The sequence below is a fragment of the Kitasatospora sp. NPDC127111 genome (genome assembly GCF_042677465.1).
In the GTDB taxonomy this organism is placed as follows: Bacteria; Actinomycetota; Actinomycetes; order Streptomycetales; family Streptomycetaceae; genus Kitasatospora.
The window spans coordinates 1-50,056 of the sequence record NZ_JBHXTG010000069.1 but is presented as its reverse complement, the minus strand read 5'-3'; the positions used below and the strand labels follow the sequence as shown (position 1 = coordinate 50,056).

Here is a 50,056-nt window from a genome sequence, read left to right as displayed (position 1 = left end):
GGGCCGGAGCGGCGACCGGGGCCGGAGCGGCCGGCGCCACCGGAGCCGGAGCGGCCACCGGCGCGGCCGGGGCCGCAGCCGGCGCCGGGGCGGCCGGAGCAGCCGGGGCGGCCGGAGCCGGAGCGGCCACCGGAGCCGGGGCGGCGGCCGGGGCCGGGGCGGCGGCCGGGGCCGGGGCGGCGACGGCGGCACCCGCGGCGCCGATCAGCGCGAGCTGGGCGCCGACCTCGGCGGTCTCGTCCTCGCCGACCAGGATCTTCACCAGGGTGCCGGCGACCGGCGACGGGATCTCGGTGTCGACCTTGTCGGTGGAGACCTCGAGCAGCGGCTCGTCGATCTCGACGGTGTCACCCTCGGCCTTCAGCCAGCGGGTGACGGTGCCCTCGGTGACCGACTCGCCCAGGGCGGGCAGCAGGACCGGGGTGGCGTCGCCGGCCGGAGCGGCGGGGGCGGCCGGAGCGGCCGGAGCCTCGGCGACCGGGGCGGCAGCGGCGGGCGCCTCCGCGACCGGAGCGGCGGCCGGAGCCGGAGCGGCCTCGGCGGCCGGGGCCGGGGCGGCGACCGGGGCGCCCGAGCCGTCGTCGATGATCGCCAGCTCGGCGCCGACCTCGACGGTCTCGTCCTCGGCGACCTTGATCGAGGCCAGGATGCCCGAGGCCGGGGCCGGGATCTCGGTGTCGACCTTGTCCGTCGACACCTCCAGCAGGGGCTCGTCGACCTCCACGCGCTCACCCTCGGCCTTCAGCCAACGGGTGACGGTGCCCTCGGAAACGCTCTCGCCCAGCGCGGGCAGTGTTACTGAGACCGCCATGGTTTCAGCGACTCCTATCAAGTCTTGCGAACTGGAAATGGGGGGATTGCGGGGCGCGATCAGTCGTGCGCGTGCAGCGGCTTGCCGGCCAGCGCCAGGTGCGCCTCGCCCAGGGCCTCGGACTGGGTCGGGTGCGCGTGGATGAGCTGGGCGACCTCGGCCGGCAGCGCCTCCCAGTTGTAGATCAGCTGCGCCTCGCCGACCTGCTCGCCCATGCGGGCGCCGACCATGTGGACGCCGACCACGGCGCCGTCCTTGACCTGGACGAGCTTGATCTCGCCGGCGGTCTTCAGGATCTTGCTCTTGCCGTTGCCGGCCAGGTTGTACTTGAGGGTGACGACCTTCTCCTTGCCGTACAGCTCGACGGCCTTGGCCTCGGAGATGCCGACGGAGGCGACCTCGGGGTTGGAGTAGGTCACGCGCGGGACGCCGTCGTAGTCGATCGGCACCGGCTTCAGGCCGGCCAGGCGCTCGGCGACCAGGATGCCCTCGGCGAAGCCGACGTGGGCCAGCTGCAGGGTCGGGGCGAGGTCGCCGACGGCGGAGATGGTGGGCACGTTGGTGCGCATGTACTCGTCGACGAGGACGTAGCCGCGGTCCATCGCGACGCCGTTCTCCTCGTAGCCCAGGCCGGCCGAGACCGGGCCGCGGCCGATGGCGACGAGCAGCAGGTCGGCGTCGATCTGCTTGCCGTTCTCGGTGGAGACGCGGACACCGGTCTCGGTGTACTCGACGCCGGAGAAGCGGGCCTTCAGCTCGAACTTGATGCCGCGCTTGCGGAACGCGCGCTCCAGCAGCTTGGACGAGTTCTCGTCCTCCAGCGGCACCAGGTGCGGCAGGGCCTCGACGATGGTGACCTCGACGCCGAAGGACTTCCAGACCGAGGCGAACTCGACGCCGATCACGCCGCCGCCGAGGATGACGGCCGACTTCGGGATGCGGTCGAGCTTCAGGGCGTGGTCGGAGGAGATCACGCGGTCGCCGTCGATCTCCAGGCCCGGGATCGAGCGGGGCACGGAGCCGGTGGCCAGGATGATGTGGCGGCCCTCGATGCGCTGGCCGTTGACGTCCACCGAGGTCTGCGAGGAGAGCTTGCCCTCGCCCTGGATGAAGGTCACCTTGCGGGAGGCCACCAGGCCCTGCAGACCCTTGTACAGGCCGGCGATGACGTCGTCCTTGTACTTGTGGACGCCGTTGATGTCGATGCCCTGGAAGGTGGCCAGCACGCCGAACTCGGCGGCCTCCTTCGTCTCGTCCGCGATCTCGGCGGCGTGCAGCAGCGCCTTGGTCGGGATGCAGCCGCGGTGCAGGCAGGTGCCGCCCAGCTCACCCTTCTCGACCAGGGCAACGCTCAGGCCCAGCTGAGCGGCGCGGAGCGCCGCGGCGTAACCGCCGCTTCCGCCTCCGAGAATGACTACGTCGAAAACGGTGCTGGCGTCGTTCGCCACGTCACGTCCTCCATGCAATGGGGTGGGTCGCCGGGCCGGTCGCGGTCCGGTGGGTCGGAAGCCTTTGTGGGGCGCCCAGTCGTGCCGGAAATACATCTTCGCACTTGTTCACGGTGGCTGATGTCCGGGTCCACCCCAGGGGTGTCCCACGGGGTGGTCACCGGGGTGGGTGCACCCCTGGCGGAAGGGCATCATCGCAGCTCAGAGCGGGGTTGACAGTGCCGGGGAGGGTGCTCCGGGCGGTCCGGCACCGGGCGGGTTCCACAGTGTGGAACAAAGTTTCGCCCGCAGCGAACAGGGGTGCGGGACGGGCGCCCGTTCCTTACTCGCAGGTAACAGCGGTGCCCGGCTCGTCCGGGTCCGCGAAGCCGGACGGGGCCCGGCGCACCAGCGCCGGACCCCGTCCGTTCCGCAGCCCGTGTCGGCGACCCGGATCAGGCCTTGTCGCCCGCCGCGGTCCGCTCGGCGAAGCGGACCAGGGTGCGCACCGCGGTCGCGGTGCCGCCCTTGGGGGTGTAGCCGTACGGCGCGCCCTCGTGGAACGCCGGGCCGGCGATGTCCAGGTGGGCCCAGTCGATGCCCTCGGCCACGAACTCCTTCAGGAACAGGCCGGCCACCAGGCCGCCGCCCATCCGGTCGCCCATGTTGGCCAGGTCGGCGATGGTCGACTCGGTCATGCCCTTGCGCAGGTCGGCCGGCAGCGGCATCGGCCAGGACTGCTCGCCGGCCTCGCCCGCGACGGTGTGCAGCGTCTCGCGCAGCTCGTCGTTGTTGGCCATCACGCCGAAGGTGCGGGCGCCGAGCGCCAGCATCATCGCGCCGGTCAGCGTCGCGACGTCGACGATCACGTCCGGGTTCTCCTCGCCGGCCCGCACGATGGCGTCGGCCAGCACCAGGCGGCCCTCGGCGTCGGTGTTCAGCACCTCGACGGTCTTGCCGCCGTACATCTTCAGCACGTCACCCGGGCGGGTCGCCGAGCCGGACGGCATGTTCTCGGCCAGCGCCAGCCAGGCGGTGACGTTGACCTGCAGCCCGAGGCGCTTGGCGGCGACGACGGCGGCGAACACGGCGGCGGCGCCGGCCATGTCGCACTTCATCGTCTCGTTGTGGCCGGCCGGCTTCAGCGAGATGCCGCCCGAGTCGTAGGTGATGCCCTTGCCGACGAACGCCAGGCTGGCCTTGGCCTTCGGGTGGGTGTAGGCCACCTTCACCAGCCGCGGCGGGTTGACCGAGCCGTTGCCGACGCCCAGCAGGCCGCCGTAGCCGCCCTTGAGCAGCGCCTTCTCGTCCAGCACCTCGACCTTGAGGCCGTGCTCCTTGCCGGCCGCCTGGGCGATCGCGGCGAAGCCCTTCGGGTTCAGGTCGTTCGGGGCGGTGTTGACCAGGTCGCGGGCCCGGTTCATCTCCTCGCCGACGACAACGGCGCGCTCGACCGCGGCCTTGGCCTCCTTGCTGCCCTTGCGGGTGGCCAGCAGGACCAGCTCGCCGACCGGCTCCTTGCCGTTGCCGTTGCCCTTGTAGGTGCCGAAGGCGTAGGAGCCGAGCAGACCGCCCAGCGCGACCGCCTCGACCTCGTCGGCGGACTCGGCCGGCAGTACCAGCGCGGCCTTCTTGCTGCCGGCCAGGGTGCGGGCGGCGACACCGGCGGCGCGCCGCAGCGCCTCCGCCTCGTAACCGCCGTCGGCGGCGTCGCCGAGGCCGACCGCGAGGACGAGCGCGGCCTTCAGGCCGGCGGGGGAGGGCACCTTGACGGCCTCGCCCTCGGCGCCGGTGGCGCCCAGGGTGGTGAGGACCTCGGCCAGCTTGCCCTCGAACGCCTCGCTCACGGCCTCGGCGCCGGGGGCCAGCACAATGCCCTTCGGGCCCTTCGCGACACCGATCACCAGGGCGTCCGCGCGCAGCGAGGCGGCGGAGGAGGTGCTCACAGACAATGCAGTCACGTAATGCGTCCTGTTCTTTCGCGTCCACGGCCGGTCGCGGCCGGCTGCCGCACCGGCGCAGCCCGCCATCGCCGCGGGGCCTCCCCCCGGGTACGAGCCGGGTCCGGAGCCCCTGGAGCGTGCGTCGCCGCTCGTGGCGGCCGCACACATCAGGGGCCCCGGCTCCTCGGCAGGCGCCGGCCGGGCAGGACCTGCGACGGTGCAGGGCTGCGGTGCTCCCCGCATGGTAGTCCGCATGCTGGGATCACGCGCCGCCCGGTGTCCCAACGTGCGGGGCGGGGCTCGCGGGTATGGATCAGCCCAGCAGGGCGAGTGCCACCAGGGTGCCGGTCGCGGCGGTCTCCGCCATCGCGCCGAGGACGTCCCCGGTGATCCCGTCCAGCCGCCGCACGCAGCGCCGCAGCAGCAGCCAGGCGCAGCCGAGGCCGGCCGCAACGGCCACCGGCAGCCGGAGGGCTGACCAGCCGTCAAGCGCGCCGAGGGCCGCGAACAGCAGTACCGGGCCGGCCGTGGCCGCGGCCGCCGCGGCCGGGGAGACCGTGCCCGCGACCACCGCCCCCAGCCCGCCCGGCCGGGCGGCCGGCACCGACCGCAGGCACCCCAGGGCGAGCGCGCACCGCGCGGCCGTCGCCGAGGCCAGCACCGCGAGCGCGCCGCGGACCGTCGAGGCGTCGAACTGTCCGGCGAGCACGGAGATCTGGGCGAACAGGACGAGGACCAGGGTCAGTACGCCGAACGGGCCGATGTCGGACTGCTTCATGATGCGCAGCGCGTCCTCGGCCGGCTTGCCGCTGCCCAGGCCGTCGGCGACGTCGGCCAGCCCGTCGAGGTGCAGCCCCCGGGTCAGCGCGGCCAGCGCCGCGACCGCCGCCACCGCGCCGGGCAGTCCGCCCGCCCGCCAGGCCAGCAGCGACCCGGCAGCGGCCGCGAGCGCGCCGAGCACCAGCCCGACCACCGGCGCGGCCGCCATCGCCCGCCCCGCCGCCGCGCGGTCCCAGCGCTCGACCCGCACCCGCAGGACGGACAGCGTCCCGAACCCGAACCGCAGCCCGTCGCCCCAGCCGGCCCGGCCGGAATCGTCAGACACGCCCCAGCAGCTCCGCCGCCGACGGCAGCTTCGGCTGCTCCTTCGGCACCGGCGGCCCGACCGGCGCGGGCGCGTGCTCGGCCAGCGCGTCCGAGGCGGCCTGCAGCAGCGGCAGCGCCATCAGCGCGCCGACGCCCTCGCCCATGGTGATCCCCTGCTCCTGCAGCGGCGACAGGGTCAGCCGGTCGTACGCCTTCGCCTGGGCGGGCTCGCCGCTGGACTGGCCGGCCCGCCACCACTCCGGCGCCCGGAACGCGATCCGCTGCGCGACCAGCGCGCAGGCCGCCGACACGACACCGTCCAGCACGACCGGCAGCTTGCGCACCGCGGCCTGCAGCAGGAAGCCGGTGATCGCCGCGAAGTCCGCGCCGCCGGTGGCGCCGAGCAGCGCCAGCTGGTCGCCGAGCACCGGCCGGGCCCGCCGCAGCGAGTCCCGGACGGTCGCGCACTTGACCATCCACACCTTGTCGTCGATGCCCGAGCCGCGCCCGGTCACCGCGGCCGCGTCCGTCCCGCAGAGCGCGCCGACCAGCACCGCCGCCACCGTGGTCGAGCCGACCCCGAGGTCGCCCAGGACCACCAGGTCGGTGCCGGCGTCGGCCTCCTCGTCGGCGACGGCCATCCCGGCCCGGAACGCCTTGACGGTCTCCTCCGGCGTCAGCGCGTCCTCGGTGTCGATCCGGCCGGAGCCGCGCCGCACCCGGTGGGCGACCACCTCGTCGGGGAAGTCCGACGGGTCCGCGTCCACCGCGACGTCCACCACCCGCACCTCGGCGCCGAACCGCCGGGCGAGCAGCGAGACCGGCGCGGTGCCGTCCAGGACCGCCCGGACCCGGGCCGCCGTGCCGCCCCGCGCGGGCAGCCGGGACACGCCGAGCGAAGCCACCCCGTGGTCGGCGGCGAACAGCAGCACCTTGGGCGCGGCCAGCGGCCGCACCGGGGAGCGTCCCTGCACGGACGACAGCCAGCTGCCCAGTTCCTCCAGCCGGCCGAGCCCGCCGCGCGGGCGGTCCAGCGTCTGCCAGCGTTCCTCGGCGGCCCGTCGGGCGCTCTCGTCGGGGCGCTCGACGAGGGAGGAGAAGGTATCGAGATCCACGGTCGTGTCCATCGGTGGGAAGGCTACACGCCGCGGTTGTTCAGCCCGCGGCGGGCTTGACGCGCAGAACCTGCCCCGCCACCACCAGCAGCACACGCTCCGAGGCGTCCGCCACGGCCATGTTGAGCCGTCCGAGCGTGTCCCGGAACCGGCGGCCGGAGGCGGTCGCCGGGACGACGCCCATCCCGACCTCGTTGCTGACCGCGACCACCTGACGGCCCGTCCCGGCCCAGGCCGTGGCGAGCGCCGCGCACCGGTCCCGCACCGCCGCCTCGCCGCCGTCCGCCCACACCGCGTCGTCCCAGGCGCCGCACTCGTCCATCACGGCGGTGAGCCAGAGCGCCAGACAGTCGATCAGCACCGGCGCCCGGTCCTGCTCGTCGGCCAGCACGGCCTCCAGGTCGCAGGTCTCGGCGGTCCGCCAGCTCGCCGGCCGCCGCTCGCGGTGCAGCGCGACCCGCTGCGCCCAGTCGGCGTCGCCGTCGCGGGTGCCGCCGGTGGCCACGTACAGCACGTCCTCGTACCGGGCGAGCAGCTGCTCGGCCTTGGTGGACTTGCCGGAACGCGCGCCGCCGAGGACCAGCGTGCGGGGGAGTGCGGGAACGGGTGCCATACGGCCCATCCTGCCCGACGAGGCATACGGAAGATCCCACCGGGCAGGCTAAGGTGCGCAGCACACAGGGCAGTACAGGGCGGCCGGGACGGCGCAGCACATCGGGAGGAGCCGGGGATGGTCTGGACGTGGCGGTACGAGAAGGCGGACGGCACCGTGGTGCCCCCCGCGGACGGCCAGGAGGAGTTCGCCGGCCAGGGGGACGCCGAGACGTGGATCGGGGAGACCTGGAAGCAGCTGGTCGAGGACGGCGTGGACGCCGCGGTCCTGCTCGACGACGGCCGGGAGATCTACTCGATGAGCCTGCACGAGGCCTGAGTCCGCGCGGGGTGCCCGGAGCCCCCGGAGGGCCCGGGGCTACTTGGCCCCGAACACGTGCAGCAGCGCGGCCACCTGCCGGTACGGGTCGGTGCGGCCGGCCCGCTCCTCGGCCTCGAGCAGCTGGGCCAGCTGCCGCCCGTCCACCGGCGGAGCCGCGTCGTCGGGCGCGTTGTCGGTGAAGACCCGGACGCCGTACCAGTGCTTCAGCGGCACGGACACCTCGGAGAGGGTGACGGCGAGGTCGGCGAGCCGGTCGGCCCGGGCCGCCAGCCCGAGCCGGTTGTAGTAGCGGTCGCTCTCGAAGGCGTGCAGGGCGGCCCGCCAGTCCCCGGCGGCGGCGGGCCGCAGGGCCAGCGCGTCGCGGTTGCGGACCAGCAGGGAGAGCAGCCCGCCGGGGGCCAGCAGCCGGGCCAGCGAGGCGATCATCGGGTCCGGGTCGGGCAGGTACATCAGGACGCCGTGGCAGAGCACGACGTCGAAGCTGCGCGGCCCGAACCAGCGCCCGCACTGGTGGCCGTCGCCGCTGAGCAGCTGGAGCCGGCCGCGGACCTCGGCCGGTTCCTCGGCCAGTGCCCCCTGGGCGACGCCGAGCGCGACCGGGTCGGAGTCGATGCCGGTGACGTAGTGGCCGGCCCGGGCCAGGCGCAGCGCCTGGGTCCCCTGGCCGCAGCCGATGTCGAGGACGCGCTGCGCGGTGCGGCCGGCCAGCTGCTCGGCCAGCTGCCGGGCGACCAGCTCCTGCCGCACGAGGTTGCGCAGGCCGCCGAGGCGGTCCAGCCACGGGCCGGTGCCGCCGGCGAAGGAGCCGCTGCGCGAGGGCAGCCGGCGGTCCTGGGCGATCCGGTCGTGGCCGCCGTCGCCCTGGCCCGGCAGCGCGTACAGGCCGGGCCCCTCCCATGCCGGAGGGGCCCAGCCGGAGTCCACCGGTTCGGCGGTCAGGGCTTCTCCCCGCGCCGCACCTGCGGCTTGGGCAGCCGCAGCCGGCGCATCTGCAGGATGCGCATCAGGCCGTAGGCGACCGCGCCGCGGGTGTTCTGGCCGGCGAAGCGCTCGGCGAGCTGCTTGCGCAGACCGAGGCCGAGGCGGACGAAGTCCAGGATCACCAGCACGAAGAAGAGCAGGAAGAGGACGGTGGAGAGCAGCTGGAGGGCCGGCACCTTCACGATGCTGAGGACCAGGATGACCACCGCGGCGGGCAGGAAGAACTCGGCGAGCGACCAGCGGGCGTCCACGTAGTCGCGGGTGAACTTGCGCACCGGGCCCTTGTCGCGGGCCGGGAGGTGGCGCTCGTCGCCCTCGAGCAGCGCGGTGCGCTGCTTCTCCCGCTCGGCGCGCATCCGCTCGCGGGCCTGGCGGGAGGCCTCCTTGCGGTCCTTGGGCACGGTCACCCGGGTACGCCGGTTGGCCTCGGCCTCACTGCGCTTGGGCGTGGGGCGGCCCTTCTTCGCCTGCGGGTCGCGGGGCTGGGTCGTCTCGTCCTGCTTCTCCAGCACGGCGGCGGAGGCGGCGGCATCATCTGAACGGCGTCGGAACACACCACCAGCGTACGGGGTGCGCGACCGCTTCTCCGGGTGCCGTTGGACCCAAACGCATATCGATCGCGACGGGCGGGACGGGTGCCGGGTTTCCGGGGGTGGTCCCGTAGGGGATCGGTCCGGGGGAGGCGGAGGGGGATGAGGGGCGGATCCACCCCGGGGATGAGGCCGGAGCCGGGTCGCTGTAGCAGTCTTGTTGCAGGCAGGTGCACTGCGGCGACGGGCTCGCTGCACATACACTCGTCGTGTCTGGTAACGAGAACGAGATAGAGACCGCAGGCCGGAGAAGGGGGCACCCGAGGCCCATGAGCGACGGAATCATGAAGCGTATGGGGCTGATCTTCCGCTCCAAGGCGAACAAGGCCTTGGACCGGGCGGAGGATCCGCGTGAGACGCTCGACTATTCGTACCAGAAGCAGCTGGAGCTGCTGCAGAAGGTGCGTCGTGGCGTCGCGGACGTGGCCACCTCGCGCAAGCGCCTGGAACTCCAGCTGACCCAGCTCCAGCAGCAGTCCGCGAAGTACGAGGACCAGGGCCGCAAGGCGCTCTCGCTCGGCCGGGAGGACCTCGCGCGCGAGGCGCTGACCCGCAAGGCGAACATGCAGTCCCAGATCACCGACCTGGAGACGCAGTACCAGCAGCTCCAGGCCGAGGAGGAGAAGCTCACGCTGGCCTCCCAGCGGCTGCAGGCCAAGGTGGACGCCTTCCGCACCAAGAAGGAGACCATCAAGGCCACCTACACCGCGGCCCAGGCGCAGACCCGGATCGCCGAGTCGTTCTCGGGCATCTCGGAGGAGATGGGTGACGTCGGCCTGGCGATCCAGCGGGCCGAGGACAAGACCGCGCAGATGCAGGCCCGCGCGGGCGCGATCGACGAGCTGCTGGCCTCCGGCGCGCTCGACGACGCCAGCGGGCTCGGCCGCAAGGACGACATCGAGGCGGAGCTGGAGCGGGTGGCCGGCGGCTCGGACGTCGAGCTGGAGCTGGCCCGGATGAAGGCCGAGCTGACGGGCGGCTCCCCGGCCTCCGGTCCGCAGGCCATCGAGCAGGGCAGGCCGCAGGACGCCCCGCAGCAGCAGGACACCCCGCGGATCAACTACAACAAGTGATCTGAGCTTCACCCGACGAACCAGGGAGACGCACGGCATGATCATGAGGGTCATGGGGGAGGGCCAGTTCGAGGTGGGCGACGCCCATCTGAACCGGCTCAACGAGCTGGACGAGGAGCTCCTCGGCGCACTCGAGTCGGGGGACGAAGGCCGCTTCCGCCTGGCGCTCGGTGAGCTGCTGGGCGCGGTGAAGCAGTTCGGCACCCCGCTGGCGGACGACTCGCTGGAGCCGTCCGACCTGATCCTCCCGGATGCCGATGCGACGATCGACGAGGTCCGGCAGCTGCTGCGGACCGAGGGTGACGGCCTGATCCCCGGCATCCCCGAGTACGACTAGCCGCCGTCTCGCACCGGACGCCAGACGCGACACGAAAGGGCGGGCCCCTCCACCACGGAGGGGCCCGCCCTTTCGGTGCGCGGGCCTGCGGCGCGCGGCCGGCGCCGGGCTACGGCAGGGCCAGCATCCGGTCCAGCGCCGCCTTGGCGTACTTCTCGGTCTCCGGGTCGACGGTGATCACGTTCGGCACCCGGCCCTCGACCAGCGACTCCAGCGCCCAGACCAGGTGCGGCAGGTCGATCCGGTTCATGGTGGAGCAGAAGCAGACCGCCCGGTCCAGGAAGACGATCTCCTTGTCCGGGTGCGCCTTGGCGAGGCGGCGGACCAGGTTCAGCTCGGTGCCGATGGCCCACTTGGAGCCGGGCTCGGCGGCGTCCAGCGCCTTGATGATGTACTCGGTCGAGCCGACCATGTCGGCGGCCGCGACGACCTCGTGCTTGCACTCCGGGTGCACCAGCACGGTGACGCCCGGGATGCGCTCGCGGACGTCGTTCACCGAGTCCAGCGAGAACCGGCCGTGCACCGAGCAGTGGCCGCGCCAGAGGATCATCTTGGCGTCCCGCAGCTGCTCGGCGGTCAGGCCGCCGTTCGGCTTGTGCGGGTTGTAGAGCACGCAGTCGTCCAGCGAGAAGCCCATCTCGCGGACCGCGGTGTTGCGGCCGAGGTGCTGGTCGGGCAGGAACAGCACCTTCTGCCCCTGCTCGAAGGCCCACTCCAGCGCCCGCTTGGCGTTGGAGGAGGTGCAGATGGTGCCGCCGTGCCGGCCGGTGAAGGCCTTGATGTCGGCCGAGGAGTTCATGTACGAGACCGGGACGGTCACGTCGGCTATGCCGGCGTCGGTCAGCACGTCCCAGCACTCGGCGACCTGCTCGGCGGTGGCCATGTCGGCCATCGAGCAGCCGGCCGCGAGGTCGGGGAGGACGACCTGCTGGGCGTCGGTGGTGAGGATGTCCGCGGACTCGGCCATGAAGTGCACGCCGCAGAAGACGATGTACTCGGCCTCCGGGCGGGCCGCCGCGTCCCGGGCGAGCTTGAAGGAGTCGCCGGTGACGTCGGCGAACTCGATCACCTCGTCACGCTGGTAGTGGTGGCCCAGGATGAAGACGCGGTCGCCGAGCGCGGCCTTGGCCGCCCGGGCCCGCTCGACGAGGTTCGGGTCGGAGGCGGGCGGGAGGTCGCCGGGACACTCGACGCCGCGCTCGCTGTTCGGGTCGGCCTCCCGGCCGAGCAGCAGCAGAGCGAGCGGCGTCGGGGTGGGGTCGACGCCGTAGGTCTCGGTGATGGTGGTGGTCACGGGCGGGTGCCCTTCTGTGCGGCCGATCAGTCGGTGCAGCCTTCTCGTCTATCTGACGCTATCTATGATAACCGGTTAGCGTCAGACTGACGATGGCCATCCTGTCGATGTGACGAGAACCGCTCGCCACATCGGATGCTTCCGGGCGTGGCCGGATCGATATCCGCGTGCGGCCGGGTATGGCTGGACCGCACGGCCCGCCGCCCCGGCGGGCCGTGGACGGACGTGCCCCCCGCGGCCTCGAAGCCGTCATCTGCCAGCAGTGGACTCGGTCCTGTCATCGGCCAGAATGGTGCCGAACCGTTTCGGCGGCCGCCGTCCCCGCCGATCCCGAACGACCAGTGGAGCCCCGCACCGATGAGCAGCAGCCGAGCGCACGAGACGGTCGGGGCCGACCTGGACGAGACCGACCGGCTCCTGCTCGCCCGGCTCGGCAGCGACGGCCGCGCCTCCTACGCCGAGATCGGCCTCCAGGTGAACCTCTCGGCCACCGCCGTGCGCCGGCGGATCGACCGGCTGCGGGCGCGCGGGATCGTCCGCGGCTTCACCGTCGTCCTCGACCCCTCGGTGCTCGGCTGGCAGACCGAGGCGTTCGTGGAGGTCTACTGCCGCGAGCGGACCGCCCCCGAGGAGATCCTGGCCAGCCTGCGGCAGTTCCCCGAGGTGGTCGCGGCCTGGACGGTCACCGGCGACCCGGACGCCCTGGTCCACCTGCGAGCGGCCGACATGCGGCACCTGGAGGCCGTCATCGAGCGGATCCGCCGCGAGCCCGGCGTCCAGCGCAGCCGCTCCTCGGTGGTCCTCTCCCAACTCATCGGCTGACCCCCGGACGGCCGCCGTCCGCCGTCGCGCAGGAATCCTGCGCGGGGCCCGCCGAAAACGCCCGAAACCTGCCTGACCGGCCGCGTTCCGACGCGCGGCGGCGGCTCCCCCCTGCCTAGGCTGAAGGACGTCCGGCACCGCGGTGAAACGCCCCGCGCCGCCGGCCTTCCCCCCGCACCCCACAGCCGAGAGGGACCCCGTGTCCGCAGCCCCCGACCGCATGCACCGGCCCGACAACGAACTGGTCGACCTGGTTTTCGACTACATGCGGGAGCGGCTGCAGTACGACCCCGTGCCGCTCGACCACCCCGGTGACGGCGAGCACCTGCGCGCCCAGCTGGCCGGCCTGCTGAACCCGGACGGCAACAACCCCGCCGACGTCCTCAAGCTGTACGACCACGAGCTCTCCCGCGCCGTGATCTCCGCCGACAGCCCGCGCTACCTGTCGTTCATCCCGTGCGCCCCGACCAAGGCCGCGCTGCTCTTCGACATGGTCGTCTCCTGCGCCTCGCTCCAGGGCATCTCCTGGCTGGAGGCGGCCGGCGCCATCGCCGCCGAGAACCAGGTGCTGCGCCTGATAGCCGACCGCGCGGGCCTGCCCGAGACGGCCGGCGGCACCTTCGTCTCCGGGGGCTCGGCCGGCAACCTGTCCGCCCTGGTGGTCGCCCGCGACACGGCCCGCCGCAAGCTGGGCGTCGGTCCGGAGGCCCGGCTGCGGATCGCCGTCGCCGACCAGGTGCACTCCTCGGTCAAGAACACCTTCAACATCATCGGCGTCGAGGCCTTCAAGGTCCCGACCGTCAACCGGCAGTTCACCGGCGAGGCGCTGCGCGCCGCGCTGGCCGCCGACCCGAACCCGGAGACGGTGATCGCCGTCGTCGGCACCGCCGGCACCACCAACGAGGGCATCGTCGACGACCTGCAGGGCCTCTCCGAGGTCGCCCGCGAGCGCGGCATGTGGTTCCACGTGGACGGCGCCTACGGCGGCGCGGGCCTCTTCGCCCCCTCCGTCCGGGCCCGCTACAACGGCATCGAGCACGCCGACTCGTTCGTGGTGGACCCGCACAAGTGGCTGTTCGCCCCGTTCGACTGCGCCGCGCTGATCTACCGCAACCCGCAGCTGGCCCGCGCCGTGCACACCCAGGACGCCTCCTACCTGGACGTGCTGCACACCGAGGGCGACGAGTGGAACCCCACCGACTACGCCTACCACCTGACCCGGCGCGCCCGCGGCCTGCCGCTCTGGTTCTCGCTGGCCGTGCACGGCACCCAGGCGTACACCGACGCCATCGAGACCGGCCTCGCGCTGGCCCGGGACACCGCCCAGCTGATCCGCGACACCGAGCACCTGGAGCTGCTGTTCGACCCGCAGCTCTCCGCGGTCTGCTTCCGCCGCACCGGCTGGACCAACGACGACTACTACCGCTGGTCGCAGCAGCTGCTCGCGGACCAGATCGGCTTCGTCACCCCGACCGGCTGGGACGGCGAGACGGTCGCCCGCTTCGCCTTCCTGCACCCGGGCACCACCATGGAGATGGTCCGGGAGATCCTGGACACCATGGTCTGACCGGTCCGGGCGACCGGTCCGTCGAACGAAGTCCCCGCCGGGCCCCGGCGGGGACTTCGCCGTTCCTACAGCAGCGCCGGGTTCGGCAGGTACGGCGCCGGCGGGCGCATCCCGCGCAGCCCCAGGTAGCCGCCGGTCCCCACGGTCAGGCCGACCTCCAGCCCGACGTCCAGCGCCCATTCCTGCTCGGCGGTCAGGGCCTCCACCCGCGCCTCCGCGCCCTCCGGGACCCGGGCCAGGGCCTCGCGCAGCAGCCGGGCGGCGATCCGCTTCGACGTGGCCGCCAGCAGCCGCACCTTGCCGCCGTCCCGGTAGCAGTAGCCGCTGCCCGCCAGCGCGTCGGCGACCAGCAGTTCCTCGCAGTGGGCGAGCAGCAGCTCGTGGTCCGGGCCGTGGGCGGCGCCGCGCAGCCGCCGGTCCACCGAGTCCAGCAGGTGCCGGTGGGTGCCGTTGCCCGCGTGCACCGGAATGTCCCCCGGATCGACCAGCCCGGACCGGTCCACCCGCCCGCTCAGCCGCATCACCGGGTACAGGGTGAACCCGGCCAGCCGGTACCGGCGGACCGCGGCCGGGGACGGCGAGGCGCACAGCATCCCGCGCAGGCAGCCGCGCCCGTGCGCCGCGGCCCGCTCCAGCAGCAGCCGGCCCACCCCCTTGCCCTGCACCCGCGGCAGCACCACGAGCAGCGCCAGCACCCAGACCCCCTCGCGGCGCAGCGAGAGCACCGCGCCGACCGGCTCGCCGTCCAGCTCGGCCAGCCAGCAGCCCTCCGGATCGGTGCGCGCCAGGTGCCTCGTCCGGGCCAGCTGGTGGACGGGCGGCGGGGGCGGTCCGTCGGGGGGCCGGGCGTCCGGAGGACGGGTGTCGGGGAGCGAGGCGAACGCGTCGCGGGCGATGAGCTGGACGGCCTCCGCGTCGGCGGCGGTGTCCCTGACCGGTCGCAGGAGCATGCCCTCATCCTGGCCGCCCCGACGCCCGCGCGGGGCCGGTTCCTGCGGATCGGCGGGCCGCGCGGTGCCCGACCCGTCGCCGGTTGTGCGAGCATGGGGAACGTATGGGAAGCGGGTGGCACACCCGGCCCACGGAAATTCCGCCGCAGAGGACCACCGAAAGACATCAGCCGTCCGGGAAATGAATCCGGACGGGGGTTGGTTGGCACTGGCGGCAGACCGTCGTCAAGACCGGGAGAAAGCAGATGACCGTCCAGGACGAGACCACCGTCGAGAGTGGCATCCTCCTCACCGATGCCGCCGCGGCCAAGGTCAAGGGCCTGCTGGAGCAGGAGGGCCGCGACGACCTCGCGCTGCGCGTCGCCGTCCAGCCCGGCGGCTGCTCGGGCCTGCGTTACCAGCTGTTCTTCGACGAGCGCTCGCTCGACGGCGACGTGGTCAAGGACTTCAACGGCGTCAAGGTCGTCACCGACCGCATGAGCGCCCCGTACCTGGGCGGCGCCACCGTCGACTTCGTGGACACCATCGAGAAGCAGGGCTTCACGATCGACAACCCGAACGCCACCGGCTCCTGCGCCTGCGGCGACTCGTTCAGCTAGTCCGCCAGACGGCGAAGGCGGCCCCGGATCCTCCCGGGGCCGCCTTCGGCGTTTCCGCGGCCGGTACGCCGCCTCGGGCGGCCCGCGCCGGCCACTGCCGCCGACCGCCGCCCGCCGACCACCGTCCGCCGGCCTACTGCCCGCCGACGTCCGGCGTGGCCGGGTCCGGTCCGACGTGCGGGTCCCCCTCCAGCGGCACCGGCTGGCCGGTCGCCACGTCCGTCACCGCCCGGCCCGCCAGCGGCTGCTTCAGCTCGGCGGTCACCGTCTGCCGCTTGGCCAGCTCCGCGCAGACCTGCCCGGCCGGGACCGGTGCCGCCACCGCGACCCGGACGTCCACCCGGCCCGGCTTGGACTCGTCCGCCTTCAGCGCGTACCGCTCGCACACCCCGCCGTAGAACCACACCGTCAGCCGGTTGCCGTCCACCCGGTAGGTGATCGCGGGGCGGACCGCCGGCGCGGGGCCCTGCCCGTTCGGCGGCGGCTCGCCGATCGCGATGCCGTTGCCCGGGGGAGTGGCCGGCGGGGCGGGCGGCTGCGCCGTGTTCGACGGCCGCGGGTCCGGGGCGGTCGCCGACGGATCGGCCGGCGGGGGCGTCACCGGCGCGGTCGCCGGGGCGGTCGTCGCCGGGCCGGCCGGCGTCGCCGGGGAGGACGGGCTCCCCGGGGACGCGGACGCCCCCGCCGTCGGCTGCGCCGACCCGGAGGACGCCTCCGAGGCCGACTTGCCGCTCCCGTCGCACCCCGCCACCGTGACCGCCGCCGCCAGCACCAGACCCGCCAGCGCCGCCATCCGCCGCCCGCGCGACCGGGCACCCGGCGCACCACCGGTGCTCCGGGGCGCCGGCTCCAGATCCAACAGATCCATCTGAACATCCTCCCGAGGGCTCAGCGGCACCGCCTCCACGGCCGCACCGCGCGGATGTGACGTGCCCCGGCCGGATCCGGTTCCCGCCCCTGCGCCACCCGGCCCCCGGGACGGGCTCACATGCCGTACTCGGCCATCCCGGCGACCAGCCGCTGCGCCCCGGAGGAGACCCGGAATCCGGAGCGGGCGGGAACGCTGGGCTCGGGGCCGGTCGCCAGCAGCGGCCAGAACCGCCGCAGCTGCCGGGAGGAGTCCACCAGCGCGTCCAGCGTCTCGCCGTCCGCGTCACCCCGCAGGCCCGGCGGGAGGCACGGCTGGCGGTGAGCGGACTGCGAGGGGTGACTGGGCATCATCGGCGATCGCTCCGATCCACGGTGCCGCGGCCGCACTGCCACGGCTCGGTCGGGGCCGCACCGGCCCCTTCGAGCGACCCTAGGCGGACCGCCCGGCCCCCACCAGGGCTACCCGGGGGTAGTACACGGTCGACGGTTCCCGGTGCCAATTCCGACGGTATTGCTGCCGCCCGCCCCCCGCCGGGTACCGTGAGTGGGTTCGTTCCTGCTTTCTTGTGGCCACGCCGCCATCCTGAGGAGACCTCCCGTGCGTATCGCCGTCGCCGGCTCGATCGCCACCGACCATCTGATGACGTTCCCCGGTCGGTTCGCCGACCAGCTCGTCGCCGAGCAGCTGCACACCGTGTCGCTGTCCTTCCTGGTCGACACCCTCGACATCCGCCGCGGCGGTGTCGCGCCGAACATCGCCTTCGGCATGGGTGTGCTCGGCCTGCGCCCGATCCTGGTCGGCGCGGCCGGCGCGGACTTCGCCGAGTACCGCAGCTGGCTGGAGCGCAACAACGTGGACTGCCAGTCCGTCCACATCTCCGAGACCCGGCACACCGCCCGCTTCATGTGCACCACGGACGAGGACCACAACCAGATCGCCTCGTTCTACACCGGCGCGATGGCGGAGGCCCGCAACATCGAGCTCAAGCCGATCGCCGACCGCGTCGGCGGCCTGGACCTGGTGCTGATCGGCGCCGACGACCCGCAGGGCATGGTCCGCCACACCCAGGAGTGCCGCACCCGCGGCTACGCCTTCGCCGCCGACCCCTCCCAGCAGCTGGCCCGCCTGGACGGCGAGGACATCCGGGAGATCGTCGACGGCGCCGCGTACCTCTTCACCAACGAGTACGAGGCCGCGCTGATCGAGAGCAAGACCGGCTGGGACGCCGACGAGATCCTCTCCCGGGTCGGCACCCGGATCACCACCCTCGGCAGCAAGGGCGTCCGGATCGACCGCAAGGGCGAGCCCGCGATCGTGGTCGGCTGCGCCCCCGAGAACAGCAAGGCCGACCCGACCGGCGTCGGCGACGCCTTCCGGGCCGGCTTCCTGGCCGGGCTCTCCTGGGACCTCGACCTGGAGCGCTCGGCCCAGCTCGGCTGCATGCTCGCCACCCTGGTGATCGAGACCGTCGGCACCCAGGAGTACGAGCTGCGCCCGAGCGCCTTCCTGCAGCGCTTCGAGGCCGCCTACGGCGCCGAGGCCGCCGCCGACGTCAAGGCCCACCTGATCAAGTAGGACCGCCGGTCAGGCCGTGCGCCGGACCAGGTAGGCCACGCCCCGGTCGCCGCCGTAGTCGGCGGCCGGGGCCTCGCCCAGGTACTCCTGTGCGCGCATCTCGCACCACGCGGGGATGTCCAGCCGGGCCGCCTCGTCGTCCGCCAGCACGGCGACCGTCCCGCCCGGCGCGGCCTCGCCGATCCGCTTCGCCAGCTCGATGACCGGCAGCGGACACCGCTTGCCGAGCGCATCGATGACAGTGACTCGCCCGCTCGCCTCCGGGCGCTCGGACCCGGCGCCGACGCTCTTCGCTCCGGCACTCCCTCCTGCGTCGCTCGCTGGTCGCTCATCGCTTTCGGCACCGGCGCGCCCTTCGGCTCGGGGCGGGGTGGCTCGCCCGCTCGCCTCCGGGCGCTCCGGCCGGGCGGGCACCGCGGGTGCCGGGAGGTCCAGCCCGAGGGGGGCGCGGACGCCGGCTACCACGTCGGGCAGGACGGCGAGGAACCGCTCGACGTCCTCCTCGGTCGTCCCGAACGGCAGCGAGACCCGGACGTTCCCCTCGGTGAGCACCCCCATGGCCGCCAGCACGTGGCTCGGGGTCAGCGTGGAGGAGGTGCAGGACGAGCCGGAGGAGACCGCGAAGCCGGCCCTGTCCAGCTCGGTGAGCAGCACCTCGCCGTCCACGTAGAGGCAGGAGAAGGTGACCAGGTGCGGCAGCCGCCGGACCGGGTCGCCGACCACCTCCACCTCGGGCACCAGTTGCGGCACCCGCGCCCGGATCCGCTCGACCAGGGCGTGCAGCCGCGCGTTCTCCCGCTCGGCCTCGGCCCGGACCGCCCGCAGCGAGGCGGCCGCGGCCACGATCGCCGGCACGTTGACGTACCCCGGCACCCGGCCGTTCTCGCGCTCGTCGGCGGGCAGCGGCGAGGCGTACCGGACGCCCTTGCGCACCGCCAGGATCCCGACGCCGGCCGGCCCGCCCCACTTGTGCGCGCTGGCGGTCAGCAGGGACCAGCCGGCCGGTACGTCCACCCGCCCGGTGCTCTGCGCGGCGTCCACCAGCAGCGGCACGTCGCCGAGGAGCCCGGCCACCTCCGCGACCGGCTGCACCGTGCCCACCTCGTGGTTGGCGGACTGCAGCACGGCGAGCGCGGTGTCCGGCCGCACCGCCGCCGCGAACTCCCCGGGGTCGACCCGCCCGTGCCGGTCCACCGGCGCGGCCGTGACGGTGCCCCCGGCGGCCTCGTGCCGCTCGGCGGTGTGCAGCACGCTGGAGTGCTCGACCGCGGAGTGCACCAGGTGCCCGCCACGCCGCCGGTTCCCGGCCAGCGCGCCGAGCACGCCCAGCTGGACGGCCTGCGTGCCGCTCGCGGTGAAGACGATCTCGTCGGCCCGGGCGCCGAGCACCGCGGCCACCGTCTCGCGGGCCGCGTCGAGCAGCATCCGGGCCTGCCGGCCGGAGCGGTAGAGCCGGGCGGGGTCGGCCCAGCCCTCGTCCAGGGCGGCGGTGAGCGCCTGCCGGGCGACGGGGTGGAGCGGCGCGGTGGAGGCCACATCGAAGTACACGGTCACATTTAACGACACACCCGGGTGGATTCCGGCCTTCCGCCGCCGCTCACCAGCCGTCAGTCGATCAACCCGAATGTCCGATTCGTCCGCGTCCGACGGGTCGTCACCCGTGTTGCCCGAGGTCATCCCCCGATCGGGCGTACGGGCCTCGAATGCCTACGATGACCTGCGGCGCAGCCCTTGCCGGGCCTGATCGGGCGACCGGGCGGCGCGTTACCGGGACCTGCCCGTCAGCAGCGCATAAGGCTGGAGTAGGGTTTGGCCCGCATAAGCATTCAAACCGTGCCCGTGGACGGGTCGCCGGGGAGGGTCACCGATCCTCCACGGGGCGACGCGAAGGCGGGCGAGACTTCGGGAAGGCGCTACGTGAGTCCCAACGGCTCCGACCGCTCGCCGCGGCGCACGATGCGGCGGAAGCTGCCTCAGGCGCTGGCACTGGGCCTCGTCATCGCGACCGCCACCGGCTGCTCGGCCAACGACCTCCCCAGGCTTGGCATGCCAAGCCCCGTCACCGAGGAAGGGCCCCTGGTCCTCCACATGTGGCAGGGGTCCTGGATCGCGGCACTGGTGGTCGGCGCACTGATGTGGGGTCTGATCATCTGGAGCGTGATCTTCCACCGGCGCAGCCGCTCCGGCGTGGAGATCCCCCCGCAGACCCGGTACAACGTGCCCATCGAGGCGCTCTACACCGCGGTCCCCATCATCATCGTGTCGGTGCTCTTCTACTTCGTCGCCCGCGACGAGTCGAGGCTGACCGCCGTCTCCGAGAAGCCGCAGCACACCATCAACGTGGTGGGCTTCCAGTGGAGCTGGGCGTTCAACTACGAGAACACCGAGAACCCGGACCCGGCCAACAAGGACGCCGCGTACGACGTGGGCACTCCTGCGGAGATGCCGACGCTGTGGCTCCCGGTCAACGAGAGCGTCCAGTTCCGGCTGACCTCGCGTGATGTCATCCACGACTTCTGGCCCATCAACTTCCTGATGAAGATGGACGTCGTGCCGGGCGTGGTGAACAAGTTCGAGGTCACCCCGAACGTCATCGGCGAGTACGACGGTAAGTGCGCCGAGCTCTGCGGCGTCGACCACTCGCGGATGCTGTTCAAGGTCAAGGTCGTCGACCGCAAGGAATACGACAAGCACCTGGCGGACCTCCGGGCCAAGGGCCAGACCGGCGCGTTGCCCTCCGGCATCACGACCATGGGAAGTGAAGAGAAGTGACCATCCTCAACGAGCCCGCCGCGGCCGGCGGGGGCGCCGGGGCCGTCACGGTCGGGGCGCAGCGGACCCGCAAGCCGGGTTCGACCATCATCAAGTGGCTGACGACCACTGACCACAAGACGATCGGCACGCTCTACCTGGGCACGTCGTTCGCCTTCTTCCTGATCGGCGGCATCCTCGCCCTGGTCATGCGCGCCGAGCTGGCTCGTCCCGGGACCCAGATCCTGTCGAACGAGCAGTTCAACCAGGCGTTCACGATGCACGGCACGATCATGCTGCTGATGTTCGCGACGCCGCTGTTCGCCGGTTTCGCGAACTGGATCATGCCGCTGCAGATCGGCGCGCCGGACGTGGCCTTCCCGCGTCTGAACATGTTCGCGTACTGGCTGTACCTCTTCGGTTCGCTCATCGCGGTGGCCGGCTTCGTCACCCCGCAGGGTGCGGCCGACTTCGGCTGGTTCGCCTACTCCCCGCTGTCGGACGCGGTCCGCTCGCCGGGCGTCGGCGCCGACATGTGGATCATGGGTCTGGCCTTCTCCGGCTTCGGCACGATCCTCGGTGCGGTCAACTTCATCACCACGATCATCTGCATGCGCGCGCCCGGCATGACGATGTTCCGGATGTCGATCTTCGTCTGGAACGTCCTGCTGACCGCCGTGCTGATCCTGCTGGCCTTCCCGGTGCTGGCCGCCGCGCTGTTCGCCCTGGAGGCGGACCGCAAGTTCGGGGCGCACGTCTTCGACCCGGCGAACGGCGGGGCGCTGCTCTGGCAGCACCTGTTCTGGTTCTTCGGCCACCCCGAGGTGTACATCATCGCGCTGCCGTTCTTCGGCATCGTGTCGGAGATCGTCCCGGTCTTCAGCCGCAAGCCGATGTTCGGTTACTCCGGCCTGATCGCGGCCACCATCGCGATCGCCGGTCTGTCCGTGACGGTGTGGGCCCACCACATGTACGTCACCGGACAGGTGCTGCTGCCGTTCTTCTCCTTCATGACCTTCCTGATCGCGGTCCCGACCGGTGTGAAGTTCTTCAACTGGGTCGGCACCATGTGGAAGGGCTCGCTGAGCTTCGAGACGCCGATGCTCTGGACGATCGGCTTCCTGGTCACCTTCCTCTTCGGTGGTCTGACGGGTGTTCTGCTCGCCTCCCCGCCGATCGACTTCCACGTCTCGGACTCGTACTTCGTCGTCGCCCACTTCCACTACGTGGTCTTCGGCACCGTCGTCTTCGCGATGTTCGCCGGCTTCCACTTCTGGTGGCCGAAGATGACCGGCAAGATGCTGGACGAGCGCCTCGGCAAGATCTGCTTCTGGACGCTGTTCATCGGCTTCCACACCACCTTCCTGGTGCAGCACTGGCTCGGCGCGGAGGGCATGCCCCGCCGCTACGCCGACTACCTCGCCTCGGACGGTTTCACCACCCTGAACACCGTCTCGACCGTCGGCTCGTTCCTGCTCGGTCTGTCGATCCTGCCGTTCCTCTACAACGTCTGGAAGACCGCCAAGTACGGCGAGAAGATCGAGGTCGACGACCCGTGGGGCTACGGCCGTTCGCTGGAGTGGGCGACCTCCTGCCCGCCGCCGCGGCACAACTTCCTCACGCTGCCCCGGATCCGCTCCGAATCCCCGGCCTTCGACCTCCACTACCCGGAGATCGCGGCGCTGGACTACCTGGAGAACCACGGTGAGCCGGCCAAGCACCTCGCGGGTGTGACCCCGGCCAAGTACGACGCCCCCAAGCTGGGCAAGGGCAAGAAGGAAGGCGACGCCTGATGAAGGAACAGGGCAAGATCTTCCTCGGCTTCGCGGTCTTCATCCTGGCGATGGCGATCACGTACGGCCTGTGGACGAACAGCACCGACCTGGGTCTCGAGGCCGCCGGCACCACCGCGCTGTTCCTCGCCTTCGCGCTCTGCGCGTTCATCGGGTACTACCTCGCCTTCACCGCCCGCCGGGTGGACAGCGGTGCCGGTGACAACCCCGAGGCCGAGGTCGCGGACGACTCCGGTGAGCTGGGCTTCTTCGCCCCGCACAGCTGGCAGCCGCTCTCCCTCGCGATCGGTGGCGCGCTCGCCTTCATGGGCGTGATCTTCGGCTGGTGGCTGATGTTCTGGGCCGCCCCGATCATCGCGATCGGCATCTTCGGATGGGTCTTCGAGTTCTACCGGGGCGAGAACCAGAACCAGTAGGTTCCTCCCCCTCGCACAGGGCCGGGCTTCCCGCACGGGATGCCCGGCCCTTCTGCGTCCCCCGGGGTGAGGGCCTCACTCCGGTGGTCCAACGGCGGGTCCCTCGGATGTCGCTCGTCCGTCCTTCGTTCCTACGATCTGATCAATCGTGCGAACCCTCGGAGGCGATCATGGCCGACAGGCGCGGAATCGCAGGTATCGGCGGCATATCGCTGGCCATCGCAGTACTGGTCCCGCTGGCCGGATGCACCTCCGGCGGGGACGACGACGCCGTCGGCGGCGTCCACCGGATCGACCCGGCCCCGCTGGTGCACGTCTCGGCGGAGGGCAAGGTGGACCCGTCCCAGCCCGTCACGGTGACCGCCGTCCCGGGCAGCCGGCTCACCGACGTCACCGTGGTCGGCCCGGACGGCCGGATCGTCGCCGGGACGCTCTCGGAGGACCAGCGCAGCTGGCAAACCACCGGCCGGCTCAAGGCGGCCACCGACTACACCGTCAGGATCGCCGCGGACGACGGCAAGGGCGGCCGCGGCGAGACCACCGCGGGCTTCTCCACCCTGGCGGCGCAGCGCCTGCTCACCGCCAAGCTCGGCCCGGACTCCTCCGGCACCGGCCTCTACGGCGTCGGCCAGCCGCTCACCGTGCAGCTCTCCGAGGCGGTCAAGGACCCGGAGGCCCGCCAGGCGGTCGAGCGGACCCTGACGGTCACCTCGCAGCCCGCCGTGACCGGGGGCTGGTACTGGGTGGACGACAAGAACCTGCACTTCCGCCCGGAGGCGTACTGGCCGGCCGGGACGACGGTGAGCCTGGCCTTCGACGGCACCGGCAGCCGGATCTCCGACGGCCTGTACGGCGGCGACCGGGCCGCCCTAGCGCTGCGGATCGGCGAGCGGGTGGAGTCGGTGGTGGACGCCGCCGCGCACGAGCTCACCCTGAAGCGCAACGGCGAGGTGGTCCGGACGATCCCGGTGACCACCGGCAAGCCCGGCTTCGACACCCGCAACGGCATCAAGGTGGTGCTCGGCCAGGAGCGCCAGGTCCGGATGAGCGGCGAGACGATCGGCATAGCCGTCGGCAGCTCGGAGTCCTACGACCTGAACGTCGAGTGGGCCACCCGGGTCACCTGGAGCGGCGAGTACGTGCACGCCGCGCCCTGGTCGGTGGGCTCGCAGGGCGTGGCGAACGTCAGCCACGGCTGCACCGGGATGAGCACCGAGAACGCCAAGTGGTTCTACGAGAACACCCGGATCGGTGACCTGGTCACGGTGGTCAACAGCCACGGCGCCGGCATGGAGCCGTTCGGCAACGGCTTCGGGGACTGGAACGTCGCCTGGACCGACTGGGTCAAGCACAGCGCCCTCGGACAGCCCGTCAGCACCACCCCGCCGGCCTCCCGCGCCCCCGCCTCCGGGATGATCCGCCCGGAGATCTGACCTCCCGGCTCACTCCTCCTGGTAGGCCAGCCGCAGCGCGGTCCGCACGGCCTCCAGGGCGTCCGCCTCCGGCACCCCGAGCCGCCGGGCCCGCTCGGCGTACTCGGCGGCGGCCGCGGCGGCCAGCCGGTGCCCGGTGTCCCCGGTCGCGGCGATCAGGGTGCCCCGCCGCCCGTGCGTCTCCACCACCCCGTCCGCCTCCAGCTCCCGGTAGGCCCGGGCCACCGTTCCCGCGGCCAGCCCGAGCCGCTCGGCGAGCGCCCGGACGGTGGGCAGCTTCAGCCCGGTCGGCAGCTCGCCGCTACGGGCCCGCTCCGCGATCTGGGCCCGGATCTGCTCGTACGGGGGAGTGGCGGCAGCGGGGTCGACGGACAGCTCCACGAGGTCTCCTGACGGTGGGACGGACGGCTGGTGCGGGACGGGCGGGGCGGGACGGGCGGGTACCGAAAAGCCCGAGGGCCGCTGACCAGAGTGGAGTCTGGTCAGCGGCCCTCGGGGGTGGTGCGGGGGGCGTACGGGATCAGTGGTGGCCGTGGCCGCTGGTGATCTCGTGGTGCTCCTCGGCGGTGGGCTTGGGGATCTGGCTTCCCTCGCCGTAGAAGCCGCGGGAGAGCTTGGCCCGGGTGCGGGTGAGGACGCCGGCCCTGCGGGCCACGCCGTTCTCGTCGGTCTGGGCCGGCAGCTCGATCGGCGCGATCTGCTCGTGCGCGGTGAGCTTGTGCAGGTCGCCCTGCGGCAGCTGCGCGTGCACCTCGATGAACTCGCCGTGCGGCAGGCGCTTGATGACGCCCGTCTCGCGGCCGTGCAGCACCTTCTCCTTGTCCCGGCGCTGGAGGCCGAGGCACCAGCGCTTGGTGATGACGAAGGTGAGGACCGGCACCACGAAGAAGCCGACGCGGACGAAGTACGTGACGTCGTTGAGCGACAGGTGCAGGTGGGTCGCGAACAGGTCGTTGCCACCGGCGACCAGCAGCACCAGGTACAGGCTGATCCAGGAGGCGCCGAGCGCGGTGCGGACCGGGGCGTTGCGCGGGCGGTCCAGGATGTGGTGCTCGCGCTTGTCGCCGGTGATCCAGCCCTCGATGAAGGGGTAGGCGGCGATGGAGACCAGCACCAGCGGGAAGACCACCATCAGCGGGATGAAGACACCCAGGTTCAGGGTGTGGTCCCAGAGGCTGATCTCCCAGCCCGGCATGACGCGGATCAGACCCTCGGAGAAGCCCATGTACCAGTCCGGCTGGGCGTCCGTGGACACCTGGTCGGGGCGGTACGGGCCGTACGCCCAGATCGGGTTGATCGAGGCGACCGCGGAGATGGCGGCGATGACGCCGAAGACCAGGAAGAAGAAGCCACCGGCCTTGGCCATGTAGACCGGCATCAGCGGCATGCCGACGACGTTCTGCTCGGTCTTGCCCGGGCCCGCCCACTGGGTGTGCTTGTGGTAGAAGACCAGGATCAGGTGCGCCACCAGCAGGCCGAGCATGATGCCCGGGATCAGCAGCACGTGGATGGTGAAGAACCGCGGCACGATGTCGTGGCCGGGGAACTCGCCCCCGAACAGGAACATCTGGATGTAGGTGCCGATCAGCGGGGTCGCCAGGACGGCGCCCTCCATGAACCGGATACCGGTACCGGACAGCAGGTCGTCGGGCAGCGAGTAGCCGAAGAAGCCGTCGAACATGCCCAGGACCAGCAGCAGGAAGCCGAAGACCCAGTTGATCTCGCGCGGCTTGCGGAACGCGCCGGTGAAGAACACGCGCAGCATGTGCACGAGCATCGCGGCCACGAAGACCAGCGCGGCCCAGTGGTGGATCTGGCGGACCAGCAGACCACCGCGGATCTCGAAGCTGATGTCCATCGTCGACGCGTACGCCTCGGACATCGGGATGCCCTTGAGCGGGACGTACGACCCGTCGTAGATGACCTCGCCCATCGAGGGCTTGAAGAAGAGCGTCAGGTAGACGCCCGTCAGGATGATGATGATGAAGGTGTAGAGGCAGATCTCACCCAGCATGAAGGACCAGTGGTCCGGGAAGATCTTGCGCAGGTTGGCCTTGGCGAGGGAGTAGATCCCCAGCCGGCCGTCCGTCCAGTCAGCGGCGGCCTCCCACTTGTTGGCGGGCTTGGCGCGCGTGCTGGCGGGCTTGGCGGCACCGGAGGTGGTGCTGCTCGCGCTACTCATCGAGCACGCTCCCAGTAGCTCGGGCCGACGGGCTCGTCGAAGTCGCCGGTGGCGACCAGGAAGCCCTTCTCGTCAGTGGTGATCTTCAGCTGCGGCAGCGGGTGGCCGGCCGGGCCGAAGATGACGCGCGCGCCGTCCGCCAGGTCGAAGGTCGACTGGTGGCAGGGGCAGAGCGCGTGGTGGGTCTGCTGCTCGTAGAGGCTGATCGGGCAACCGACGTGGGTGCAGATCTTGGAGTAGGCGAGGATGCCCTCGAAGCCCTTCTCCCGGGACTTGTCGTCCTTGATGTCCTCCGGCGCGATGCGCACCAGCATCAGGGCGTCCTTGGCGATCTGCTGCTGGAAGTCCTCGTCGTGCGTGTGCAGGCCCTCCGGCATCGCGAAGGTCAGCGACCCGAGGACGACGTCCTCGGCCTTCATCGGCAGGTTGGTGTTCATGTTGATGAGCTGCAGCGGCTTGGCCTCGGTGGCCTCGCGCCAGCCGGTGTGCGCCAGCTTGTCCTCGGGCAGCGGGCCCAGGTCGCGCAGCAGCACCACGCCGGACAGCGGCACCAGCGCCATCGAACCGATGAGGGTGTTGCGGATCATCTTGCGGCGGCCGAAGCCGGACTCGGCGGCACCGGTCTTGAACTGCTCGATGACGTCGTTGCGGACCTCGTCGTCGGCCTCGATCGGGTGGCGCTCGGCCGGGATCTCGTGGTCCGACATCAGGGTGCGGGCCCAGTGGACCGCGCCCGCGCCGATCATGAACAGGGCGACGCCCAGGGTCAGGCCCAGCGCGAAGTTCATCGCGCTGATGTTGCCCAGCGGGAAGACGTAGATGATCTTGTCCGGGTCGATGGCCACGTAGGAGGCGATGAAGCCGATCGTGGCGAGCATCGAGACGACGAACATCAGCGAGACCTGGCGCTCCGCGCGCTTGGCGGCCCGCTCGTCGATGTCGGTGCGACGCGGTTCGTGGGCCGGCAGGCCCGGGTCGGCGAACGGATCGCCGTGGGCGGCCACCTCGTGGTGCCCGGCGGAGCCGTGCGACTCCGGGAGCTTCTCTTCTGACATGTCCTGGCTCATGACTTCTTGGCCTTGGTGGTGTGGGCGGCGACCCAGATCGCGACCGCGATGAGCACGCCGAGACCGAAGATCCAGCCGAACAGACCCTCGGTCACCGGACCGAGGCTGCCGAGCGTGAGACCACCGGGGTTCGGCTCATCGTTGGTGGTGTGGCGGACGAAGGCCACGATCTGCTTCTTCTGCTCCTCGGGCATGGTGGTGTCCGGGAACGACGGCATGTTCTGCGGGCCGGTCTGCATGGCCTCGTAGATGTGCTTGGCGTCCACGCCCTCCAGCGACGGGGCGTACTTGCCCTGGGTCAGGGCACCGCCCTGGCCGGCGAAGTTGTGGCACTGGGCGCAGTTGGTGCGGAACAGCTCGCCGCCCTTGGACACGTCCTCGGGGTTGGTCGAGGTGTACTGCTCCGTGCGGGGCGTCACCGGGCCGGGGCCGAGCGAGGACACGTACGCGGCGAGCTGGTCGATCTCGGCCTGCGAGTAGATGTTCTTCTTGCGCGGCACCTGGGCGCCGGGCTGCTGCGCCGGCATGCGGCCGGTGCCGACCTGGAAGTCGACCGCGGCGGAGCCGACGCCGACCAGGCTGGGGCCGTCGCTGCTGCCCTGGCCGTTCAGGCCGTGGCAGGAGGAGCAGCCCACGGCGAAGAGCTTCTTGCCCTCATCGATCGCGAGCGACTGCGCGGCGACGTCGGCCTGCGCCTTGTCGGCGGGCGCGAACGCGGCGTACAGCCCCCCGGTTGCCGCCAGGGCGAGAAGTAGGACGACCAGCGCCGCCAATGGGTGGCGCCGTCGTGCGGAGAGCTTTTTCACGGAATAACCCCGGTGTCAGGATCTGGTCGACTGGTGGGTGCACCCGGCGGCCGGTCTGGCCGGCACGAGGCTGCCTGTCTAGGGCTGCGCGCGCGGTCGGTCGGTGGGAGCGTCGGCACCGGACGAAGCGGCCCGTCGCCGGTGAGGGCGGGGCCGCGCGCCGGTGGCCAGCGACCTGATCAGCTGGTTACTTGATCAGGTAGATGGTCGCGAACAGGCCGATCCACACGACATCGACGAAGTGCCAGTAGTACGACACCACGATGGCGGCGGTGGCCTGCTCGTGCGTGAAGCGCTTGGCTGCGTACGTCCGTCCCAGGACCAGCAGGAAGGCGATCAGACCACCCGTCACGTGCAGACCGTGGAAGCCGGTGGTGAGGTAGAACACCGTGCCGTACGGGTCGGAGGACAGCGAGAGGCCGTCCTTCTTGACCAGCTCGGTGTACTCGAAGATCTGGCCGCCGATGAAGATCGCGCCCATCACGAAGGTGATGACGAACCACGAGCGGAGCTTCTTCACGTCCCCGCGCTCGGCGGCGAAGACGCCGAGCTGGCAGGTGAGGGAGGAGAGCACCAGGATCGTGGTGTTGACCGAGGAGAAGGGCACGTTGAGGGCGTGCGCCTTCTCGCTCCAGAACTCGGCTCCCTTGACGGAGCGGAGCGTGAAGTACATCGCGAAGAGGGCCGCGAAGAACATCAACTCGGAACTGAGCCAGACGATCGTTCCGACGCTGACCATGTTCGGCCGGTTGACCGATCCGTGCGCGTGCCCGGTTTCTACTGCTGTTGCTGTCGCCACGACGGACATTATGTCGGTCCCTTATTCCGTCTTCACGCCGGGGGGTCTCCCTCGGAGTGTCCGGTGCGTGCGGTATGCCCCGGTGGCAGTCGACGGGGCGTCCGGACGGGGGCTGAGCAGCGGCGTGTCCCTTTTCTGACGGTTCTTCGAAGGCCCCTTCGACCCCCTTGCCCAGCGTGTCGCTGCACCCCCGCGGAGCCCGCGGGGGGTAAGGGGAGCGCCCGCACTGTCGGCCGTACGGGTGGACTGCGGCGCCGGGGGTGACGGCGCGTCCTCCGGGCGGGTGAGCCGTGGGCGCGGCGGCTTGAGAAGGATCGCGCGGGAGGGGCTCGGCGGTCGGTGATCGGGAGTAGCATCCCGGTTGAGGCGAACGTGGTCCGGATCACACTTTGAGGGAGCAGGGCCCATGGCGTACACGACCGACGAGACGCTGACCGTTCTCGTCTACAGCCACGACCGCAACACCCGCGAGCAGGTGCTGACGGCGCTCGGCCGCCGGCCCGCGGAGGATCTGCCGGAGCTGTCCTACCTGGAGTGCGCCACGACTCCCGCGGTGCTGAAGGCGCTGGAGAAGGGGGGAGTGGACCTCTGCGTGCTGGACGGCGAGGCGGTGCCGGCCGGCGGGCTGGGGCTGGCGCGCCAGCTGAAGGACGAGATCTACGGCTGCCCGCCGGTGCTGGTGCTGATCGGCCGGCCGCAGGACTCCTGGCTGGCCGCCTGGAGCCGGGCCGACGCGGCGATCTCCCAGCCGGTGGACCCGGTGGCGCTGGCCGAGGCCGCCGCCGTCCTGCTCCGCGCCCGGGTGGCGAAGCGGACGCCGGTCGTCCGCTAGCGGCCGGTGGAACAGGCCTTTTCCGGCGGGCCGTCTCAGTGGAAGAGAAGAAGGGTCGCGGCGGGACGGTGGCGTCCCGCCGCTCGATAGGCTGACTCCGACCCTACGGACGTCCCTTCGGGGAACCACAAGAGCTGGAGTCGGCCATGGTGAACGTGAACCCTGCGAACGGCGGCAAGGACCCCGTGCAGGTGGTCCGCACCTGGCCGGACATCCTGTCGGCGCTGCTGCGGGGCGAGGACCTCGACCAGGGCGCCACCTCGTGGGCGATGGACCGGATCATGAGCGGCGAGGCCTCCCCCGCCCAGGTGGCCGGCTTCATGGTGGCGCTGCGGGCCAAGGGCGAGACCGTCGACGAGGTGGCCGGCCTGGTCGACGCGATGTACGCGCACGCCGAGCCGCTCTCCGTCCCCGGCCCGGCGGTGGACATCGTCGGCACCGGCGGCGACCGGGCCAAGACCGTCAACATCTCCACCATGTCCGCGATCGTCGCCGCGGCCGCGGGCGCCAAGGTGGTCAAGCACGGCAACCGGGCCGCCTCCTCGGCGAGCGGCTCCTCGGACGTGCTGGAGAAGCTCGGCATCGCCCTCGACCTCTCCGCCCGGCGGGTCGCCGAGGTGGCCGAGGAGGTCGGGCTCACCTTCTGCTCCGCCGCGAAGTTCCACCCGTCGATGCGGCACGCCGCCACCGCCCGGCGCGACCTCGGGGTGCCGACCGCGTTCAACATCCTGGGACCGCTGACCAACCCGGCGCGGGTGACCGCGCACGCGATCGGCTGCTTCGACACCCGGCTGGCCGGGCTGATCGCCGGCGTGCTGGCCCGGCGCGGTGCCACGGCGCTGGTCTTCCGGGGCGACGACGGCCTCGACGAGCTGACCATCACCACCACCTCGCGGGTCTGGATCGTCTCCGGCGGAGAGGTCACCGAGACCGCCTTCGACCCGCGTGAGGTCGGCATCGAACCGGTCGGCATCGAGGCGCTGCGCGGAGCCGACCCGGCGTACAACGCGGAGGTCGCCCGCCGGCTGCTGGCCGGGGAGCGCGGGCCGGTGCGCGACGCCGTCCTGCTGAACACCGCGGCCGGACTGGTGGCCCTGGACCTCACCGCCGCGCCGCTCGCCGAGCAGCTGGCGGCGGGCATGGAGCGGGCCGCGGCGGCCATCGACTCGGGCGCCGCGCTGGACGTCCTGAAGCGCTGGTCGGAGGCCACCGCCAAGGCGTGAAGCGGGAGTTGCGGTCCCGCGGGGAAGCCGCCCCGCGGGACCCTCCCGTCCCGGAGGCGGGGGGCGAGTAGCTGTCCGGATGGCGGAACGGCGTTTGACCACTCGCCGGACGCGACCTAGAGTCCTGCCCAGGTCATGAGTGACAGCGTCAAGCCCCAGCTTGCTGTCCGGCAACCCTCCGTCCGTGGCGGGGTGCCCTGGGTGAGGACCGGGTCCCGCGGCAATCCGTCCGCGTGACAAGCGCGGACGCCGGCTGACACGCACTCCCGGGGTCCTTGACCCGTACCAGGAGTGCATCCCGATGTCCCTCTCCACCGAAATCTGCGCCCCGCTCGCCGTCCTCGGCCACGACGTCGAGGTCCCGCTCGCCAGCGGTGCGAAGGTCGGCTACGCGGCGCTCGACTACGCCGCCAGCTCCCCGGCACTCCAGCGGGTCTGGGACGACGTCGCCGCCTACGCCCCCTACTACGGCAGCGTGCACCGCGGCGCCGGCTACCTCTCCCAGCTCTCCACCGACCTGTTCGAGCAGAGCCGCCGCACCGTCGCCGAGTTCCTCGACCTGCGCGAGGGTGACCAGGTGGTCTTCACCCGGGCCACGACGGACTCGCTCAACCTGCTGGCCCGCGCCGTCCCGGCGGGCACCCGGGTGTTCGCCTTCGAGACCGAGCACCACGCCTCGCTGCTGCCCTGGGCCCACGCCGGCCTGGACGTCACCTACCTGCGGGCCCCGCGCTCGCGGGCCGCGGCGGTCGCCGCCCTGGACGCCGCGCTGACCGGGGCGCCCGAGGGCCCCAAGCTGCTCTGCGTCACCGGCGCCTCCAACGTCACCGGCGAGCTCTGGCCGGTCGCCGAGCTCGCCGCGACCGCCCACCGGCACGGCGCCCGGGTGGTGCTGGACGCCGCGCAGCTCGCCCCGCACCACCGGGTCTCGGTGCGCGACCTGGACGTGGACTGGATCGCCTTCTCCGGGCACAAGATCTACGCGCCGTTCGGCGCCGGGGTGCTGGCGGGCCGCGCCGACTGGCTGGACGCGGCCGAGCCGTACCTGGCCGGCGGCGGCGCCACCCGTACGGTGGCCCGGGAGACCGACGGCTCGGTGGCCGTGCGGTGGCACACCGGTCCGGCCCGGCACGAGGCCGGCTCGCCCAACGTGATCGGTGCCTACGCCATCGCCTCGGCCTGCCGGGCGCTGACCGAGGCGGGCTGGGACGCGCTGGAGGCCCGCGAGCAGCAGCTGGTCGCCCGGCTGAAGGCCGGCCTGGCGGAGGTCCCGCAGGTGAAGGTGCTGAACCTGTTCGGCGCCGACTCGGCCCGCGTGGGCGTGCTCTCCTTCGTCGTCCAGGGCTGGAACAGCTCGCACTTCTCGGCCGCGCTCTCCGCCGAGTACGGCATCGGCGTGCGCGACGGGCTGTTCTGCGCGCACCCGCTGGTGCGCGCGCTGCTGAACGACGACGCGCCGGCGGTCGATTCGACGTGCGGTGCCCCGGATCCCTCGCTCCCGGGCGAGCGGAGCCTCAACGCGATCCGGGTCAGCTTCGGCGCCGGCACCCCGGACGAGCACATCGACCGCTTCCTGGCCGCCGTCCGCGAGCTGGTCACGGACGGCGCGGCCTGGAACTACCGCAACGAGGGCGGCCGTTGCGTCCCCACCGGGCAGATCGACAGGGGCCGCCGAGAGGGCTGAGCGCTACTCGTCGAGGCCGAGCGCGAAGGCGGCCTCCAGGTCGTGCTGGGAGTAGGTGCGGAAGGCGATCTGGGTCTCGGTGTGGGCCACGCCCGGGACCTTGTTCAGCCGGCCGGGGATCACCTCGGCCAGGTCGTCGTGCCGGCGCACCCGCACCATCGCCACCAGGTCGTAACCACCGGTGACCGAGTAGACCTCGCTGACGCCCTCGATGGCGGCGATCGCCTCGGCGATCTCCGGGATGCGGTCGACGCTGGTCTTGATCAGGACGATGGCGGTGATCACTGTGGGCTCCTTTGTGAGGTGCCGCCAGGGTAGCGGGCGTCAGCCCCGCCGGCGCGGGGGGCGGGTGGCCAGGGTGCAGCCGTACAGGAAGCCCGCCGAGAAGCCGATCACGTGCACCAGGTAGGCCACCCCGGCCCCGGCGGAGTGCACCGACCACCACTGCAGGGCGAACCAGAGCCCGAGCACCAGCCAGGCCGGGAACCGCAGCGGCAGGAAGAACAGCAGCGGGACGAGCGTGGTCACCCGGGCCCGCGGGTGGAAGCGCAGGTAGGCGCCGAGGACGGCCGAGATCGCGCCCGAGGCACCGATCAGCACCCGGGTCGAGTCCGGCGAGTGCGCCTCGGCCAGCGCGAAGCCGTAGGTGGCCAGCGAGCCGGCGGCCAGGTAGAAGAGGGCGAACCTGGCCCGGCCGAGCCGTTCCTCGACGGTGGGGCCGAAGACGTGGAGGAAGAGCAGGTTGCCCAGCAGGTGCAGCCAGCCGGCGTGCAGGAAGAGGGAGCTGAGCACCGACAGGGCCGGGTGCTTGCCCGGCGTCGCCGCCGCCGGGCAGCCGGGTACCGGGTCGGGGGCCTCGGCGAGCTGTTCGGCGGTCAGCGGGTGCCCGGCCAGCAGCTCCGCCGGTACGGCGCCCCAGCGCTGCTCGTACCGCTGCTCCGCGCAGACCCGGTCGTGGCCGCGGCCGTACAGCGGATTGAGTCCGGCGGCCGGGCCGAGCAGGAAGACCACGGTGTTGAGCGCGATCAGCGCGTAGCTGACGGCCGGGACGGGCACGGCCGGGCGGCCGCCCCGCGCACCGGTGTGGTCGAGGACCGGGATCGCCATGGGGCCAAGCATCCCTCCGCCCGGCCCGGGTGACACCGGGCTTACGGCAGGTGGGCTAGGGAGCCACCGCGGGGTGCCGATGGTCGTAACCGGTCGTCGGCGTGGTTGCCCCAGGCAATAGGCTTGGGGCGGGCATTCCCGCCTCCCGCCGCCGACGCCGGGGCTCCGGGGGGAGCGCCTGAGCCCACCCAGGGACCACCCGAGAGGATCCCCGATGACCGTCCCCGCCCTGACCGCCGAGACGCGCTGGCGCTGCACCCTGTGCGGCAACCTGACCCGCTTCGACGTGACCCGGACCGCCCGGGTGACCGAGTTCCTCCACTTCGACCTGGCCGGCGAGTCCAAGGTGGAGGAGACCGAGGTCCACAGCGAGACCGTCGAGTCGGTGCGCTGCCGCTGGTGCAACGCGGTGGACCAGGTCGAGCTGGTGGCCCGCCCGGGTGCCGAGGCCGACGAGGCCGCCGAGCAGGGTTGATGCCCGGCCCGTGCGGTAGGCGGCGGTGTGCGGCACGGCCGCCCGCCGCACGGGACAATACAGACAGAGCGCACGGAGCGTGACGACGAGGGCGGCCGCCGTCGGCCGTACCCACTGGACCAGGATCGGAGCCGAGGACGTGGTGGACGCAGCGAAGGAGCCCGCCGGGCCGCAGGGGCGGCAGCCCGCTGTGGACGCGCAGGCGCCGGACGCGGCCGAGGAAGCCACGTCCGCCCCCGCGGCCCCCGCCGGGGCGGCCGCCGACGGGCCCGCGACCGGCGAGGAGTCCGGCGGTGACGAGCCGGCGGAAGACGGCTCCGCGCCGGCGGAGCAGGCCGCCGAGAAGCTCGACCGGCCGCTGCCCGAGGGCGTGCGCCGCCGGGTGGTCGGCCTCGCCGCCGACGCGCTCGGCGGGCTGCCGCCTGGCGAGCTGCCCCAGTCGCTGCGCCAGTACGCCAAGTTCACCCCGGCCCGGCGGGCCAAGTACGCGGCCACCGCGCTGGCCGCCGCGCTGGAGTCCGAGCCGGCCTTCCGGGTGCGGATAGCGGAGCGGCTGCGGCTGGGCCAGCCCGATCTGGTGAAGGCGCTGGAGTCGGGCAGCGTGCCCGGGGCCGCCGATCCGATGGACGTCGCGGCCGCCGCCTACCTGGTGCGCTCGGCGGGCTGGAGCCGGCTGGTCGCCGAGGCCGGCGAGGAGGCCGAGCGGGCCGGCGCCGAGGGCGCGGCCGCCGAGGCGACCCGGCTGGCGGAGAAGCTGCAGGCGGAGCTGGCCGAGGTGCGGGCCGCGGCCCGGGCGGACCTGGACCGGCAGCGGGCCGAGTCGGAGGAGGTCCGCAGGGAGGCCGACTCGCTGCGCCGGAAGGTGCGGTCGCTGGAGAGCGACACCCGCCGGGCGCAGGCCGAGACCCGCCGGCTGGCCGCCGAACTGGAGGCACTGAAGGCGCAGGCCGCCGCCGAGCGCGGCGCGGCGGAGAGCGAGGCGCGCCGGCTCCGGCACCGGATCTCCGAGCTGGAGAACGCCGCCGAGCAGGGCCGCCGTTCGGCCCGCGAGGGGCGCAGCGTCGAGGACATGCGGCTGCGGCTGCTGCTGGACACCGTGCTGCAGTCGGCGCAGGGCCTGCAGCGGGAGCTGGCGCTGCCGGTCTCGCAGATCCGGCCGGCCGACCTGGTGGAGGCGGTGGTGCCGGGCGCGGCCTCGCCGCACGACGTGGCCCGGCGCGGGCTGGCCGAGGACGATCCGGCGCTGCTGGACCAGCTGCTGGCGATCCCGCAGGTCCACCTGGTGGTGGACGGCTACAACGTGACCAAGACCGGCTACCCGACGCTGCCGCTGGAGCAGCAGCGGATCCGGCTGCTGGGCGGGCTGGCGATGCTGGCCCAGCGCACCCAGGCGGAGGTCACCTGTGTGTTCGACGGGCAGGACCTGGACGTGCCGGTGATCATGGCGCCGCCGCGCGGGGTCCGGGTGCGGTTCAGCCGGACCGGGGAGACGGCGGACGAGCTGATCAGACGCCTGGTGCGGGCCGAGCCGCAGGGCCGGCCGGTGGTGGTGGTCTCCACCGACCGGGAGGTCGCGGAGGGCGTGCGGAAGGCGGGCGCGCGCCCCGTCGCCTCGGTGCTGCTGCTCAACCGGCTGGCGCGGCCGTAGGCTGTCGCGAACCCCGCCCGGACCGGCGTGACACCTGGTCAGCGCCCGGTTCGCGGTGATGTGGGGATTCCGTGAAGTCATGGCGTCGGGCTGGAGTTCACGCCATCGGGGGAGTGGCGGAAAGCCTGGATCTTCACTAGGGTCTGGCGTCAAACCTATTTTCCGGATTCTCACCCGATCGGGTGAGTCCGTTGGAAGAAGGAGCCGGTCCCTTGGCCTCCCACCGCCGTCCCAAGCAGCCGAGCCGCGCGCGGGTCTCCGTGCTCACCGCTGCCGCTGCGACCGCGGTCGCCCTCTCCGCCCAGGTCGCCGCGCACGCCGCACCGAGTCCGTCCCCCAAGAAGGACGACGTGAAGGCGCAGATCGACCAGCTGCAGGAAGAGGCGGAGCAGGCGACCGAGAAGTACAACGGCGCCAAGGAGCGGGCGGACCAGCTGCGCAAGCAGGCGGACCAACTGCAGGACCAGGTGGCCCGCGGCCAGGACCAGATGACCCAGCTTCAGGGCGGGCTGGCGGCGGTGGCCGGCGAGCAGTACCGCAGCGGCGGCATCGACCCGTCCGTCCAGCTGATGCTCTCCTCCGACCCGTCCGGCTACCTGGACAAGGCCTCCAGCGTCCAGCAGGCCAGCTCCAGCCAGACCGAGGCGCTCAAGGGCCTCCAGGACCAGCAGCGCCGGCTGGACCAGCAGAAGGCCGAGGCGGCCGCCATCCTGGCCTCGCTGGACAGCACCACCAAGGACCTGAACCAGGCCAAGGCGGACGTCAACAAGAAGCTCAAGGAGGCCCAGGACCTGCTGAACTCGCTCAGCGCGGCCGACCGGGCCGCCCTGCGCGCCCAGCAGCAGCAGGAGGACCGGGCCTCGCGCGGCTCCGAGCGGGCCGACCTGGGCAGCCTGCCGCAGGCCGGCGGCTACGCCGGTGCGGCCGTGTCCAACGCGATGAGCAAGCAGGGCTCGCCGTACGTCTGGGGCGCCACCGGCCCGAGCACCTTCGACTGCTCCGGCCTGATGGTCTGGGCGTACGGGAAGGCCGGCATCTCGCTGCCGCGCACCTCGCAGGCGCAGGGCAACGTCGGCGCCCGGGTGCCCTCGCTCGCCGAGGCCCAGCCCGGCGACCTGATCATCTACCGCAGCGACCGCAGCCACGTCGGGATGTACATCGGCAACGGCATGGTGGTGCACGCGCCGCACACCGGTGACGTGGTCAAGGTGATGAAGGCCGACGCGATGCCGATCAACACCATCCGCCGGGTCTGACGGACCGACACGCCCGCGGGCCGCGTCCCGGCCCTGTGATCCGCGCCACCCCGGAGCCGGGGTGGCGCCGGCGTGTCCGGCGGCAGGGTGACAAGCGATCAGCTCCGCGTACGGCACCGATCACGCCCGGTCATATTCACAAATGAACTTGGTTATTCTTCCGTCTTTTTTCTGACAAGGATTTGAACGGATCACGGTTCTGTTACTAGGGTCGTGCCTCGAACCACCGCACAGTCGATCACCCAGCCCGGGTGGCGGCGGTGGTTTACCGCCGAGTTCGTGAAGCAGCGGGACGGGTCGCACGACCTGTCGGACGGGGAGCCCAGCAGTCGGGGGCGCTGTGGAGCGGAGCCGGGGAACCACGTTCCTCCGGGGTGAATCGGCGCCAGGTCGGCCGGTGGAACGGCCGGTGAGGCGTCGTAGGGCAGCTTCCGGCCCGAACCCGTCAGCTCACCCGGTAGGCGGGCGTTGGAAGAAGGAGTCCGCCTTCGTGGCGTCCCATCGTCGTCCCAAGCCTGCCGGCCGCGCCAAGGTCTCGATCCTGACCGGCGTCGCCGCCGCCGCCGTCGCCCTCTCCGCGCAGTCCGGTGCCCACGCCGACCCGACGCCGACCAAGGACCAGGTCAAGGAGCAGGTCGACCAGCTCAACGAGCAGGCCGAGCAGGCGACCGAGAAGTACAACGGCGCCCAGGCCAAGCAGCAGGAGCTGCAGAAGCAGGTCGGCCAGCTGCAGGACAAGGTGGCCCGCCAGCAGGCCGCGGTCACCGACGCGCAGGGCGGCCTCGCCGAGATCGCCGGCGAGCAGTACCGCACCGGCGGCATATCGTCGACCGTCCAGCTGATGCTCTCGTCCAGCCCGGACAACTTCCTCAACCAGGCCGGGGCCCTGACCCAGGCGAGCAGCACCCAGTCCGGCGCGCTGAAGGAGCTCCAGGAGCAGCAGCGCAGGCTCGACCAGGACCGCAACGAGGCCCAGGCCAAGCTCGGCGAGCTGGAGGCCACCACCCAGCAGCTGAAGGCCTCCAAGGAGGAGGTCCAGGCCAAGCTGGCCAAGGCCCAGGAGCTGCTCAACACGCTGACCGAGCAGGAGCGCCAGGCGATGCGCGCGGCCGAGGAGAAGGCCGCCGCCGAGGCGAAGGCGAAGGCGGACGCCGCCGCCAAGGCCGCGGCCACCGCGAAGGCGGACGCCGACCGCGCCTCGCGCGACAGCGGCCGCACCGACCTCAGCGGCAGTTCGCAGGCGTCCACGCCGGCCCCCAAGCCGGTCGCCGCGGGCAGCTCGCGCGGCGCCGCCGCGCTGTCCATCGCGGCCACCAAGGTCGGCAGCCCGTACGTCTACGGCGCCGCGGGCCCGAACTCCTTCGACTGCTCGGGCCTGATGGTCTGGGCGTTCAACCAGGTCGACGTGTCGCTGCCGCGCACCTCCCAGGAGCAGGCGGGTGCCGGCACCCGGATCGGCTCGGACATCTCCCAGGCCCAGCCCGGCGACCTGCTGATCTTCTACAGCGACGCCCACCACGTCGGGATCTACGCGGGCAACGGCCAGGTGCTGCACGCTCCCAAGCCGGGTGCGTCGGTCCGCTACGAGGCCGTCTCCAACATGCCGCTGGCCTCCATCGTGCGGGTCTGATCCCCGCTCGGGCGCTCACGGGCCCGGTCTCCCTCGCGGGAGGCCGGGCCTGCGGCTTTTCCGGCGGCTCGGGCTGATGTCCGATTGGTGGGCGAATATTCGGGTTGGGAGGGGTTTGGACTCGCTCGCCCGGACTCGCTAACGTCTGCCACCGGACTCCCGCTGGAGAGCCGCCCGCCCCGGTGCGGCGGCGGGGCCGGGCCGCAGGATTGGAGCCGCCGTCGCATGGCCGTGCACCGCCGTTCCCCGCTGTCAGGTGCGCACGCTCTCGCCCGTGCGCTGGTGCTCACCGCGGCGGCCACCACCGTCCTGGGCATGGCGGCCGGCGGCACCGCCCAGGCCGCCCCCGGCGCGCCGGACGCGCCGTCGAACCGCAAGGACGTCAAGGCCCAGGTCGAGCAGCTCTACGACGAGGCCGAGCAGGCCTCCGAGAAGTACAACGCGGCGCTCGACGCCCAGCAGCGGCTGCAGCACGAGACCGGCACCCTGCAGCAGCAGGTCGCCGTCGCCCAGGACGAGCTCAACCAGCTGCGCGGCGACCTCGCCACCGTGGCCGGCGCCGAATACCGCGGCGGCGGCCTGGCCCGGACCGTCCAGCTGATGCTCTCCACCGACCCCGAGGGCTACCTCTCCAGGGCCCGCTCCCTCGACCAGGAGGCCGAGCGGCAGAACGACACCCTGCACGAGGTGGTGGCCCGTCAGCGCCGGCTCGACCAGCGCCGGGCCGAGACCTCCGTCAAACTCGCCGAACTGGACCAGACCCGCCGCGCGCTCGCCGAGGGCAAGCAGCAGATCCAGCAGCGGCTGGCCGCGGCGCAGAAGCTGCTCAACAGCCTGGACGCCGGCGAGCGGGCCCGGATGACCGCCCAGGACGCCCGCGAGGCCGAGCAGCGCGCCACCCGCGGCACCGACCGGCTCGACCTGGGCACCACTCCGCCCGCCTCCGAACGCGGCGCCGCCGCCCTGGCCGCCGCCGTGAAGATGATCGGCGCGCCCTACGTGTACGGATCCACCGGGCCCCGTGCGTTCGACTGCTCCGGTCTGATGTACTGGAGCTGGCGGCAGGCCGGAGTGACCCTGCCGCGCACCTCGCAGGCCCAGGCGTACGCCGGCCAGCGGGTCAGCCTCTCCGACGCGCGACCGGGAGACCTGGTGATCTTCTACCGGGACATGCACCACGTCGGCATGTACGCCGGCGGCGGGGTGATCGTGCACGCCCCCTACCCGGGCGCCAAGGTGCGGTACGAGAGCGTCAACGCCATGCCGGTCGCCGGGGTGATCCGGCTCTGAGTCGCCCCGGACTCATCCCGCCTCCCGCCGGCGCGCCCCCGGCCCGGCGGCCGGACGGTGACCCCGGGGTCCGCCGCTGCGTGCTGTCCCGGCGCGGCGCGCTGCTGCTCGCCGCCGGCGGGCTGGCCCAGCTCTCGCTGCCCGGCGCCGCGCCGGCCGCGCCCGCCGCGGCGGTGGCGGACCACCGGGCCGAGGTGGCCGCGCTGCTGGCCGCGCGGGCCCGGGCCCTGGCCGCCGGGCCGCCCGCACTGCCGCTGGCCGAGGCCGGCTACCGGAACCTGGTGCTCGGCCCCGGCGGTGCGCCCGACCGGCTCACCGCCACCGCCGAGCTGACCGTCCAGGTGGCCGGCTACGACGCGTACCCGGTGGTGTACCCACGCCGGCTGGCGCTGCGGCGCACCGACGGGGGCTGGCAGGTCGAGCGGGAGGAGAGCACGGGCGGCCCGCCGCCGCTGTGGGACCTCGGCACCGTCACGACCGTGCGCGGCGACCACTCCCTGGTGCTCGGCGTGGCCGGCGGGCCGGACCCTTCGGCGCTCGCCGCCGCCGCCGACCGTGCCGTGCCGGCGGTCGGCGCGGTCTGGGGCGAGCACTGGGCCGGGCGGCTGCTGCTCCAACTGCCCGCCACCGAGCAGCAGTTCGCCCGCCTGCTGGAGGCCGACACGGCGAGCTGGGCCGGCATGGCGGCGGTCACCACCGCGGCGCCCGGCGCGCCCTGGCACACCCCGGCCGACCGGGTGCTGGTCAACCCCGAGGCGTTCGGCGGGCTCAGCGACTTCGGCCGCCAGGTGGTCGTCACCCACGAGGCGGTGCACGTGGCGACCCGGGCCGACACCCGGGCCTGGACGCCGCTCTGGCTGTCCGAGGGCGTCGCCGACTGGACCGGCTACCGCGGCTCGGGCCGGTCACCGAAGCAGATCGCCCCCGAGCTGGCCCGCGACGTCGCCGCCGGCCGGCTGCCCTCGGCGCTGCCCGCCGACCAGGCCTTCACCGCCGGGGCCGACGGCATCGCCCAGGCCTACGAGCAGGCCTGGCTGGCCTGCGAGCTGATCGCCCGCAGGTACGGGCCCGAGCGCCTGGTCGGCCTCTACCGCGCGGTGGCGGCGGCCGGCCCTGGGGGCGCCGCCCGGCCGTCAGGCGGGGGGAACGAGGGCCGGGAGCAGTGGATGGACGGCGTGCTCCGGGCCGAACTCGGCCTCGGGCTGGGCGAGTTCACCGGCCTGTGGCTCGACGAGGTGCGGCGGCTGAAGGGCTAGCACCTGTCCAGGGTGCTTAGCGGCGCTCGCTGGGGGCGGCCGGGCGGTCGATGCCGTCCAGCAGGTCCTGCTCGTACGCGATGCCCGGCCGCACCGAGTACGCGGCGGCCGGCGCCGGCTCCGGGCGGGCCAGCACCACGGTGGGCGGCAGCGGGGCGTCGCCGCGGGTGGAACGCCAGAGCCGGACGCAGGAGAGCCCGGTGGCGGCGAGCAGCAGCAGGTTGCGCAGGGTCAGCACGGTGATCGCCGTCGGGTCGCTGCCGACCACCTCGCTGAACATCAGCGGGAACTCCACCAGGGTCAGCGGCGTCGCGGCCAGGATCAGCACCGCCACCGGCCGCTGGCTGCTGCCGCGCACGGTCAGGCAGACCGCCGCGACGCCGACCAGCCAGACCAGGTACTGCGGGCTGATCACCCGGCTGGTCACGGTGAAGACCAGCAGTGCGGCCAGCGCCGCGTCGTACATGGTGGCGGCGTTGCGGCGCTTGGCGGTGAAGCGCCAGAGCAGCAGCCAGCCGAAGCCCAGCAGGGTGCCGGCCAGCATCACCTTGGAGACCACCGGCACCCACGGCCCGAGCATCTCCACCGAGCCGTAGTTCATCATCACCTTGCCGTCCCAGGCCCCGGCGATCCGGGCGAAGTGCAGCGGCAGCGCGCCGACCGACTCCACCTCGACGCCGCGGTCCTTCTGGAACGTCAGGAACTCGAACGCGCCGTTCATCCCGGCCGCGAGCAGGAAGCCGACCGAGACGCAGGCGGCGGCCGCGGCCGTCCAGGAGCGGCGGGTGCGCCGGCCGGACGGCGTGCCCATCAGGCCGAGCAGCGGCCAGACCTTGATGATCCCGCCCAGGCCGAGCAGCATCCCGCCGATCGCCGGGCGCCGGATCAGCGCCAGCAGACCGGCCACCGCGACCGCGGTGACGATCACGTCGTACCGGTTGTAGATCATCGGGCCGAGCAGCGGGACGCCGGCCACCCAGACCCAGGCGCCGGTCAGCGCCCGGCCCTTGCGCAGCCCGGTGCGCACCAGCAGGGCCATCGCGGCCGCGTCGGCGATCCCGCAGATCACCCAGAAGGAGACCAGGTACGACCAGGGCAGCAGTCCCGGCAGCAGGATGACCAGGGCGGCGCCGGGCGGGTACTGCCAGGTGACGTCGTCCAGCGGGAAGGTGCCGGTCTGCAGCACGCCGTACCAGCCGTGGTAGATCAGCCAGACGTCGGTGGTGATGTCCCCGCCGGGCATCCGCAGCACGCCGGTCACCAGCAGCACCAGCAGCGTCCGGGTGGCCAGCCAGGCCCCGCCGAGGGCGCAGACCGCGCCCGCTCGCCCGGAGGGGCGGCCGGCGGCCTGGACGGGCTCCTGGCGGACGGCCAGCGCCGTGCCGGGGCCGTCGGCGCTGCTGGGGGTACCGGACTCGGTGGCCGGGGCCAACTCCACTGCGCTCCCTCGTTCGTCTCGGACGTCCCACCGGAGGCGTCGCGAGACGGACGCCCGGGCGGTCGGTGGCAGGCGCTGCGCCGTCGTCCGGGCGGGCCCCACCGGCTGCCTAGGTACTAGGACAGACCCGGGGGTGAAACGGTTGCCGTGCGCGGATCCGTTCCCGGCGGGTCATGGTGTTGACCTATCGTACGGATCACCCAGCGGTACACCGAGCACCCCCCGACCGAGCGAGCCGTGGCCTGATGCACAAGACCTTGATCGTCACCAACGACTTCCCGCCGCGACCCGGCGGCATCCAGGCCTTCGTGCACAACATGGCCGTCCGTCAGCCCGCAGGGAGCGTCGTGGTCTACGCCTCGACCTGGCGGGACGGCGCCGAGGTGGCCCGCTTCGACGCCGAGCAGCCCTTCCCGGTGATCCGGGACCGCACGAAGGTGATGGTTCCCACACCGCGGGTGACCCGGCGGGCGGCCGAGATCCTGAGGGCCGAGAAGTGCGACTCGGTCTGGTTCGGCGCGGCCGCCCCGCTCGGGCTGATGGCGCCCGTCCTGCGCCGGGCCGGGGCCGGCCGGCTGCTCGGCATGACCCACGGGCACGAGGCGGCCTGGGCCCAGCTGCCGGTGGCCCGCCGGCTGCTGCGGCGGATCGGCGAGGGCACCGACGTGCTCACCTACCTCGGCGAGTACACCCGCTCCCGGATCGCCGACGCGGTGGGCCCGGAGGCGGCCGCGCGGATGGTGCAGCTGCCGCCGGGCGTGGACGAGCGGACCTTCCACCCGGACTCGGGCGGCGCCGCGGTGCGCGAGCGGCTCGGCCTGGCCGACCGGCCGGTGGTGGTCTGCGTCTCCCGGCTGGTGCCGCGCAAGGGCCAGGACACCCTGATCGAGGCGATGCCGCAGATCCTCGCGGACGTGCCGGACGCCGTGCTGCTGATCGTCGGCGGCGGCCCGTACCGGGCGGACCTGGAGAAGCTGGCCGACGCCCGCGGCGTGCGCCCCTCGGTGCGGTTCACCGGCTCGGTGCCGTGGGAGGAGCTGCCCGCGCACTACGGCGCCGGGGACGTCTTCGCGATGCCCTGCCGCACCCGCCGGGGCGGGCTGGACGTCGAGGGCCTGGGCATCGTCTACCTGGAGGCCTCGGCGACCGGTCTGCCGGTGGTGGCCGGGGACTCCGGCGGTGCGCCGGACGCGGTGCTGGAGGGCGAGACCGGCTACGTGGTGCCGGGCGGCTCGCCCGCCGCGGCGGCCGAGCGGATCGTCCGGCTGCTGAACGACGAGGAGCTGCGCCGGCGGATGGGCGAGGCCGGCCGCCGCTGGGTGGACCGCTCCTGGCGGTGGGACCTGCTGGCCGGCCGGCTGACCTCGCTGCTGGCGGGCTGAGCGCGCGCTGAGGAGGGGGGTCCGCCGGGCCCCCTCCTCCGTGTCCGGTCAGCGCTGGTAGATGGCCTCGACGTCGGCCGCGAAGTCCTTCAGCACGACGTTGCGCTTGAGCTTGAGCGAGGGCGTGAGGTGCCCGCTCTCCTCGGAGAAGACGGTGTCGAGCAGCCGGAACTTCTTGACCGCCTCGGCGTGCGAGACGGCCGCGTTGCCGTCGTCCACCGCGGTCTGGATGGCGGCCAGCAGGTCCGGGTCGTCGCGCAGCTCGGCGACCGTGGCGGTGACCGGCTTGCCGTTCAGCTCCTTCCACTTGGGGAAGAAGTCCTCGTCCAGGGTGACCAGGCAGCCGATGAACGGCTTGCGGTCGCCGACCACCATCACCTCGCCGATCAGCGCGTGCGCCCGGATCCGGTCCTCGATCACGGCCGGGGCGACGTTCTTGCCGCCCGCGGTGACGATGATCTCCTTCTTGCGGCCGGTGATGGTGAGGTAGCCCTCGGAGTCCAGCGAGCCGAGGTCGCCGGTGGAGATCCAGCCGTCCTTCAGGGTGTCGGCGGTGGCCTGCGGGTTGTTCCAGTAGCCGGTGAACACCTGCGGGCCCTTGAACAGCACCTCGCCGTCCTCGGCGATCCGGACGGCGGAGCCGGGCAGCGGCTGGCCGACCGTGCCGATCTTCGGCTTGTCCCACGGGTTGAAGGCGGTGGCCGCGCAGGTCTCGGTCAGGCCGTAGCCCTCCAGGACGGTGAAGCCGATGCCCCGGTAGAAGTGGCCGAGCCGCTCGCCGAGCGGGGCGCCGCCGGAGATCGCGTGGGTGGCCCGGCCGCCGAGCGCGGCGCGCAGCTTGCTGTAGACCAGCTTGTCGAAGACCGCGTGCTTGATCCGCAGGCCGAACCCGGCGCCGCCGGCGTCCAGCGCCCGGCTGTACGCGATGGCGGTCTCCGCGGCCTTGTCGAAGATCTTGCCCTTGCCGTCGGCCTGGGCCTTCGCGCGGGCGGTGTTGTAGACCTTCTCGAAGACCCTGGGCACGCCCAGGATCAGCGTCGGCCGGAACGCGGCCAGCTCGGCGGTGACGTCCTTGATGTCCGAGACGTGGCCGAGCTTGATCGGCGCCATCGCCGGGGCGATCTCGGCGATCCGGCCGAGCACGTGGGCCAGCGGCAGGAAGAGCAGCACCGAGCTCTCGCCGGTGCGGAACAGCGGGGCCAGCCGCTCCACCACGTTGCCGCACTCCGCCATGAAGTTGGCGTGGGTGAGCTGACAGCCCTTCGGGCGGCCGGTGGTGCCCGAGGTGTAGACGATGGTGGCGATCGAGTCGGCGTTCGCGATCGAGCGGCGCTCGGCCACGGTCGCGTCGGTGACGTCCCGCCCGGCCTCGGCCAGCGCGGCCACCCCGCCGGCCTCGAACTGCCAGGTGTGCTTCAGCTCCGGAAGGCGGTCACGGACCTCCGCGACCACCTCGGCGTGCTGGTCGGTCTCGGTGAGGACGGCGACCGCGCCGGAGTCGCCGAGGATCCACTCGACCTGCTCGGCGGAGGAGGTCTCGTACACCGGCACGGTGATCGCGCCGGCCGTCCAGATCGCGAAGTCCAGCAGCGTCCACTCGTAACGGGTGCGGGACATGATGCCCACCCGGTCGCCCGGGCCGATGCCCGCGGCGATCAGCCCCTTGGCCGCGGCGTGCACCTCGACCAGGAACTGGGCGGCCGTCAACTCCTGCCAGCGGCCGTCCACCTTGCGGCTGAGCACCGCGACGTCCGGGTGCTTCTCGGCGTTCTGGTGCACGAGGTCGGAGAGGTTACCGCCGCTCGGTACCTGGTAGAGGGCCGGAAGGCTGAAGTCGAGCAAGACTGCTCCTCGTTCGCGACGCTGCGGGACGGCAGGACGTTACTGCCCGGTAGGCAGCTTCGGCCAGGGGGGTCGGCTCCGGTGTTCGAAGTGTCACACCTTTACCCGTCCGACCAGGCCGTGACCGGGTCGTTCGAATGGCACCCTACGGCAGCCCCGGGGTGACCGGTCGGTAGGCCGCCGCTCCCCGGGCCGGGCCCGCGTTCCGCCCGGTCCCGGCAGACCCCCGCCCTGGACCGGCGGGCACTCCCGGGCGCGATAGCCTGCTCCGGGCGCACCCGACCGAGCAGGCTCGGCCGGGCCGGCAGCAAGGGACGACGCGGAGGGCCATTCCATGGCGGAGCACACCAGGTCGAGCATCACCATCGACGCGACCCCGGCGAAGGTCATGGCCGTGATCGCCGACTTCGCCGCCTACCCGGCCTGGACCGGCGAGGTCAAGGAGATCGAGGTGCTGGAGACCGCCGAGAACGGCCGCGCCGCCCAGGTGCGCCTGCTCCTCGACGCCGGCGCCATCCGCGACGAGCACGTCCTCGCCTACACCTGGGACGACGACCGCGAGGTCAGCTGGACGCTGGTGCGCAGCCAGATGCTCCGCTCGCTGGACGGCTCCTACGCGCTCGCCCCGCTCGACGGCGGCCGCACCGAGGTCACCTACCAGCTCGCCGTCGACGTCAAGATCCCGATGCTCGGCATGATCAAGCGCAAGGCCGAGAAGGTCATCATCGACCGCGCGCTCGCCGGGCTGAAGAAGCGCGTCGAGGGCTGACGCACGGAAGCACGGGGGCAGCACGGCATGACGGCCACACGCACCATCCTGGTCAGCGGCGACGCGGCGGCGCCCACGGTGGCCGCCGCCACCGCGCTGCACGCCGCCCGGCGGGGCCACCGCACCCTGCTGCTGGCCGCCGACGACCCGCACCGGGCCCTGGACACCGTCCTCGGCGTCCGGCTGGAGCCCGAACCGGCCGGGTACGCGCCCGGGCTGACCGTGGCCCGGATCGACGAGCAGGCCGCCTTCCGGCACGCCCTCGGCGAGATCGGCGGCCGGCTCAAGCCCGCCCTCGACCTGCTCGGCGCCGACCCGCTCGACCCCGAGGAGCTCACCGCCCTCCCCGGCACCGCCCGGCTCGCCCTGCTGCGCGCCCTGCCCGCCGCCGAGGCCGACGTCCTGGTGGTGCTCGCCCCGCCGCCCGCCGAGCTGATCGGCACGCTCGCCCTGCCCGAGCAGCTGGAGCGCTACCTCGCCCGGCTCGTCCCCGAGCAGCGCCAGGCCGCCCGGGCGCTGCGCCCGCTGTTGGCCGGGCTGGCCGGGGTCCCGATGCCCGCCGACTGGCTGTACGAGGCCCGGACCAAGGCGGCCGGCGCGCTCGCCGATGCCCGGGCCGCACTCACCGCGCCCGGTACCAGCGTCCGCCTGGTCACCGCCGCGGACGGCCACCCGTACGAGGAACTGCGCCGGATCCGCGCCGGGCTGGCCCTGCACGGGCACCGGCCGGACGCCGTGGTCGTCCACGGCGCGCTGCCGGAGGGCGCGACCGGCTCGCCGGACCCCTGGCTGGCCGGGCTGGCCCGCCGCCGGGAGGAGGAGCTGGCCGCCCTGGCCGCCGCGAGCGACGTCCCGGTGCTGGTCACCGGTCTGGCCGAGGCCACCCTTGAGGCCGTCGCGGACCGCCTCTACGGCGACGGGCCCGGACCGGTGCCGCTCGCGTCCGGGCCGTGGCCGGTCGAGGACCGGCTGGCCGAGGACGGTCTGCTGGTCTGGCACCTCGCGCTGCCCGGCGCCGACCGGGCCGACCTGGACCTGGTCCGGCGCGGCGACGAGCTGGTGGTCGGCCTGGGCGCCCACCGGCGGGTGCTCGCCCTGCCCTCGGCGCTGCGCCGCTGCACGGTCGCGGGCGCTGGGCTGCACGACGGGGTGCTCGCCGTCCGGTTCGCGCCGGATCTGGCGCTCTGGCCGCGCGGCTGAGCCTCACCCCTCGGAATGGCCGAGCCCCCGGCCGCCTCCGGCGCGCCTTCGGCGCTCGGGCCTTCGGGCGCTCCCGGCCTTCGGACGCTCCGGCTTTCGGACGCCGGTGCCGTCCGCCGTCCGCCGTCCCGGCGCCTCGGCGCCTCGGCGTCCCGGCCTTCGGGCCTTCCGACCCGGCCGGTACGCGGGGCCGGTCCGGTAGCGTCGAGGGGAGTGGCCGCAGGCGCGGCCGGAACCGAGGAGACGCGCGCGATGACCACTGCCGACGACCGCACCGAGCAGACCGACGGACACCCGTTCGGCCCCGAGCTGGGCCCGCTGGTGGACGAGGTGCGCCGGTTCGCCACCGTCGTCGGCCAGAAGGCGCAGGAGGCGAGCGCCGACACCCTGATCTCGCTGGCCGGCCTCGCCGACCGCCTGCGCGAGCAGCAGCCCGACGTGTACCGGCACCTGGCCGCGGCGGGCGGCGGGCTGGCCGCCGTCGGCGGTGAGCTGCTGGCCGCGTACCGGGCCGCGGTGGCCGGCCACGAGCACCGCTGGACCGCCGGCGGGAGCGCCCGCAGCGAGCGGATCGACCTCGACACGTCTGACGGTCCGTCCGACAAGCAGTGAAGACCTGATCCCGAGCGAGTGACGGCCTGACTTCATGCTGTGACGGAGCGGGTAAGAATGTACGACTTTTGAATGAGCTCGGCGCGCTTGGCCGCAAATTGTCTTCGGTTAATGTATGCGACGGTGTGTACGGGGGCCAGGGTTGGGCGGTACCGTTCCGTCCAGCGGGAACGAGTGAATAGCTGAGGGACACATGGCTCTGACCATCGGCGTCGACGTCGGCGGGACCAAGATCGCGGCAGGCGTGGTCAACGAGGCGGGCGAGATCCTGGCCAGGACCAGGGTGCCCACCCCGGCCGACCCGCAGTGGGCGGTCGACGCCATCGCGCAGGCCGTGCGCGAGCTCAAGGAGCAGTACCCCGACGTGGCCGCGGCCGGCGTCGGCGCCCCCGGCTTCGTCGACCGGAACCGTTCCACGGTGATCTTCGCCCCCAACATCGACTGGGAGGACGAGCCGCTGCGCACCCGGATCGAGGAGCTCACCGGCCTCGACACCGTGGTCGAGAACGACGCCAACTGCGCCGCCTGGGCCGAGTTCCGCTTCGGCGCGGCCGCCGACCACGACGACATGGTGCTGATCACCGTCGGCACCGGCATCGGCGGCGGCATCGTCCTGGACGGCCGGCTGCACCGCGGCCGGTTCGGCGTGGCCGGCGAGATCGGCCACCTCAACATGGTCCCGGACGGCCTGCCCTGCGGCTGCGGCGGCAAGGGCTGCTGGGAGCAGTACGGCTCCGGCCGGGCGCTGCGCCGCTACGGCCGGGAGAAGGCGGCCGCCGACACGGTCCACGGCAAGCGGATGCTGGAGCTCAACGACGGCGTCGCCGAGACCATCCGCGGCATCCACATCACCCAGGCCGCCGAGGAGGGCGACCCGCTCGCCCTGGAGTGCTACGCCGAGCTGGCCGACTGGCTGGGCCGGGGCATGGCCGACCTCGCCGCGCTCTTCGACCCGGGCGTCTTCGTGCTCGGCGGCGGCGTCTCCGACTCCGGCCGGCTGCTGCTCGACCCGGTCGCCAAGGCCTTCGAGCACTACCTGACCGGCGGGGTGCACCGCCCGCGCGCCGAGGTGGTGCTCGCCTCGATGGGCTCGGCCGCCGGTATCGCCGGCGCCGCCGACCTGGCCCGCACCGTCTGACCCCACCCGCGCACGCACGCCGACGGCGGCGGCGCGGCCGGAGCCCCCGGGC

The 50,056-nt window shown here is 73.0% G+C and carries 46 protein-coding genes, 1 pseudogene and 2 riboswitches; of the genes and pseudogenes, 25 read left to right on the top strand and 22 right to left on the bottom strand.

The features are described 5' to 3' along the window. The 6 genes and pseudogenes from ACFVHB_RS31625 to cobU all read right to left on the bottom strand — a co-directional run. Positions 1 to 811 (bottom strand): biotin/lipoyl-containing protein (locus tag ACFVHB_RS31625; protein ID WP_380329056.1); only part of this gene is annotated, 811 nt, incomplete at its 3' end. 59 nt (positions 812 to 870) lie between these two features. Next, positions 871 to 2,259: a dihydrolipoyl dehydrogenase gene (lpdA, locus tag ACFVHB_RS31620; RefSeq protein ID WP_380329054.1), complete on the bottom strand. Its 1,389-nt coding sequence runs from the start codon at positions 2,257 to 2,259 to the stop codon at positions 871 to 873. A gap of 434 nt (positions 2,260 to 2,693) precedes the next feature. Beyond that, complete coding sequence (locus tag ACFVHB_RS31615) at positions 2,694 to 4,199, bottom strand: leucyl aminopeptidase (RefSeq protein WP_380329052.1); 1,506 nt, start codon at positions 4,197 to 4,199, stop codon at positions 2,694 to 2,696. Between the two features lie 295 nt (positions 4,200 to 4,494). Further along, positions 4,495 to 5,286, bottom strand: coding sequence for an adenosylcobinamide-GDP ribazoletransferase (locus ACFVHB_RS31610; RefSeq protein ID WP_380329050.1), 792 nt, complete (start codon positions 5,284 to 5,286; stop codon positions 4,495 to 4,497). Further along, positions 5,279 to 6,394, bottom strand: coding sequence for a nicotinate-nucleotide--dimethylbenzimidazole phosphoribosyltransferase (gene cobT, locus ACFVHB_RS31605; protein WP_380329048.1), 1,116 nt, complete (start codon positions 6,392 to 6,394; stop codon positions 5,279 to 5,281). The genes ACFVHB_RS31610 and cobT overlap by 8 nt, the downstream gene beginning before the upstream one ends. Before the next feature lie 28 nt (positions 6,395 to 6,422). After that, positions 6,423 to 7,004, bottom strand: a pseudogene (gene cobU, locus ACFVHB_RS31600) (bifunctional adenosylcobinamide kinase/adenosylcobinamide-phosphate guanylyltransferase); the annotation flags it as partial. A gap of 108 nt (positions 7,005 to 7,112) precedes the next feature. Between cobU and ACFVHB_RS31595 the strand changes: the two are divergent. Then, positions 7,113 to 7,313: a hypothetical protein gene (locus ACFVHB_RS31595; RefSeq protein ID WP_380329046.1), complete on the top strand. Its 201-nt coding sequence runs from the start codon at positions 7,113 to 7,115 to the stop codon at positions 7,311 to 7,313. A 39-nt stretch (positions 7,314 to 7,352) separates the two neighbouring features. Here ACFVHB_RS31595 and ACFVHB_RS31590 read toward each other — a convergent pair whose 3' ends face one another. Together ACFVHB_RS31590 and ACFVHB_RS31585 are read right to left on the bottom strand one after the other, a co-directional pair. Beyond that, positions 7,353 to 8,063: a methyltransferase domain-containing protein gene (locus tag ACFVHB_RS31590; protein ID WP_360190758.1), complete on the bottom strand. Its 711-nt coding sequence runs from the start codon at positions 8,061 to 8,063 to the stop codon at positions 7,353 to 7,355. 188 nt (positions 8,064 to 8,251) lie between these two features. Further along, the gene (locus tag ACFVHB_RS31585) at positions 8,252 to 8,851 is read right to left on the bottom strand and encodes a DUF3043 domain-containing protein (RefSeq protein ID WP_380329044.1); all 600 of its coding nucleotides are present in this window, start codon (positions 8,849 to 8,851) and stop codon (positions 8,252 to 8,254) included. A gap of 305 nt (positions 8,852 to 9,156) precedes the next feature. Between ACFVHB_RS31585 and ACFVHB_RS31580 the strand changes: the two genes are divergently transcribed. Both ACFVHB_RS31580 and ACFVHB_RS31575 read left to right on the top strand, forming a co-directional pair. Further along, positions 9,157 to 9,960, top strand: coding sequence for a PspA/IM30 family protein (locus ACFVHB_RS31580; RefSeq protein ID WP_380329042.1), 804 nt, complete (start codon positions 9,157 to 9,159; stop codon positions 9,958 to 9,960). A 37-nt stretch (positions 9,961 to 9,997) separates the two neighbouring features. After that, positions 9,998 to 10,297: a hypothetical protein gene (locus ACFVHB_RS31575; protein WP_380329040.1), complete on the top strand. Its 300-nt coding sequence runs from the start codon at positions 9,998 to 10,000 to the stop codon at positions 10,295 to 10,297. Positions 10,298 to 10,406: 109 nt separating this feature from the next. Here the strand turns inward: ACFVHB_RS31575 and nadA are convergent, their stop codons facing one another. Continuing rightward, positions 10,407 to 11,591 (bottom strand): quinolinate synthase NadA, encoded by a 1,185-nt coding sequence (nadA, locus tag ACFVHB_RS31570; protein WP_380329038.1) that lies wholly within the window; start codon positions 11,589 to 11,591, stop codon positions 10,407 to 10,409. Between the two features lie 357 nt (positions 11,592 to 11,948). Here nadA and ACFVHB_RS31565 point away from each other — a divergent pair, with 357 nt between their 5' ends. Together ACFVHB_RS31565 and ACFVHB_RS31560 are read left to right on the top strand one after the other, a co-directional pair. Continuing rightward, the gene (locus tag ACFVHB_RS31565) at positions 11,949 to 12,413 is read left to right on the top strand and encodes an Lrp/AsnC family transcriptional regulator (protein WP_360190723.1); all 465 of its coding nucleotides are present in this window, start codon (positions 11,949 to 11,951) and stop codon (positions 12,411 to 12,413) included. A gap of 199 nt (positions 12,414 to 12,612) precedes the next feature. Then, complete coding sequence (locus ACFVHB_RS31560) at positions 12,613 to 13,980, top strand: pyridoxal phosphate-dependent decarboxylase family protein (protein WP_380329036.1); 1,368 nt, start codon at positions 12,613 to 12,615, stop codon at positions 13,978 to 13,980. A 65-nt stretch (positions 13,981 to 14,045) separates the two neighbouring features. On the opposite strand, the gene ACFVHB_RS31555 is transcribed toward ACFVHB_RS31560, so the two are convergent. After that, on the bottom strand, positions 14,046 to 14,930 hold the full coding sequence (locus tag ACFVHB_RS31555) for a GNAT family N-acetyltransferase (protein WP_380329034.1): 885 nt from the start codon (positions 14,928 to 14,930) through the stop codon (positions 14,046 to 14,048). 245 nt (positions 14,931 to 15,175) lie between these two features. Here ACFVHB_RS31555 and erpA point away from each other — a divergent pair, with 245 nt between their 5' ends. After that, positions 15,176 to 15,529, top strand: a complete 354-nt coding sequence (erpA, locus tag ACFVHB_RS31550) for an iron-sulfur cluster insertion protein ErpA (protein ID WP_238740463.1) — start codon at positions 15,176 to 15,178, stop codon at positions 15,527 to 15,529. Between the two features lie 133 nt (positions 15,530 to 15,662). Here the strand turns inward: erpA and ACFVHB_RS31545 are convergent, their stop codons facing one another. Together ACFVHB_RS31545 and ACFVHB_RS31540 are read right to left on the bottom strand one after the other, a co-directional pair. Next, complete coding sequence (locus ACFVHB_RS31545) at positions 15,663 to 16,397, bottom strand: hypothetical protein (protein WP_380329032.1); 735 nt, start codon at positions 16,395 to 16,397, stop codon at positions 15,663 to 15,665. A 116-nt stretch (positions 16,398 to 16,513) separates the two neighbouring features. After that, positions 16,514 to 16,750, bottom strand: coding sequence for a hypothetical protein (locus ACFVHB_RS31540; RefSeq protein ID WP_380329031.1), 237 nt, complete (start codon positions 16,748 to 16,750; stop codon positions 16,514 to 16,516). A 247-nt stretch (positions 16,751 to 16,997) separates the two neighbouring features. Here ACFVHB_RS31540 and ACFVHB_RS31535 point away from each other — a divergent pair, with 247 nt between their 5' ends. Continuing rightward, complete coding sequence (locus ACFVHB_RS31535; protein ID WP_380329029.1) at positions 16,998 to 17,975, top strand: carbohydrate kinase family protein; 978 nt, start codon at positions 16,998 to 17,000, stop codon at positions 17,973 to 17,975. Positions 17,976 to 17,984: 9 nt separating this feature from the next. On the opposite strand, the gene ACFVHB_RS31530 is transcribed toward ACFVHB_RS31535, so the two are convergent. Then, complete coding sequence (locus tag ACFVHB_RS31530) at positions 17,985 to 19,523, bottom strand: cysteine desulfurase/sulfurtransferase TusA family protein (RefSeq protein WP_380329027.1); 1,539 nt, start codon at positions 19,521 to 19,523, stop codon at positions 17,985 to 17,987. Between the two features lie 369 nt (positions 19,524 to 19,892). On the opposite strand from ACFVHB_RS31530, the gene coxB reads away from it, so the two are divergent. The 4 genes from coxB (at position 19,893) to ACFVHB_RS31510 (ending at position 24,368) form a co-directional block, all read left to right on the top strand. Beyond that, positions 19,893 to 20,747, top strand: a complete 855-nt coding sequence (gene coxB / locus ACFVHB_RS31525; protein WP_380329025.1) for a cytochrome c oxidase subunit II — start codon at positions 19,893 to 19,895, stop codon at positions 20,745 to 20,747. Further along, positions 20,744 to 22,519 (top strand): cytochrome c oxidase subunit I, encoded by a 1,776-nt coding sequence (gene ctaD / locus ACFVHB_RS31520; RefSeq protein WP_380329023.1) that lies wholly within the window; start codon positions 20,744 to 20,746, stop codon positions 22,517 to 22,519. Before coxB ends, ctaD begins: the two co-directional genes overlap by 4 nt. Next, positions 22,519 to 22,935 (top strand): cytochrome c oxidase subunit 4, encoded by a 417-nt coding sequence (locus tag ACFVHB_RS31515; RefSeq protein ID WP_380329021.1) that lies wholly within the window; start codon positions 22,519 to 22,521, stop codon positions 22,933 to 22,935. The genes ctaD and ACFVHB_RS31515 overlap by 1 nt, the downstream gene beginning before the upstream one ends. Before the next feature lie 170 nt (positions 22,936 to 23,105). Beyond that, a complete protein-coding gene (locus ACFVHB_RS31510; RefSeq protein ID WP_380329019.1) occupies positions 23,106 to 24,368 on the top strand; it encodes an Ig-like domain-containing protein in 1,263 nt (420 codons plus the stop codon). 9 nt (positions 24,369 to 24,377) lie between these two features. Here the strand turns inward: ACFVHB_RS31510 and ACFVHB_RS31505 are convergent, their stop codons facing one another. The 5 genes from ACFVHB_RS31505 to ACFVHB_RS31485 all read right to left on the bottom strand — a co-directional run bounded on the left by ACFVHB_RS31505 (position 24,378) and on the right by ACFVHB_RS31485 (position 29,231). After that, on the bottom strand, positions 24,378 to 24,749 hold the full coding sequence (locus ACFVHB_RS31505) for a GntR family transcriptional regulator (protein ID WP_380329017.1): 372 nt from the start codon (positions 24,747 to 24,749) through the stop codon (positions 24,378 to 24,380). A 139-nt stretch (positions 24,750 to 24,888) separates the two neighbouring features. After that, complete coding sequence (locus ACFVHB_RS31500) at positions 24,889 to 26,550, bottom strand: cytochrome bc complex cytochrome b subunit (protein WP_380329015.1); 1,662 nt, start codon at positions 26,548 to 26,550, stop codon at positions 24,889 to 24,891. Continuing rightward, positions 26,547 to 27,605, bottom strand: a complete 1,059-nt coding sequence (locus ACFVHB_RS31495) for a Rieske 2Fe-2S domain-containing protein (RefSeq protein ID WP_380329013.1) — start codon at positions 27,603 to 27,605, stop codon at positions 26,547 to 26,549. Before ACFVHB_RS31495 ends, ACFVHB_RS31500 begins: the two co-directional genes overlap by 4 nt. A gap of 8 nt (positions 27,606 to 27,613) precedes the next feature. Then, complete coding sequence (locus tag ACFVHB_RS31490) at positions 27,614 to 28,423, bottom strand: c-type cytochrome (RefSeq protein ID WP_380329011.1); 810 nt, start codon at positions 28,421 to 28,423, stop codon at positions 27,614 to 27,616. Positions 28,424 to 28,610: 187 nt separating this feature from the next. Then, the gene (locus ACFVHB_RS31485; protein ID WP_360184421.1) at positions 28,611 to 29,231 is read right to left on the bottom strand and encodes a heme-copper oxidase subunit III; all 621 of its coding nucleotides are present in this window, start codon (positions 29,229 to 29,231) and stop codon (positions 28,611 to 28,613) included. Between the two features lie 397 nt (positions 29,232 to 29,628). Here ACFVHB_RS31485 and ACFVHB_RS31480 point away from each other — a divergent pair, with 397 nt between their 5' ends. The 3 genes from ACFVHB_RS31480 to ACFVHB_RS31470 all read left to right on the top strand — a co-directional run bounded on the left by ACFVHB_RS31480 (position 29,629) and on the right by ACFVHB_RS31470 (position 32,961). Further along, positions 29,629 to 30,054, top strand: a complete 426-nt coding sequence (locus ACFVHB_RS31480; protein ID WP_380329009.1) for a hypothetical protein — start codon at positions 29,629 to 29,631, stop codon at positions 30,052 to 30,054. Between the two features lie 146 nt (positions 30,055 to 30,200). After that, positions 30,201 to 31,277 (top strand): anthranilate phosphoribosyltransferase, encoded by a 1,077-nt coding sequence (gene trpD / locus ACFVHB_RS31475; RefSeq protein WP_380329007.1) that lies wholly within the window; start codon positions 30,201 to 30,203, stop codon positions 31,275 to 31,277. A 131-nt stretch (positions 31,278 to 31,408) separates the two neighbouring features. Continuing rightward, a riboswitch (SAM riboswitch) is annotated at positions 31,409 to 31,526 on the top strand. Between the two features lie 52 nt (positions 31,527 to 31,578). Beyond that, positions 31,579 to 32,961, top strand: coding sequence for an aminotransferase class V-fold PLP-dependent enzyme (locus ACFVHB_RS31470; protein WP_380329005.1), 1,383 nt, complete (start codon positions 31,579 to 31,581; stop codon positions 32,959 to 32,961). A 3-nt stretch (positions 32,962 to 32,964) separates the two neighbouring features. Here the strand turns inward: ACFVHB_RS31470 and ACFVHB_RS31465 are convergent, their stop codons facing one another. Beyond that, positions 32,965 to 33,246: an Lrp/AsnC ligand binding domain-containing protein gene (locus tag ACFVHB_RS31465; RefSeq protein WP_030240061.1), complete on the bottom strand. Its 282-nt coding sequence runs from the start codon at positions 33,244 to 33,246 to the stop codon at positions 32,965 to 32,967. A 39-nt stretch (positions 33,247 to 33,285) separates the two neighbouring features. Continuing rightward, positions 33,286 to 34,068, bottom strand: coding sequence for a rhomboid family intramembrane serine protease (locus ACFVHB_RS31460; protein ID WP_380329003.1), 783 nt, complete (start codon positions 34,066 to 34,068; stop codon positions 33,286 to 33,288). 214 nt (positions 34,069 to 34,282) lie between these two features. On the opposite strand from ACFVHB_RS31460, the gene ACFVHB_RS31455 reads away from it, so the two are divergent. From ACFVHB_RS31455 to ACFVHB_RS31430, 6 genes are all read left to right on the top strand, one after another. Beyond that, complete coding sequence (locus ACFVHB_RS31455) at positions 34,283 to 34,543, top strand: hypothetical protein (protein WP_380329001.1); 261 nt, start codon at positions 34,283 to 34,285, stop codon at positions 34,541 to 34,543. 190 nt (positions 34,544 to 34,733) lie between these two features. Next, positions 34,734 to 36,191, top strand: a complete 1,458-nt coding sequence (locus tag ACFVHB_RS31450; protein ID WP_380329058.1) for an NYN domain-containing protein — start codon at positions 34,734 to 34,736, stop codon at positions 36,189 to 36,191. A gap of 212 nt (positions 36,192 to 36,403) precedes the next feature. Further along, complete coding sequence (locus ACFVHB_RS31445) at positions 36,404 to 37,447, top strand: NlpC/P60 family protein (protein WP_380328999.1); 1,044 nt, start codon at positions 36,404 to 36,406, stop codon at positions 37,445 to 37,447. 326 nt (positions 37,448 to 37,773) lie between these two features. Next, positions 37,774 to 37,927: riboswitch (cyclic di-AMP (ydaO/yuaA leader) on the top strand. Between the two features lie 10 nt (positions 37,928 to 37,937). After that, complete coding sequence (locus ACFVHB_RS31440) at positions 37,938 to 39,077, top strand: NlpC/P60 family protein (protein WP_380328997.1); 1,140 nt, start codon at positions 37,938 to 37,940, stop codon at positions 39,075 to 39,077. Between the two features lie 225 nt (positions 39,078 to 39,302). Then, positions 39,303 to 40,367: an NlpC/P60 family protein gene (locus ACFVHB_RS31435; RefSeq protein ID WP_380328995.1), complete on the top strand. Its 1,065-nt coding sequence runs from the start codon at positions 39,303 to 39,305 to the stop codon at positions 40,365 to 40,367. An 80-nt stretch (positions 40,368 to 40,447) separates the two neighbouring features. Beyond that, on the top strand, positions 40,448 to 41,623 hold the full coding sequence (locus tag ACFVHB_RS31430) for a hypothetical protein (RefSeq protein WP_380328993.1): 1,176 nt from the start codon (positions 40,448 to 40,450) through the stop codon (positions 41,621 to 41,623). 16 nt (positions 41,624 to 41,639) lie between these two features. Here the strand turns inward: ACFVHB_RS31430 and ACFVHB_RS31425 are convergent, their stop codons facing one another. After that, positions 41,640 to 43,061, bottom strand: a complete 1,422-nt coding sequence (locus ACFVHB_RS31425; RefSeq protein ID WP_380328991.1) for a glycosyltransferase 87 family protein — start codon at positions 43,059 to 43,061, stop codon at positions 41,640 to 41,642. A gap of 245 nt (positions 43,062 to 43,306) precedes the next feature. On the opposite strand from ACFVHB_RS31425, the gene ACFVHB_RS31420 reads away from it, so the two are divergent. Continuing rightward, entirely contained in the window at positions 43,307 to 44,443 is a 1,137-nt protein-coding gene (locus ACFVHB_RS31420) for a glycosyltransferase family 4 protein (RefSeq protein WP_380328989.1), read from the top strand. A 48-nt stretch (positions 44,444 to 44,491) separates the two neighbouring features. Here the strand turns inward: ACFVHB_RS31420 and ACFVHB_RS31415 are convergent, their stop codons facing one another. Further along, on the bottom strand, positions 44,492 to 46,285 hold the full coding sequence (locus ACFVHB_RS31415) for an AMP-dependent synthetase/ligase (RefSeq protein ID WP_380328987.1): 1,794 nt from the start codon (positions 46,283 to 46,285) through the stop codon (positions 44,492 to 44,494). Between the two features lie 334 nt (positions 46,286 to 46,619). Here ACFVHB_RS31415 and ACFVHB_RS31410 point away from each other — a divergent pair, with 334 nt between their 5' ends. The 4 genes from ACFVHB_RS31410 to ACFVHB_RS31395 all read left to right on the top strand — a co-directional run bounded on the left by ACFVHB_RS31410 (position 46,620) and on the right by ACFVHB_RS31395 (position 50,004). Further along, a complete protein-coding gene (locus ACFVHB_RS31410; RefSeq protein ID WP_380328985.1) occupies positions 46,620 to 47,054 on the top strand; it encodes an SRPBCC family protein in 435 nt (144 codons plus the stop codon). Between the two features lie 27 nt (positions 47,055 to 47,081). Further along, positions 47,082 to 48,254 carry an ArsA-related P-loop ATPase gene (locus ACFVHB_RS31405; protein WP_380328983.1) on the top strand — a complete coding sequence of 391 codons (1,173 nt, stop codon included), beginning with the start codon at positions 47,082 to 47,084 and terminating at the stop codon, positions 48,252 to 48,254. Positions 48,255 to 48,506: 252 nt separating this feature from the next. Further along, positions 48,507 to 48,866: a DUF5304 family protein gene (locus tag ACFVHB_RS31400; RefSeq protein WP_380328981.1), complete on the top strand. Its 360-nt coding sequence runs from the start codon at positions 48,507 to 48,509 to the stop codon at positions 48,864 to 48,866. Positions 48,867 to 49,059: 193 nt separating this feature from the next. Then, positions 49,060 to 50,004, top strand: a complete 945-nt coding sequence (locus ACFVHB_RS31395; RefSeq protein ID WP_380328979.1) for an ROK family glucokinase — start codon at positions 49,060 to 49,062, stop codon at positions 50,002 to 50,004. Positions 50,005 to 50,056: the final 52 nt, after the last annotated feature.

Bases quoted from the DNA above. Each gene is read 5' to 3' on its own strand.
- cobT (WP_380329048.1), bottom strand. From the start codon at position 6,394: ATGGACACGACCGTGGATCTCGATACCTTCTCCTCCCTCGTCGAGCGC.
- ACFVHB_RS31595 (WP_380329046.1), top strand. From the start codon at position 7,113: ATGGTCTGGACGTGGCGGTACGAGAAGGCGGACGGCACCGTGGTGCCC.
- ACFVHB_RS31580 (WP_380329042.1), top strand. From the start codon at position 9,157: ATGAGCGACGGAATCATGAAGCGTATGGGGCTGATCTTCCGCTCCAAG.
- ACFVHB_RS31575 (WP_380329040.1), top strand. From the start codon at position 9,998: ATGATCATGAGGGTCATGGGGGAGGGCCAGTTCGAGGTGGGCGACGCC.
- ACFVHB_RS31565 (WP_360190723.1), top strand. From the start codon at position 11,949: ATGAGCAGCAGCCGAGCGCACGAGACGGTCGGGGCCGACCTGGACGAG.
- ACFVHB_RS31555 (WP_380329034.1), bottom strand. From the start codon at position 14,930: ATGCTCCTGCGACCGGTCAGGGACACCGCCGCCGACGCGGAGGCCGTC.
- erpA (WP_238740463.1), top strand. From the start codon at position 15,176: ATGACCGTCCAGGACGAGACCACCGTCGAGAGTGGCATCCTCCTCACC.
- ACFVHB_RS31545 (WP_380329032.1), bottom strand. From the start codon at position 16,397: ATGGATCTGTTGGATCTGGAGCCGGCGCCCCGGAGCACCGGTGGTGCG.
- ACFVHB_RS31540 (WP_380329031.1), bottom strand. From the start codon at position 16,750: ATGATGCCCAGTCACCCCTCGCAGTCCGCTCACCGCCAGCCGTGCCTC.
- ACFVHB_RS31515 (WP_380329021.1), top strand. From the start codon at position 22,519: ATGAAGGAACAGGGCAAGATCTTCCTCGGCTTCGCGGTCTTCATCCTG.
- ACFVHB_RS31510 (WP_380329019.1), top strand. From the start codon at position 23,106: ATGGCCGACAGGCGCGGAATCGCAGGTATCGGCGGCATATCGCTGGCC.
- ACFVHB_RS31500 (WP_380329015.1), bottom strand. From the start codon at position 26,550: ATGAGTAGCGCGAGCAGCACCACCTCCGGTGCCGCCAAGCCCGCCAGC.
- ACFVHB_RS31495 (WP_380329013.1), bottom strand. From the start codon at position 27,605: ATGTCAGAAGAGAAGCTCCCGGAGTCGCACGGCTCCGCCGGGCACCAC.
- ACFVHB_RS31485 (WP_360184421.1), bottom strand. From the start codon at position 29,231: ATGTCCGTCGTGGCGACAGCAACAGCAGTAGAAACCGGGCACGCGCAC.
- ACFVHB_RS31480 (WP_380329009.1), top strand. From the start codon at position 29,629: ATGGCGTACACGACCGACGAGACGCTGACCGTTCTCGTCTACAGCCAC.
- trpD (WP_380329007.1), top strand. From the start codon at position 30,201: ATGGTGAACGTGAACCCTGCGAACGGCGGCAAGGACCCCGTGCAGGTG.
- ACFVHB_RS31470 (WP_380329005.1), top strand. From the start codon at position 31,579: ATGTCCCTCTCCACCGAAATCTGCGCCCCGCTCGCCGTCCTCGGCCAC.
- ACFVHB_RS31460 (WP_380329003.1), bottom strand. From the start codon at position 34,068: ATGGCGATCCCGGTCCTCGACCACACCGGTGCGCGGGGCGGCCGCCCG.
- ACFVHB_RS31455 (WP_380329001.1), top strand. From the start codon at position 34,283: ATGACCGTCCCCGCCCTGACCGCCGAGACGCGCTGGCGCTGCACCCTG.
- ACFVHB_RS31435 (WP_380328995.1), top strand. From the start codon at position 39,303: ATGGCCGTGCACCGCCGTTCCCCGCTGTCAGGTGCGCACGCTCTCGCC.
- ACFVHB_RS31420 (WP_380328989.1), top strand. From the start codon at position 43,307: ATGCACAAGACCTTGATCGTCACCAACGACTTCCCGCCGCGACCCGGC.
- ACFVHB_RS31410 (WP_380328985.1), top strand. From the start codon at position 46,620: ATGGCGGAGCACACCAGGTCGAGCATCACCATCGACGCGACCCCGGCG.
- ACFVHB_RS31405 (WP_380328983.1), top strand. From the start codon at position 47,082: ATGACGGCCACACGCACCATCCTGGTCAGCGGCGACGCGGCGGCGCCC.
- ACFVHB_RS31400 (WP_380328981.1), top strand. From the start codon at position 48,507: ATGACCACTGCCGACGACCGCACCGAGCAGACCGACGGACACCCGTTC.
- ACFVHB_RS31395 (WP_380328979.1), top strand. From the start codon at position 49,060: ATGGCTCTGACCATCGGCGTCGACGTCGGCGGGACCAAGATCGCGGCA.